Below are 56249 nucleotides of genomic sequence, written 5' to 3'. Positions count from 1 at the left end.
GCTGCCCGAGGACCTGCAGAGTCCGTAGGGCAGCGGCACGGTCCGGCTCCGGCACGGGGGCTGGCTCCGACGCAGGGAACGCGGGTACGTGGTGTCCGCCAGAGGAGAGCGGTACCCATGACCAATCCTGCCGTGGAGGCAGCCCAACTCACCAGGACGTTCGGCGACTTCACCGCCGTCGACGCCTTCGACCTGACCGTACCCGCCGGCACGGTGGTATCCCTGCTCGGCCCCAACGGGGCCGGCAAGACAACGATCGTGCGCATGCTCGCCACCCTCATCCGGCCCACCGCCGGCTCCGCACGGGTGTGTGGCCACGACATCGCCGCCGAGCCGGCAGTGGTGCGTTCCATGATCAGCCTGACCGGACAGTTCACCGCGCTGGAGGACATCCTGACCGCGCGAGAGAACCTGCTGCTGATGGCGCGGCTGCGCGGTCACGGCAAGCGCGGGGCGGTCAAGGTCACCGACTGGCTCGTGGACCGTTTCGACCTCGGTGAGTTCCGCGACCAACACGTGAGGTCGCTCTCCGGCGGCCAGCGCCGCCGCGTCGACATCGCGGCAAGCCTTGTCGTCCAACCCCGCGTGCTGGTACTCGACGAGCCGACCACCGGCCTGGACCCCCGCAGCCGTCAGATCGTCTGGTCCACCGTCAGGGAACTGGTCGCCGAAGGCGTCACGCTTCTGCTGACCACGCAGTACCTGGACGAGGCGGACGCCCTGTCGGACCAGATCGTCCTGCTCGAACACGGCCGGGCAACGGCAAGCGGGACCCCGGCCGAACTCAAGAACCGCGTCGGCCACCAGCGGGTCGACGTCACCACCACGGATGCCGACGGGTTCGCCCGGCTGCGGGAGACCCTCGCACCCCGGTTCGCCCTCACCGACGTTCCGGAACGGCTGCTGCTCCAGGTACCCGCCCCGCACGCGGCCGAGGACCTGGAGGCAGTCACCCGGGCCGTGCTGGAAAGTGGCGTGGGCGTCGATGAAATCGTCCTGCGCAGCCCGACCCTGGACGAGGTCTTCCTGGCCCTGACCGGTCATCCGGCCAAGGACAGGACATGACCACGCCTGCTGCGCGGCGCCCGGTCCCACCCCGGCCGGTGACCCACCAGCGGATGCTCCTGCGCCGCTTCCGCACCTGGCGCTTCCTGCGCGAGAGCGCCCTGCTGGTCGCCCGTGGCCTGCGCACCGCCGCCCGGGTGCCCACCCGCATCAGCGGCGTTAGCCTCCAACCCATCCTCAACACCACCCTGTTCGTCAGTGTCTTCAGCAGCGTCATTCACATCCCCGGGACGCGCTACCAGGACTACCTGCTGCCCGGCCTGATCGCGCAGTCCATCGCCTTCGGCGGAGTCAGCGCGGGAGTCGCGACCGCCACGGACTTCTCCCTGGGCGTCGTGGACCGGCTCACGTCCCTCCCGATCACCCGTCTCGCCGTCATCACCGCGCAGATCGTGGCCCAGATCATCGAGCAGATCGCCAGCATGACCGTCGTGGCCTGCCTCGGCCTCGCACTCGGCTGGCACCCGCACCTGAACGCCGTCACCGGGTCCGAACTGGTCGCGCTGCTGCTGCTCGGACTGTTCGCCTTCACGACCTTCGGCGTACTCCTGGGCACGATCGTGCGCAACCCCACCGCCATCCAGGGCATCAGCTACGGCATCGTGTTCCCGCTGGCGTTCCTCGGTGGCACCTACGTCCCCATCTCCGGGATGCAGGCGATCCCGCGCACGATCGCCGAGTACAACCCGATCGCTGTCCTCGTCGCCGCCGTCCGCCAGGTCGCCCAGGGCACGAGATCCAGCGGCAGCTGGCCACTGGAGCACCCGGTTCTCTCCATCGTCGCCTACTGTGCCGTCATCATCGCCCTCTGCCTGCCCTGGGCCGTCAAGAAGTTCAGCTCCGGCCCCGGCCCCTGAGCAACGTCGCGGTGCTGGGCGTGCCGCTGGTCGGTCCGCGCGCAGATCGGCAACGCGCGGACCGACCTGAGGGAGACCGCGGGCCACAGGGCCGCGCGGCCTCAGGCGGGCGCGCCCCGAAGTCCGGTATCTCCAGCCGGATCCCGTTCTTCAGCGCGGAATCGTGCGCGATGATCCCCGGTAGCGGGCCGCGCCCCAGGCGTTGACGACGGTGAGGAAGTCGTCCACGAGGAAGTGGTGGCTGTCCTCATGGCCGTTGGGCACGTGATCGAACTCCCTCGGCAGTCGCGACCGGTCGTGCACCGGCGCCGACCCGGAGGTGAAGGCGTCCCGCAGCGCAGGGGCGCGGCCTGGACCGTTTCGCGGTTCTCAGAAGCCCTAGTCCTATCGATCGTGAGGACGGTTCTGATCGAACAGGGTGCCTGGGCGGGTGATCTTGGCCGGGTGGGTGCATGAGGACAGGGCCTCCTGCGCAACACGAGGGTTGTCGAGACCAACTCGCGAAGCCGAGAGCTAGCGGCAGCGCGACGACCGCCACCGTGAGACCGGCCAAAAGGTCCCGGCGCGGGTAACGGCGCACACCGGCCCAATCTGTCCGTCCCCGGCAGCAGGTCAACGATCCGGCTCCGGATCCGGGTGAAGGCTGACGCCATCGTGCGAGGACCTCGACTTCCCGCAGTTCGGCCAGCAGTTCGTTCCGCCAGGACAGCATCTCGGTCAGGATTCGGCGCGCGGCTCCCATCAGGTCAGTGACAGTTGCTGCGAGAGGCCGGCGGGCTCAACCTCGATCGCGGCCAGCGGCTCACGCACCGGCATCGGCCCGTCCTGTAACAGTTCCAGCACCCGTATCCGTACGGGATGCCCCAGCATCCGGAAGAACTCGGCCTTGGTCTGGTACAGCGGAACGGACACGATCCCTCGACCTGCGACGGAAGATCACACAGCCGCCGCTGCACCGTCCTCGTCTGCGCACGGACCACGTCGACGAGCTCGAACGGCCCAACGGCGGTCAGCCCGCCCAGATGCCCGGGAGCGAACCGTCCCGCGGCCACAGTGACCGTACGGGTGATAGTCGTCAGAGCAGACGGCAGAACACAACAAGCTGTGCCTGTACCGATGAGCTCCGTTGCCCTACGTCGAGAATCCTTCAAATCACTTGCGTGACCAGCGAAAACGCTAACTACCCGGCTTTGGGTGAAGCCCCCCGTCACCCCGCAGCACTTGCCCGCCTCCGTCAGCTTGCCGTTTAACGACTCCGCTGGGCAGGCAACGGTGCTGGGGTAGGGATCGACGCAGGTCTATCCCCAACAGCGTCTTGCCCACCATCCGTCGTCGGGCGAGGTGGAGGGGTCGGGCCAAGTTTTGGCGATGTAGAGGTCGTCGAGCGGTTTCACCAGACGCCGCAGCTCACGCGCCGCCTGTGGCGGAAGAGCGTGCATTGCCGCTTCCAGAACTCCCCGCTCGTCGGTTGTGTAGAAGGGGTTGCACAAAGGGCAACCGCAACCGCCGGAGAGAGCACGACTGGGGCGGTGGGCTGTTTGTGACCACTGCTGCAAGGCCTGGGCTATCGCCCCAGGCCAGAGGCGATCGTGTTCGAGGCGGGAAACCGCTCCGGCAAGCTTGCCGGAGCCACGCGGCAGCCCAGGCGTTGGTGTTTCATGCGCCTGCCGCCTCGGGTGACGTCCGGCGGCGCGGACTTGGGACGGCCGATTACGCGGCATCGTCCTTTCTGAGCTTGTTGTTCACGGGGCCAGCATGCCAGATCAGGGGACGGCTTCGCGCCCCGGATTAGGCGTCGGGCGGGTCGTCTCGCCAGTGCGCCGGGGCTTGGTTCCTTGCTTGTGGTGCGCGGGTCGGGCGTAGGAGTCGCCGGTGGCGAGGACTCGTCCGACGGCGTAGCGCGTGGCGGGTTGTCGGTTCTTCGAACCGAGCGGGCGACCGGGACCGGGCCGGGTGGGTTTCGGTGCACCGGCTGGCGTGCCCGTCTTCGCCCGCAGGTTCCTGAACCCTCGCCTCACTCGGGCCGGGGTGAGTCTGTTCGGTTCCGCTGGCCCCTCCCACGGCCGTCGGAGGTCGCGTGCGAGTGGGCGGGCGAGGCGGAGTTGGGCGTGTGCGGCCAGGATGAGCCAGGTCCAGCGGCCGGCCGCTTCCGAATCCCGCAGACGGGGCCTGGTCCAGCCGAGCGTCTGCTTGAGCAGCCGAAACGTGTGCTCCACGTCGAACCTTCGCAGGAATGCCTGCCAGCACCGGTCGACGTCGTCCGTGGCGCCACCGGTGCCCGATCACCACAGCCAGACGGGCTTGTTCACGCCGCCACTGGGCAGTTTCGCGACCGTCAACCGGATCACGGTGCCCTCGATGATCGGCAACGGGCCCGCGTGGTCGAGCCACGCTGCCCGTCGGGTCAGCCGGGGGTGGAGGCGGTCTCAGGCTTGTGCGGTCGCGGTCCCGTACCGGTCGGTGTTGGTGATGGTGACCGCGGTGGCCTCGCCCCACGTGGCCGGGTCACCGAAGACGAACTCGCCTCCGTGCTTGGGCGGGCGGCCACCTTGCGGCGGGCAGATCCACGGCACGGGGACGGGCTTGCGCATGACTCGGTCCGAACGGAGCCGGCCCAGCACCTCGACGGGAAGATCACTCAGGAGGTGAGCGATGCAGGGCGCGTCGTAGCCGGCATCGAGGACGACCAAGACGTTCGGGGCACCTGCCTGCCACTGGCCGGCTTCCACAAGGCGTTCGACTACGTCGCGGACCTGGCTGGCGGTGACCGCGGCCAAGCCGGCGCCGGGCTCCAGCCGGATCGCGTCCAGCAACGCGGTCCACGAGGTCCGGCCGGTCTCCAGCGCCGCGACGATCGAGTACGGCCAGCCCGGCACCATCTGGTGCTTGCCCAGGCCCCGGCCGAAGGTATGGCAGAAGGAACGGTCCGAGGAGGTGTCGCGTCCGGCCGCAACCACGGCGAGACGTCCACCGCCAGCACCAGCCGACCGTCGCTGGCCAGGGGAAGCGGGACACTGGTCAGTGCCCGCCGCAGCCGGGCAACGTCAATCCGACCGTGGTTGATCCCGGAGTACAACGCCCCGTGCCCGCGCCGATGTTCGGGAGCGAGCGCCAGGTCCACGAGGGTGCGGACCGGACCGTCGGTGCACAGCAATGCGTCGCACAGCTCGAACAGAGCGTCGCTCCGCGCGGTCAGGCACGCGTACAACTCCGACCGAAACGCCGCCACCACCGTCAACGCGTCTCGTTGAGCCTTATGCTCGACCAGTCCCACGATCCCGGCCTCCGTGCTGCGTTGTCGCTCAGCACAGGATCGGCCCGCCGCCCCTCACTCATCTGGTGAACTGGGAAAACACCGAACAAGTTCGAGCCCCGTTCGACGCCGGACCATAAACGACAAGGTCAGTGCCTGTTCCTGAGCCGGTCATGACATGGCGCGGTTTCGTCAGCCTTCGTTGACTCCGACTAGCGTCCGCGGGGGTGATCAAGATGATGGAGGAGCAAGGCGAGCGACTCTTGCGGGCCTTGGCCGGCTGTGTCGATGACGATGTGTTCCCGGTCCCAGGGCTCGTAGTCGCGGTTAAGAACCTGCTGCCAGTTGGGCAGCGGCAGGTCAGGGATGTCGATCGATCGCGTGGTCACGCGGTCTTGGTGCTCGTCCGGGTCTGAGCAGATGACTTCCACTTCGACGACCCGGGCGGCGGCCCGTGTTCCCACGCCCTGCCAGCTGTTACGGGTGACAGCCAGGGGGTTCACGGATTCCGCGATCACGGTGAGTCCTTGCCGGAGATGTTCCTCGGCCAGGGCGTATCCGATGACGTAGCCAGCCGGTCCGACGGGGTGCTGTGCCAGGCCGGAGCGGACGATGGCCTGTTCGATGGTGTCGACGCGTAGGTGGACCGCGTCGATGCATGCTGCCAGTAGTCGGGCCAGGGTGGTTTTGCCTGTGCCGGGAAGTCCGCCAATCACGATGAGCATGTGCTCATACTGCCGGAGCCGTAAGCTTGTCCTACCTTTCAAGCGTGGGTCTGAGGCGGTCCTTCGTAAGAACGTCGGGCCCCCTCTTGGTGCCGAGCGCGCTCGCGACTTCGCAGCACTGGTGGATCAATCCGCCGACGGTGGTCGAGACGTTGCTGACGTCGGTGCACTCGCCGCTCTGGACGGCGACCATTTGGTAGTCGGATGAGGACGATGCCGACCAGGGCGGCGACGAGTGCCTCGGTGCTCGTGCCGCGTGCCGTTCCGGCGACCGTGGTCGCCGCAAGCGCGAGCCCCAACACGCAGGCCTCGGCGAAGTCATCGGCATGCCCGCATGTTGGGTCGACGGCGGGCGCTGTGCGGTTCAGGTTGCCTGGAGTTGGGTGACCAGGCTCAGGGTGTCGGCGTTGAGCCAGTACTCCACGAACCTGCTTCATCGGGGCTCTCCTTTGTGGATACCCCCGGCTTCAGCCGGGGGAGGAAACGAAGCTCCTGCGAAGCAGGGCTGGGGAAGCCGGTTCGCCGTCCGGGCGGACCGGCGTGCGTCGTCCACCGGCCGAGGACTGTCGATCACACGGAATCCGATAAGGTGTGAGGTATGGCGCGGCAGGTCAAGCGGGCGTTCAAGTACCGCTTTTACCCCACAGGCGAGCAGGCGGCGGAGTTGTCGCGCACGTTCGGCTGCGTGCGCCTGGTCTACAACAAGGCGCTGGAAGAGCGCACGCGGGCCTGGTACGGCGAGCAGCGCCGCATCTCCTACGTGCAGTCGTCGGCCGCACTCACGGAGTGGAAGAAGACCGGGGAGCTGGCCTTCCTGACCGAGGTGTCCTCGGTCCCGCTGCAGCAGGCGCTGCGCCATCTGCAGACGGCGTTTGGGAACTTCTTCGCCCAGCGTGCGCAGTATCCGCGTTTCAAGTCCCGCAAGAAATCCCGTGCGTCGGCCGAGTACACCCGCTCGGCCTTTACGTGGCGTGAGGGACGGCTGACGTTGGCGAAGATGGCCGGCCCCCTGGACATCCGCTGGTCGCGTCCACTGCCCCAGGGCCAGGAGCCGACCACGGCGACCGTGTCGCGTGACGCGGCGGGACGCTGGTTCGTGTCGCTGCTGTGCGAGGACTGCATTACCCCGGCTCCGGCCACGAAGAACGTGGTCGGCATCGACGCCGGGATCACCTCCCTGGTGACGCTGTCCACCGGTGAGAAGGTCACCAACCCCCGGCACGAGCGGCGTGACCGCGCCAGGCTGGCCAGGGCGCAGCGTGAACTGTCCCGCAAGGCCAAGGGCTCGGCGAACCGGGAGAAGGCCCGCGAGCGGGTTGCCCGCGTGCATGCGCGGATCGCCGACCGGCGCCGCGACCACCTGCACAAGCTGTCGACCCGGCTCGTCCGTGAGAACCAAACGGTCGTGATCGAGGACCTCACCGTCCGCAACCTGCTGAACAACCACACACTGGCGCGCGCCATCTCGGACGCGTCCTGGAGGCAGCTGCGGTCGATGCTGGAGTACAAGTGCGCTTGGTATGGGCGTGAACTCGTCGTGGTCGACCGCTTCTTCCCCAGCAGCAAGCTGTGCGGGAACTGCGGCACGGTCGCGGTGAAGATGGCGCTGAATGTCCGCGTGTGGACGTGCGACACCTGTGGTGTCGTGCATGACCGCGACATCAACGCGGCCCGCACCATCAAGGCGGCCGGGCTGGCCGTCTCGGCCTGTGGAGCCGGTGTAAGACCTCACGGGAGTTCTCCTGGCGGGCAGCCGGCGTTGAAGCAGGAACCCCTACAGCGCGAGCCGTAGGAATCCCCCTCCTTCAGGAGGGGGAGGAAGTCAAGCGAAGCGTGTCGTTGCCGGTGAACGTGACCACAGTCCCGGGTTCGGCTTTGGCGCCGGGGAATCCACCCGCGTAGGTACCGGTTGCCGTCCAGCGCAGGGACGCGTGGTGGCCGTCGATCAGCGGGCCGACTTCAACGGTGAAGCGCAGGTCCGGAAAGGGTGCGCGTATCTGGCGGACCATGTCCACCAGACCATCCACCCCTCGGATGGAGCTGCCGTCACCGCCGTCGAGCAGTGCGGCGTGGACCCGGAAGCCGGGCGAGATGATGCCCGGGGCCTGCCCGTAGCCGCCGTTCCAGAGCCGGACCCACGAATCGAGCATCACCTTCGGGTTCTTCGCGGTCGCCGTTCGGCCAGGTCCTGATGGCGGTGACGTACTGGCCGCGGCGGTCGACATGGTCAGGGCCAGAGCCGCGATCGCCGCGGGGGCGATGAGTCTGGTCCGGCGGAGCCTCACGACAGCGCGGGTGGGGATGTGTCCTTCGACGTTCATGACGGCCTCCGCTGATGGTTTTATATTGTCATGTTCGTTAGAACCTGTAATCGCAATCGTGGGGCGTCAAGGCCCGCGCGAATGCTTCTCCCTGAACTTCGGCCCTCCAGTGGTCCAGGAAGGGCACACCGTGATGCGGATCCAGGCGCGTCGCTCGTGCTCGCCACCGTCCGACGCAGCCACACCCGGAGCCTCACTCTTCGGCGATCCATTGAGCGCGGGGGAGCAGGGTGGTTTCGACGCTGTTCGTCATGTAGTCGCGACGTGCGTCGAGGCACCGCGGGTGGTGCCCAGCACCGGGTCGAGGCGGAGGAGTTGCCAGGACTGCTCGACGACGGTTCCGCGTCCCTGGAGGTGGAAGGTCCAGCTCCACTGTTCCGCGCGTGCGGCTGGGACTGCACCCATGCGGGTGATGCCCGACGCGGGCGCCGAGTGCGCTACTACGAGCGGCGCGGCCTGCTGGCCGAGCCGGCCCGTTACGACATCATCGGCACTCTGGCCTGCCTCGCGGGGATGGCCGTGATCATGTACGCGCCCCGCAGCCGCTGGCCTCGCTGGGTGGCGGGCTGGTCAGTGGCTGCCGGAGAAGATCTCCCGGACCTCACGCAGGGCGTGCAAGTCGCGCCAGGTTCCACTGCATGCCAGCGCCGCCGCCGCGCTGCGGAAAGACGCCCGGGAACGTGACCTCCAGCGGCCCGTCCCCAGTACGGTCGCCTTCCTGGTGTCCACCCGCGGCACCCGCTTCGATGCCCACAACATCCCGCGCATCTTTGCCCAGCTGCTGGACGCGGCGAACATCACCGCAGGTGAAGGCCACCGCAGGCCCCGCCTGCACGATCTTCGTCACACGTTCGCGACCACGCCCTTGCTGATCTCTGCCGTCCGCTGCCGCAGGAGTGGAATTCCACCGAACCGCGCCACCAGAGGCCCTCACGCACATCGGCGACAGGTCGGTCATCGCCGCCCTGCCCGTCGCGTTCAGGTGGGCCTCCGCTATCGGTTTCCGCGTCGGGCCCGACTGGAGGAAGCCGTTGAGCGACCAGGCCAGCGCGCCTACCGGTTCGCTGCCGTCGATCCCCTTCGTGACCGCGGTCAGGTCGGCCGGCGGGGCACCCGAGTAGGAGCCGGCGAGGGTGATGTCGGGTGCGTAGGAGGACTGGAGTTCCGCTGCCGCCGCGGTGGCTCCGCCGCCCTGGCTGTATCCGAACAGGCCCACCCGGGACTCGGAGGTGACCGAGGTGCCCGGGAGAGAGCGGGCGGCGCGTACCGCGTCCAGTACCGCGTGGGCCTCGTCGAGACGGTTGACGTACGTGTGGAGGCAGTACGTTGCTCCCAGGCCGGCGTAGTCCGTGACGACCACCGCGGCGCCCGTCGCCAGGAAACGGTGGATCGCCGCGTTCTCGTAACCGACCGACACCGTACGGCCGTTGAGGGACAGGGGGTTCTCCAGGCCCAGGGACGCGGCGCACTGGTCGCCCTGACCCATCGTGCCCGGGCCACCGCGACCAGCTGGCGCGGGCCGCCTCCCTTCCAGGTGGCTCTGTCGGTGAGCCGTGATGCCGTTTGTCGTTGAGCGCGGATGGCACGGCCATCGTCGACCGGCTCACCTTCGACGCGGCCATCATCGAGACCGGAACCGATTCCTACCATCTTGCTCAGACGTGGGCACGCGCAGAACAGTCTCGGGTCTACTGATGCCCTCATGAGGGCTGCCGAGTGAAGCCGCGCCGTCCAGGTGAGCTGCGATGCGGGCGATGGTCTGCTCGTTGCCCTCGAAGAGGTGAGCCTGCATTCCTGCGGCACGAGCAGCGTCGATGTTGACGTCGTAGTCATCGACGAAGAGACAGTCCGCCGCCCGTACTTCCAGGCGGGCACACGTCATTTCGAAGGCCCGAGGGTCGGGCTTGCAGACGCCGATCTCGTGGGAGTAAATGATCTGCTCGACCAGTTCGTCGAACCGGTACATCGCTGTCTCCAGCTCACGGGCCCCCACGAAGCTGTTGCTGAGGATGCCCAGTCGGCAACGGGGCCGCAGCCCCCGCACATATTCGATCAACTCGACGTTCGGCGTCCCGAGATACTCGGCCCACAGGTCGGCCATGAAGGACTCGACCTGCCTAGCAGCAAGGTCGAGCCGGGCACCGACCTGCGCCCGCGCCTCCGGTTCGCTGATCGTCCCGACGGCGCCGGCCTGCCAGACATCGTCCAGCCGCTGGTCCACACTCCCGGGCGGCAGTCCGAGCCGCTCGTCCCATTCAAGAAGCCACCCCGTCGAGGGTGTGATCTCCAGGACTCCCCCGATGTCGAGAATGACGCAGAGCGATTCCATACAAGGTCTCCTCATCCAGTCTCCGGCCGAGCCAAGAACACGGAGATCGCTGGTTTGGTTGCCCTGCACACTGTCGGCCTTCACCTTCGGGCAAGGTCAAGACCATCAGATGTGAGGCTCAACAGGCAGGGCCAAGACTCAACCCGCGGCTGTGATCCCCACGGAGGAAGAGAGTCCGGCGGTGAGCCGTCCGGGCGCCCGGGTGACATCGAAACTCGCCGACATTCACCGGCCCACCGGCCCCTGAATGACACCCGAACTCATCGACAAACGACAGTCGTTGAGGGTTACGCAGCCACCCAGGTCGCCGCCGGTTCGATGTACGCGCCGGTGACCGCGACCGGGGCGCCGTTCGAGTCCGTGGACTTGTACATCAGGCGGGTCGCCCGGCCCGGGAGGGGGCCGTCGAGGGTGGGGAGTGAGATGGCCCGTCACCACGGCGCCCGCGTCTGCGGCGCCACCCGTGCCGCGCGGGGCCTGGCCCGGTTGCCGGAGCTGCGCGTCCCCCGCGCCCCTGTTCGCCACCGCGCCCAGAGGCGACACCGCGCTGCCCCGGGCGCGTAACACCGGCCGCTTCCTCCTTCAACTCCAGCAACTCGGCATCGAATTGACCGCCGCCCGACACGTACGGGACGTCATTGCCGCAGCCTGCGGGGAACTGGTACGACCCTTGGGCGGGTCGGTCGCTCAGCCCGCCCCACCGAAGTGAGGGGATCGTCCACGTCGAGTGGCTTCACGGTGAGCGTGAGGTGGGTCCACTCAGCGACCGCAGGTAGGCACGCATGGCGCAGATCCATTTACATCCCACAGTTCTGAATACCAGAACCAACAGCTGTTGGATTTCTAGAACAGCGATTTCTAGAGTGAACACGCGACGTCGCACTGCACACTCGCTACGGCGTCCGAGAGAAGGAAACTCATGCAGCAGCGCACCATCGGCGACCGGACCATCTCCGCGATCGGCTTGGCGGGATGCCGATGTCGATCGAAGGGCGCCCCGACGCGCAGCGTTCGAGCTCCACCATCCACGCTGCACTCGACGCCGGCGTCACCCGCATCGACACGGCCGACGCGTACCACAGCGATGCGAACGAGGTCGGCCACAACGAGGAACTCATCGCCCGGGCACTGCGCGATTACGGCGTGGACGCCGGCGACGTGCTCGTCGCCACCAAGGGCGGCCACCTGTGTCCCGGCGACGGCACGTGGACACGCAACGGAGATCCTGAGTACCTCAAGCGCGCGGTCAAGGAGTCCGCCCGCCGCCTCGGCGTCGACGCGATCGGTCTCTAGCGGTTCCACGGCCCCGACCTCGCCGTCCTCTACGCGCACTCGGTCGGTGCGAGAACCCGAGCACTGCGCCAATCTCGGCATAGCCTTCCTGCCTGTGAGTTCGGCGGCATCGCGAACGCGAAGGGGCTCGCAGAACGGCACAGTGCATTCCAACAGGTCGCCGACGAGACGGGCACCAGTGTCTACCGAGTCACGCTCGCGTGGGAGCTCGCACTCGTCCCCGTCGTCATTCCGGTCCCCGGGGCCTTGCGCTCCGCCAGCATCCGCGACTCCGCAGCCGCGGCCGGCATCGAGCTCGCCGCCGACCGGACCGCACTTCTGTCCACCTGAAACGTTCAAGCCACAGCGAAAGAGCTACATGAAGACCTTCACCCTGCCCGGCACCGACATGGTGGTCCCCAACGTCGTCCTTGGACTGATGCGCATCCAGACCATGACCGACGAGGCGGTGCGCACCCTCGTGAACACTGCGCGCGACGCCGGCATCACCTTCCTCGATCACGCCGACGTATATGGTTCGGACGATCACGGTTGCGAGCGTCGGTTCGCGGAAGCCCTCAAGCTCAGCTCGTCGGAGCGTGAGCAGTTCGTCATCCAGTCGAAGGCCGGCATCGTCAAGGACGGCCCGTACTTCGACTTCTCTCACAACCACATCATCGAGTCCGTGAACGGTTCACTCCAGGCACTGGGCACGGACTATCTCGACATCCTGCTGCTGCACCGTCCCGACGCTCTCGTCGAGCCGGAGGAGGTGGCCCGCGCTTTCGATGAGCTGTCGGCGGCAGGCAAAGTGCGTGCCTTCGGCGTCTCCAACCAAACCCCCCGACAGCTCGACCTGCTGCGCAAGCATGTGACGCAACCAATCGTGGCGAACCAGCTGCAGCTGTCGATCACTCACGCGCCGATGATCGCGCAGGGCGTCGCGGCGAATATGCAGGGCCTTGACCAGTCGGTCGTACGTGATGACGGAATCGTCGACTACTGCCGCCTGCACGACATCACCATCCAGGCGTGGTCGCCTTTCCAGGCCGGATTCTTCGACGGCCCATTCCTCGGTTCCGAACGCTTCCCCGAGCTGAACGCGGTGATCGACCGGCTGAGCAGCAAATACGGCGTGCCAGCCGAGGCGATCGCGGTCGCCTGGATCACGCGTCATCCCGCGCAGATGCAGGTCGTGCTCGGCACCACCACGCCAGAACGCGTCACGGCCGCCGCGCTCGGTTCCGACATCCCGCTCACCCGATCCGAATGGTACGAACTGTTCCGCGCCGCCGGATACACAGTGCCCTAACCTCTGCCCGTTCCTACTGATCTTCTCGGGTTGTTGTCGGGTGGTGATCCCTGCGGTAGCCGGTGATATGCGGTACGCGCAGGGCGGCGGGCTGACCGCCGAGCGGCGACAGTTTCGTGAGCGGATCCGGTACGAGGCCGGTGAACGGTTCGCGCGGGGTGAGAAGACCGCGGTGATTGCGAAGGATCTGCGGGTGAGTGAGCGGTCGGTGGAACGCTGGCGGCGTGCCTGGCGGGAGGGCGGGATGGACGCCCTCGCCACCGCTGGGCCGCCGAAAGTGCCCAGGCTGTCCGACGGCCAGTTCGCGGAGTTGGAGAAGGAGTCGGCGCGCCCACCCGCCGAGCACGGCTGGGAGGACCACGGCGCGGGCCCGGCCGTTCTGGGACCGGGCCCTGACGGGTCTTGGGCGTTCTCGGCGTTCTGCTGAGCGTTCCGCCGGTCCATATGGCTGTCATCAGCCGCGCGGGTGGCGCCCACTTGATTGATGATGACCTACTTCACCCAGCGGCGCTGAGGTCGATCGTCTGCTGCGGCCGGTGGGGCGAGATCGGCGGCTTTGGGACTGTGGTGCCAGGGTGCCGGCGCGGTCGATTGATCACACCCATGTGTAGTTCTTGTCGGTGACGGCGTCGAGGGCCGCGTTGGTGACGGCGGCGCGGGGGTCGGCGAGGGCGGCGAGCGCGGGGCCGATGGGCGGGAAGATCGCCAGCTCGGCGGCCTTGCGGTAGTTGGCCCACTCGATCACGCCGACCTCGTGGCTGCCGTCGGGGAGTTCGTCCAGTTCCTGTTCGGCGAGGGCGGCTCGGACGGCGGGGCTGATGTGGAAGCGGTAGATCAGGTGGAGCTTGCGCGGCGGCGGGGTGGGGCCGGGGCGGGTGACGCGCTGGTCGACCACGCAGCCGAATGTTGAATGGCGAAACCCGTTTCCTGGGTAGGGTAGTTTGCCATTTCGTGCTTGCCCGAAAAGTCGTGTCACCGGCGCGTACTGGGGTGGCGCGCGGGCGGGAAGGGCGCTCCCATGCGGGACAGCGGAATGGACGGACTGGGTGAGGCGCTGGCCGCAGCGGAGGCCGCGCCGCCGGTGGAGTCCGTCGACGTCATCGGAGCTACTTTGCGAAGACAGCTCGGAGCCCGGTCCGTGTCATTCCTCATCACCGACTTCACCGGCACCTCGGTCGTCCGCCTGGGCACCGCGGACGACATCGACCTGGAGCGTCCCGCAGACCCGATCGCCGTCTCCGGCACCGTGTACGACAGGGTGATCCGGACCCAACAACCGCATGTGGAGACCGTAAGTGGCGGTGCTTGGACTCGGGTGATCGCACCGGTCACCAACCGCGGGGACGCGATCGGGCTGCTGGAGCTCTATCTGCCGCACCACCCCGCCCCGGAGACTCTGCTGAAGATCAGCCGGAGCGCCCACGCCCTGGCATACATCATCATCGCGAACCGGCCCTTCACCGACCTGTACCAGTGGGGCCGGCGCACCAGCCCCCTGAGCCTGGCCGCCGAGATCCAGCACCGGCTGCTGCCCTCATCGCTGGCCTGCGAAGCCGCACAGTTCGCGGTCGCCGGCGCCTTGGAGCCCGCCGAGTTCGTCGGCGGCGACACCTTCGACTACGTCATAGACCGCGACCACGTCCAGCTGTCGGTCACCGACGCCATGGGCCACGACGTGGACGCCGCCCTCCTCGCCACTCTCCTCGTCGGCTCCCTGCGCCGCGCCCGCAGGCAGGGAGCAGGCCTCGCCGAACAAGCACAGACTGCCGACCAGGCCGTGGTCGAGCACAGCGGCGGCCGCTACGTCACGGGGCAACTGCTGCGTATCAGCCTGCACGACGGTCGAACCGAGTTCATCAACGCCGGCCACCCCTGGCCCCTGCGCCTGCGCGGGGGAAAGGTCGAGCAGATCGTGCCGTCCATCGACTTGCCCTTCGGATTCATAGCCCCGCACGCGTATACGGTCCAGAGCTTGGACCTGCGGGCCGGGGACCGGTTGATCATGCTCACCGACGGGATGCTGGAGCGCAGCGCAGCGGACCTCGATCTGCCCGCCCTCATCGAGAGCACACAGGACCTGCACCCGCGCGAGGCCGCCCGTGTCCTGATCGAGCACGTCGTGCATGCCCATGACGGGCTCCTGCACGACGACGCCACCGTGATGTGCCTGGACTGGTATGGAACCGAGTCCACCCGACGCGACGCCGACCACGGTGCCGACCTGACCGAAGCTTCGCCCATGGCCGGACAGCGAACCGCACCACCGGAACCTCCATACGCCTGATATGTCAGCCTTGGCCAGAATCATTTCAGCGCCGGAGCAGTCCCGGCCGGCGCAGTTGGACCGCGCTGGCCGGGGTAGATGCAGAACCTCCGAGACCGAATTTGCAACCCGCCGGCCAGCCCAGGTCACGAGCTTCCCGGCGTACGCGGAGTCGGCCCAGACGATGGCGATCTCGGGGTGGATGAGAGCGATTCGGAACAGCAGTTTCCTGGCCGCGTCGCGGTCACTCACGTTGGCCGCGGTGACCATCACCAGGAGCACCAGGCCCCTGTTGTCGCAGATCGGGTGCCTCTTCCGCCCATTGATAGCTGTTCACGAACATGGTGCGGGTGAGAGCGGCGCGGGAGGTCAGCTTGCGGACCTCGGCGACCTGCGCGTCGCTCAGGGGCCGGTCCATGGCAAGGAACTGATAGTGCTGATATTCGGACATCGTGGCCTCCGCCTGTGCGTACGCTCCGGGTTCGATCCAATGCCAGCTGGGCGTTCACGTTCAGCTCGGAGTGTCGGGCTCGCCCAGCGCTGCCTTGACGCGTTCTGACCGCGCGTCGGCCATGGAGTCCTCGATGGTCAGCCGGAACCGGAAGCCTTCGAACGACGACAGCGCTTCGCCCAGGTCGTGCCACGACAGCGCGCGTCCGTCGACCACGACGTGGAACGGCCCAGCGTCGGCATCCCAGATCAGCCGGCCCACGACCTCCTCGCCTGCCAGCTGCCATCCCGTTCCCGCGTTTCCAGGTAGCAGCGGCTATCTCCGCTTCAGCCTCGCCCCGTACCTGTGCCACCAGCTGGTTCACGTCGGCGTCGTGGTCACCGAGCACCCCGACTCGCCCCCTTCGTCAGCGGCGCCACGTTCCTCGACCAGCCGCACCGAGATGCCGATGGGCGCCCGCCACAGCCGGTAGCGCGGCACATGCCGACGACCGTCCCCGCCCTCGATTTCTACCGCGGGTGGGTCGAGCGGCAGTCGTGGCATGCCCGTCGCTGCCGCGATCCGCTCGTCCAGACATGGGTCGCACAGCGGGCCCTCGTCGTTCAGCCACTGATCCGCCGGGCCCCGGCCGCATGTCCGGCACCCGGTCTCGGCCTGTAGTTCGTCCATAGCTGCGCCACCTTTATGGCCGCGGGTTCTACCGCTCGAGTCTCGGGTGGTGGGTGGGCAGGGGCTGGTCCGCATATGAGGAGCGCGCTGCGGGTGATTTGTGTCGGCTGGTGGCTTGTGTAGGCGACGGTAAGGGTAGGTGCGGTGCGTAGGGTGTTCATTGTTTTTTGTGGGTTTTGAGGAGTTGCCAGCGTCGTTGTGTGCAACGAACGGGCAGAGGCGAACCTGCGACGGGTGAGGCAGGAGAACACCGACCTGTGGTGCACGCTCGCCCTGGACGAGAAGGCCGTCCGGCAGTTCGCGCTCGAAAACGACGCCCTGCGCTTGGTCGCCTGCGTCCTGCCCCTGCCCGCACGCCCCCGACAGGCCCCGACGTCACGGTCCTGACCTGCGCCCATACTGCGTTGCGATCGGCGGGGGCGGCTGTGTAGTGAGGACGCGTTCAGGCGGCGAAGGAGGCGAGCAGTTCGTTGTACTGCTTGGCGGCGGTGGCCAGGTCCTCGTCGGAGAGGCCGAAGGCGGTGCCGTACACCTTGACCATCGGCTGCTGGATGTCGAACTGGCACAGCCGCAGCGTCGCGTGCCAGTTGCTGAGGAGGGTCTCGATGGTGGCCTTGTTGGCGCCTTCGGGGGTGTAGTGCTCGGCGGGGACGCCGGCGGTCACGGCGACGACAGCCTTCTTGCCGGCCAGCTGCGAGGCAGAACCGTCCACGGTGAAGGCCCAGCCAAGGGTGAGGACCTTGTCCTGCCACTGCTTGAACAGCGGAGTGGTGTTGTACCAGAACACCGGGTGCTGGAAGACGATCACCTCGTGCTCGGCCAGCAGCGCCCGTTCAGCGGCGACATCGATCTGGAAGTCGGGGTAGGTGGCGTAGAGGTCGTGCACGGTGACATGGGCCAGGTCGCGGACGGCGTCCACGAGCGCCGCGTTGGCCTTGGACTGGGACAGGTCGGGGTGGCCTACGACAAGGAGAACCTTGGACATGATGAAGAACCTTTTCAGTGATCAGTGAACTGAGTGGATGGATGGAGGTCGGTCGGGTGGGACGGTTCAGGAACTTCGCTGGGGCGTCAGTGCTTCGCGAAGTCCAGGAGCGCGGGCTGAGCCGGGCGCAGAGGCGTCGGCGGTCAGCGGTCGATGGTGGCCATGTTCGCCTCGTCGTGGCGTTCGCCCGCGGCCGGTGTGAGGTTGTTCAGGCGGTCGAGCTGGGCGGCGCTGAGTTCGACGGCGTCGGCGGCGGTGTTCTCTTCGACGCGTGCGACCCGGCGGGTTCCGGGGATGGGGGCGATGTCGTCGCCGCGGGTCAGCAGCCATGCCAGCGCGGTCTGGGCCGGGGTGGCGCCGATCTCGGCGCCGATGGCCTGTACTTCGTCGACGATGCGCAGGTTGCGGTGGAAGTTCTCGCCGGTGAAGCGCGGGTTGGTCTTGCGCCAGTCGTCGTCGGTGAAGTCGTCGACGGTGCGTATCTGCCCGGTCAGCAGGCCGTGCCCGAGAGGCGAGTAGGGAACGAACCCGATGCCCAACTCGCGCAGCAGCGGAAGGATTTCGGCCTCGACATCACGGGTCCACAGGGAGTATTCGGTCTGCAGCGCGGCCACCGGATGCACGGCGTGCGCCCGGCGGATCGTCTCGGGGCCGGCCTCGGAGAGGCCGATGTGGCGCACCTTACCCTCGGCGACCAACTCGGCCAGCGCGCCGACGGTCTCCTCGATGGGCGTGTTCGGGTCGACGCGGTGCTGGTAGTAGAGGTCGATGTGGTCGGTGCCGAGCCGCTTGAGCGAGCCTTCGACGGCTGTCTTCACGTTGTGGGCGCTGCTGTCGATGACGCCGGGGCCGTCGCCGGCGTGGGAGACGAGGCCGAATTTCGTGGCCACGACGACGTCGTCGCGGCGGCCCTTGATGGCCTTGCCGACGATTTCCTCGCTGTGGAAGGGGCCGTAGATCTCGGCGGTGTCGAGGTGGGTGACTCCGAGGTCCAGGGCGCGGTGGATGGTGCGGATCGACTCGGCGTCGTCGAGCCCTCCGCCCGTGGTGTAGGTGCCGGCCATGGTCATGGCTCCCAGGCCGATGCGGGAGACATCGAGCCCGCCCAGTGATACGTGCTTCATGAGGTACTCCTTGCCGTGACGGTCGTCAGGTCCATCGGTGGTCGTGCAGTGCCGTGTGCCACCAGCTGGCGCCGTTTTGCAGGTAGCGAGTCAGCTGTCGCGGGCGTGTCCGCCGGCGGCCTTCGCCTCGGTCGGGGGGTGTGTTGCTCAGGTGTGGGCGTCGTCGGTCAGCACCGACGACTTCGACGTCGAGGCCGTTGGTGATGCGCAGGGCTTCGTTCAGGCGGCCGCGCGCCGCACCGGCCGTCCATGGGGATGCGAGCGGGCTGCTGTCAGCTCAGGCCAGACGCTGGTGTTGCCAGAAACAGGCGGCGGGACTCCGCGGGCTGACACGGCTGCGCCGCGTCAGTGCTCCTGGGGCGCCGGTTCCAGAACGAGGACCGGGATCTCACGGTCCGTCTTCTTCTGGTACTCGGCGTAGTCCGGGAACGTCTCGACGGCTCGGGGCCACCACGCGGCCTTCTCGTCCCCGGTCGCCTCGCGTGCCCGCATGTCCTGGTGTATCGGGCCGTCCTGAAGCTCCACCCGGGGGTCGGCCACCGCGTTGTGGTACCAGACCGGGTGGTTGGGGGCTCCTGCTATGGAGGCGACCACGGCGCAGGAGCCGTCGTGCTCCACCCGCATGACCGGGACCTTGCGGATCTTGCCGCTCTTCGCGCCCAGGGTCGTCAGGATGACCACATCCAGGTCCTGCAGCGTCGTTCCTTCCGTACCTGCGGAGCCTTCGTACAGCTCCACCTGGTCACGCACAAGCTGCGCCGCGCTCGGCTCGTACTCACCTTTGAGCGGCATGTTGCCTTTCTCCATGCTGTCGAAGATTGCGCCCGGCGGCGGCCTCCACCCCGGCCGGGATGAGGGTCGTGTTGCTCAGGCGTGGGCGTCGTCGTAGGCCAGGGCGCCGCCCAGCTCGCGGGATGCCTGGGCCTGGGCGAGGAGTTCCTTCGCCTTGGCCTCGGCGGCTTCGATGGCGTCCGCGCCGGCGACGAAGCGCGGCAGCGGTTTGTCCTGGCCAACGATGGTGAGCAGGGCGCGGGCGAGCTTGGCGGGGTCCCCGGGCTGCTTGCCGTTGATGCTCTTGATGCCCTCGATCGTCGGGGCGGTGCGCGGGGCGTAGTCGTCGATGGACAGCTCGGGCCAGGTGGGGGACCCGTCCACGAGGAATTCGGTGCGGAAGTAGCCGGGTTCCACGACGGTGGTGTGGATGTTGTACGGCTCGACGTCGTATCGCAGGGACTCCATCCAACCCTCTTCCGCGAACTTGGAGGCGGCGTAGGCGGAGGTGAACTCCATGCCGACCAGTCCGGCGGTCGAGGTGATGGTGATGATGTGCCCGGCGCGCTGCTTGCGCAGGACGGGCAGGACGGCGCGGGTGACGTTCATCGGGCCGAAGAGGTTCGTCTCGAACTGCCGGCGCATCTGCGCGGGCGAGATCTCCTCGAAGTAGCCGGCGACAAGGTTCCCGGCATTGTTGATCAGGACGTCGATGCGGCCGAAGCGGTTGACGGCGGCCTGCGCGGCGGCCTCGGCGTCCTCGACGCTGGTGACGTCGAGCTTGGTGACCAGCAGGTTGTCCTGCGGTCCACCGAGGGTCTTCTCGACCTCGTCGGGGCGGCGGCCGGTGGCGACGACCTGGTGGCCGGCGGCGAGGGCCTCGCGGGCGATGTCCGTGCCCAGACCGCGTCCGGCACCGGTGACGAGAATGACCTTGCTCATGAGGGGGGTCCTTTCAGGCGCCGTGATCCGGCACCCTGTGTGTGCGGTGGGGTTGCGTGCAGCGCCGACGGCACTGCAGAGGGGCGGGAGGCCGGCGGCAAGCGCCGCCCTGTCCCTGGTCCTTCGCACCGCCGTGGGCGGTGCACTACCAACAGAACCGGTTGTCACGGGAGTGTGGGAGTCCCTGATGAGGGGGTCACTGACAGGGACCCCCAACAGGGCGGAAGCGCTCGTAGAGTGGAGCCCATGGCAGGCAGAAACGACCCCAATGGCACCAATCACGATATTCGCGATGATTTCCGGGTGGAGATCCGTGAATTCCTGGGTACGCGACGGGCCAGGGTCACCCCTGAGCAGGCCGGACTGCCCTCATATGGGGGAGAGCGCCGACGGGTCGCCGGGCTGCGCCGCGAGGAGGTCGCCCTGCTTGCGGGCATCTCCAGCGAGTACTACACCCGCCTGGAGCGTGGCAATGCCACCGGCGTCTCCGAGAGCGTCATCGACGGCATCGCGCAGGCACTTCAGCTCGACGAGGCCGAGCGCATCCACCTGCTGGACCTCCTGCGCGGCGCCGGCACGACCCGTCCGCCACGCCGCCGGCCGACCCAGCAGCGCGTGCGGCCCGCGGTGCAGCGCGTCCTGGACTCGATGAGCGGCACGCCCGCGTTCATTCTCAGTGGACGCGGGGACATCCTGGCCGCCAACCACCTCGGGCGCGCCCTGTTCTCCCCGGTCTACGCTGACCCGGCGCGGCCGCCCAACAACGCCCGGTTCGTCTTTCTCGATCCGCACGCGACCGAGTTCTTCCGCGAATGGGACAAGGTCGCAGGCGACACGGTCGCCATGCTGCGAGCCGAGGCCGGCCGCGATCTCTACGACCGGCGGCTGACGGACCTGATCGGCGAACTGTCCACCCGCAGCGAGGAATTCCGTCACCGCTGGGCCGCCCACAACGTCCGTATCCACACCACCGGAGTGAAACTCTTTCACCACCCGGTCGTCGGCGACCTCGACCTGCCCTTCGAGACCTTCCCCCTGGGCGACGGCCCCAGCCAGGTCCTCCTCACCTACACCGCCGAGCCCGACTCACCCTCGCAGGACGCCCTGAACCTGCTGGCCAGCTGGGCCGCGACCAACAACGACATCGAGCGATCCACGCCGGTCGACGACTCCGAGCCCGCCGACTCGGCCGAGACACCCGACTGACCGACGAGCCCCGCGTGCCGATCCGCAGGAGTCGTCAACGTCTCCGGCGCAGCGGCACGATCCGTCACCGACTTGTCGAGGTCAAGGACGGCACAACCGTCTATACGAGACCCACGGGTTGACGTTGCACTCCCGCTCGGTTGGTGGCGAACGACCGTAAGACGCTCACGCAGTTCACGGCCTTCCTGGGGCGCGTGTTGTGGGCGGTGCAGCCGACGGACGTGGATGCGTGGCTGGCTGGCGCGGACGACGGTCTATGACCGGGCGAACACCCTCCCCGCTTCTACGCCTTCGTCATCGCCCGCTACCAGCTGGAGGTGCAAGGGCAGACGGGCTGGCGGGTGGCGCAGCCAGTCGATGAGTTCCACCGGCCCCGGCGCCCCGACCACGGCCGGGTACGGGTGCCGCCCTCGAGCGGGGGAGGTAGCCGGGTTGTTCAGCGACTGGCGTGCCCAGGTGGTCCACATGCGCAAGTACCTGCCAGCGGTCCACAACTATGTGATGGCGTCGCTGTGGCGGTGGGGGCTTGCGGATCAACGAGTCGGTGATGCTGGACATCGCCGACTGGTACTCGGACCTGGGAGGCTTCGGCAAGCTCCACGTCCGCTTCGGCAAGGGCAGCGTGGGCGGTGGACCCAAAGTACGCCTGGTCCCGGGCATCGACGGCGTCGACGTCCTGCTGGCCTTGTGGCTCACGGAGATCCGCCCTCGTTTCGGCGACGACCTGCAGGCGCCCGGTGAGCCCATGTTCCCCAGTGTTCTGCACCCGTGCAGTCCTGGACCGCGGCCCGCCGCCTGGCTCCTGCGGGCTGACATTCTGGTCCGGCGACACCGGAACCGGTCCCGCTGGTTGTGTCGTGGGTGCTCCTGAGACTGTTCAGTTGGCTGCCGCCTTCGGCTGCGGCTCGGTCTCGGTGGGCTGTGGCGCGGTGGCGGCGGTGTAGAAGACGGATGAGCCCTGCTTGGTGCGGTGGGCGTGGCTCTTGGCGACCAGCCCTTCGACCGTGGTGCGCACCACGGTGGTCTTGATGGTGCGGTCGGGGTGGGCCTGGGTGAGTGCGGAGGAGATCTCGGCAGCCGACCGAGGCTCGTTCTGCTGCTTAAGGTGGTTGCGGATCAGATCGACGAGGGACGGCTTGCCGGCTGCCTTGGCGGACGAGGCCTCGGTGGAGGGCTTCTTGGGCGCTGCCTTGCCCGCATCCGCGGCGGCTGTCTTCTTCGGCTTGCTGCGCTTGGACTCGGCGGCAGCTTGGCGGGACACGGACACAGCGGCCTTGGTGTCCACCTCGGCGGCGGGGCTCGCGCTGCCGAGCGCCTGCTGCATGTTCACCAACATGGTGTGGTCATGCTGCAGAGTGCGCAGCTGCTCCTGCAGGGCCTCGACGTCCGCCCCGATGCGCTCCTGCTCCTTGGTGTTGCGCTCCAGATCACCTGTGATCTGGGCGATGTACTGCGACGTCAATTCTGTACCGCTGGTCTGGATTTCAGACATGACATGGGCCCTTCTGCTGTGCGCGAGCACGGTGGTGAAAAGCAGGAACCGTATGCGCCAGTGGATGGAGATATTCGGTCTGCGGTGACCGGATGTCCCGCAGGACACCACTGCGGCAGCCTGCAGGAATCTAGAGATAGTACGCACGAGCGGGACCAGATGTTCCTGCTGAGTGATGTGTCACTCTCCCGTGAAGGCAAGACAGTCCGCAGCCATGGGGTGCACCACACTCAGTAATTGGCAGCCGTTCCGTCACCGTTGAACCGCCGCTCGGCCGACCCGATCTGACCTTAGCGTTTATCCTCGCGGGTCACCCGACCTGCTGATCTGCGGATCTTCCCGTGGCAGCAGGGGCGGCCGTTCTCCACGCTTCGAGATGTCGAGTCACTAAGCACGAGAGAACGGCCGCTGCGTATGAGTCTCCCCGTCGGCGCGCCGGCAGGCGACGCATTGGGCATCCTGTCCCGCTTTCGGGTCGAGTTCTACGAATGCCCCTACGCTCGCCGGGACGCGCTCTTCGAGCTCACGGACGCGGTGTTGTGTGCGGACGGGCCGGTGCAGACCCTGGTCGAGCTGTCGCTGGTGGTCGAGCACCAGCGCGGGCATGGCGTGCTGTACGCGGCATTGGACCGCGGTTGGCTGGAGCCGACGCGGTTGCGCCGCATGCTGGCCGGCTTGCCGCTGCCGAAGGCGGCCGACGGCGGATCGAACCGCGACGTCGTCGAGCGGTGGACGCACGCCGGGCACTGGTGGCCGGGCGACCTGGAGATGGGCCCGCGACCTGACCGCTGCCCGCACCCACCGGATCATCCGCATCTGCGAGTCACTCAGGCGCCGCCGCCCTGGTAGGCGAGGTCGGCCAGGATGGGGACGCTCTGGAGACCACGGGCATCAAGCGCAGGCACCTGCAGGAACTCGCCCTCACCAGCGTTCCACCGACCGCTCACTCACCCGCAGATCCTTCGCGATCACCGCGGTCTTCTCACCCCACGCGAACCGTTCACCGGCCTCGTACGGGATCCGTTCCCGAAGCTGTCGCCGCTCGGCGGTCAACCCCCCGCCCAGCGCGTACCGCATACCACTGGCCTACCGCAGGGATCAGCACCCGACAACAACCCGAGGAGATCAGTAGTCTGCGTGCACTGTCGCGCACTGCTCGCGGAACTGACGCGGGGACAGACCGTGGGCGCTGCGGAAGGCCTGGCTGAAGTGCGCGGGGCTGGTGAACCCCCAGCGGGTGGCGATGGCGTGGATCGGGCGGGCGGCCAGCCGGGGGTTGGCGAGGTCGCGCCGACACTGTTCCAGGCGGCGCTCGCGGACCCAGCCAGCGACGGTGTGCCCGTCCTGCTGGAACAACTTGTGCAGGTAGCGCAGGGAGATGTGGTGGGCGGCGGCGATCGCGTCCGGGGTCAGCTGCGCATCGCCCAGGTTGTCCCGGATGAAGGCGTGGATCTGGGCCATCAGCGCGCGCCGCCTGGTGTGGGGTGGCGCCGCGCTTGGGGCGTCCAGCGCGTTCGGTGTACCCGGCGGGCTGTCGAGGAGGGCGAGCCCGACCGGCGTGATGGTGTGCAGCGTGTACTTGCCCCGGCGCTCGCTCAGCAGCAGGCCGACCCGGCGCAGGACGGCGGCGTGGTAGCTCGCGGCGGCCCCGGTGATGCCGAAGCGCTGGGCGAGTTCGCCGGTCGTACGGCCGGTCACGACGTTCTCCAGGATGGCGGCCCGGGTGTGGCCGATGAGGGTGCCCAGGTCTGCGCCCCGTTCCCTGAGTCCGTGGCTGCGGTCCCGGGTCCAGCCGAGGGTGTGCTGGATCGGATAGACCAGGATCGGGGGCATGTCGGGGGCGGCGAGCGTGACGGGCCTGTGGGAACAGAAGAAGGATGGCTGCAGGAGCAGCCCCCGTCCGTTGAGTCGTAGTTCACGCTCGACGGGATAGTCGGCCTCCAGTACAGGTGGCTGCCAGCGCAGCAGCGGACGGAACCCCGCCAGCAGTCCGTCGGCGCCGCCCGCCAGCACTGCCCGGGCGCGCACCGCGCGGTCGGCGTCTACCTGCGCGCTGATCTGCGGCCAGTAGGGGGCGAGTGCATGCCGGTGGTGGGCGAGCAGGGCGGAGCGTAATCGGCGCAGGGCCCCGAGATCGCCCACGGACAGGGCACGGATCTCGGGTGGCGGCCGTCGCGACCAGTCGCGGGAGACGGCGAGTCGGGCCAGATCGCGGCGCAGGATGGCCTGCGGTGTGCCGAGCATCGTGTCGACCCCGCTCTCCAGGTCGGGACGGCCGTCCAGGTCGGGTGTGAGGAAGTCGGGTGAGTAGCCGCGGGGTGGCAGCAGCAGCGCGAGCATCCGGTCGGCCGCGGCCATCTGCGGCCTGACGAGACGTCGCCACTCGCCGAACACGAGAGGGTTCTCCTCCGTGATCAGGATCTGGAAGCTGTTTGCGATCTCCCACAGGGGATCGGGAGCGGCGGCTACCCGTAAGCGTGCGATGTCCTCGGGGGTGAAATGCACCCGCAGCATGAGATCTCCGATGGTGGTCAGTCATCAGGTGAACGGGGGTGCCCGGCAGGTCTCGCCGGTCACGCGGGGCCTAGGGCGCGGAATGTGCCCTAGGCGTGCCCTAGGCGGGGATGTCAGTGCGGTGCGGCAGGCCGGCGGCGTAGTCGCGCAATCCGACTTCCAGGAGCGCGAAGGCGCGGGTGGCGAGGCGGTGGACTTCGGCGGCGAGCCGGGCGGGCTCGTCGTCGGCCAGGACTCGATGCCGCACGTGGTCGACCAGGGCGCGATGGACTCCGAGAAGGGCGTTGGCCACCACCCGGGCGGTGACGTCGCCGGCCGGTTGGCCGGACTCGGAGGCCAGGGTCGCGGCAAGGGTGTCGGCGCAGGCGGTGAAGGAGCATTGCTCGCGGGCCTGCAGAGCGGGACTGTCCGCGATCACCTGGTTGACCGTGCGGAGCTGTGTGAGCGCGGCGGCATCTCCGGCCTCGCCCCGCGTCAGGAGGCCGCCGGGGGCCAGCAACCGGCGCCGGAAGGCGGCGAGGGCCGACTCGCCGCGCTCCCGGGTGCGGACCGCCTCGACCAGTTGCTCCGTGAAGGCTTCAAACCGGGAGTAGAAGAGGTCTTCCTTGTGGGGGAAGTAGTTGAACACCGTGGCCTCGGAGACCTGAGCCGCGCGGGCGACCTCGACGACCGTGACGCCATCGAAGCCCCGCTCAGAGAACAGCCGCCATGCGGTCTCGGCAATCTGCTCTCGCATCTGCTGCTTCTTGAGCTCCCGCAGCCCCACGCCCCCTCCTTTTCTATGGTTACTCTAACTTTAGAGTAACCATAATATTGCTCCTACGGCCGGAACGCGTCCCAGCGACCCGCCCTGGCTTGAAGAAGACAACGGCGTGATCCGCCGTTGCCTCCCCGCCCGGCAAGGCAAAGCAGCCGCCGTCCTGCGGAAGCTCCCATGGCGCCCAGACATGCCGTCGACCTGTCAATCGCCTACCTGAGCGGGGACCGATGCAGCGCTGTATCTCCACGCGCCTCAGACTGGAGGGGCCAAGAAAGTGTCAGTAGTGCCGAAAGCGCACGTTCGCGTGTGCCGCCGTCATGTCCTCGTATGACATCTGTCATGCGACCAGCGGTCCCACAGCACGCCACCGGGCCGAGGCCGATGCGCCAACGCCGGACCTGGACACCTATGTGCCCCTCGATGTCAGAGAGAGCGCCCTCACCCAGGCCGGACACACCCTGCTCGCCGAGCGTCCCGGCCTGACCGCCCATGCGCTGATCGGGGACTTCACCGCCGGCCTGTACCTGCCGGGCACACCCCGGCCCAGACTGATCGCTTTTCTCGGCGGCACGATCGGCAACTTGTTGCCCGTGGAGCGCGCCGGACTCCTGTCGAGTCTGCGCTCTCTCCTCTTTCCCGGGGACGGGCTGCTGCTGGGCGTCGACCTGGTCAAGGACGAAGCGACCCTGGTCGCCGCCTACGACGACCGGGAGGGTGTGACGGCCGCGTTCAACAAGAACGTGCTGACCGTCATCAACCGCGAACTGGACGCCGCCTTCGACCCGGCCACCTTCGACCACGTCGCCGTGTGGGACCCGAGGCAGGAGTGGATCGAGATGCGGCTGCGCTCCCGCATCCGCCAAAGGGTGAAGATCGCCGCGCTCGATCTGATCCGCGGACGGTACCTCCACGTCCCCGTTGCGGTGCCAGGCAAACAGGTGCTCGAAACCGCACTCGGCCGGGCCAGCGATGAACCCGTCGAGTGACATCGATCCCGAGGTGATGACTTTCGCCAGCCCGATGACCTCCCCGCTGCGCCTCCTGATCGCCGACGACCACAGGGTGGTCCGCGCCGGGCTCCGCGCCTTGCTGGAAGGCGAACCGGACATCGAGGTGACCGAGGAAGCGGGCAGCGGCGAGGAGGCCGTTCAACTGCTGACCGCCAAGGCACCGGGTCTGCCTGTGGTGATGCTGACCAGCTACTCCAGCCGCGTCGACGTCGTACGTGCGCTGGAGGCCGGCGCACGCGGATACGTACTGAAGGCGGGGCCTCTCGAGGAACTGTTCCGGGCCGTGCGCAGCGCCGCCGCCGGCGGTATGGGCCTGGCGCCGGAGATCGTCGGCGATCTCGTGGGCCAGGCTGCCGATCGGCGAAGCGACCTGACCCGACGGGAGGAGGAGGTCGTCCGGTTGATGGCGGACGGGCACAGTAATCGCACGATCGCGGAGTCCCTCTTCCTGAGCGAGGCGACGATCAAGTCTCATCTGGTGCGCATCTGCCGGGAACTCGGGGTCGACAACAGAGCAGCCGCCGTCTCCGAAGCCGCCCGCAGAGGCTTTCTCGACCTCACCCCATAGCTCCGGCAGCCGCAATCTCGCTGCCGCCCCGCCTCTCCGGGCATGATCGGTACGGTGACACCCGGGGACGACGCGAAGGGCGGCGAGGTTGTGAGCAAGCAGGCGGGGATCAAGACCGCGAAAGAGGCTGCGGACAACGAGCTGATCCTCGCGTTCGGACGGCTGCAGGGCGCCGCCAACCGGCTGGAGTACCTCCTCGGGCGGGCACTTGAGGAGGAGTGCGGGATCAGCCATCTGATGTTCGAGGTTCTGCTGATCCTCGGACGGGCGGGCGCGCCGGGCCTCTCCATGCGGACCATCGCCCAGGAACAGGTTCTGACCACGGGCGGCGCCACACGGCTGGTGGACCGCATGGTGACCGCGGGACTCGTGGCGCGCGCGGATTCCCCCGACGACCGGCGCGGGAAGCTGGTGCGGCTCACTCCGCTGGGCGAGGAGACGACGGTGCGTGCTTCTCGGGTGCACGTGGAGAACGTGCAGCGGTACTTCGTGGAGCCGCTGCCCGTCGAGGACCGCGAGCGGTTCGCCGAGGACCTTCGCATCCTCAGCCACACCGCTCGGGACGTGCTGCCGCGCCTGCGCTGATCTACGCAGGGCCAGTCCAAGGACATCACCCCCACACCTGTGGCGCGGATCACAGGCATCGGGAAATATCTGACTAGTCAGATACTGTTTGGTCAGATGAATCGCCCGCATCGGGTGGGCGCCACCCCTGTCGAGGTCCTCGGTGAAGCTCGTCTACGTTTTCGATGCCTACTGCGGCTGGTCGCACGGATTCTCCGGCACCCTGCGCGAAGTCGTCTCCCGCCATCCCGGGCTGCCCGTGGAAGTGATCTCGGGCGGTCTCTTCACCGGTGAGCGCCGCGTGCCGATGAGCAGCTTCAGCTTCATCGAGGAGGCCAACACCCACATCAGCCAACTGACCGGCGCCCGGTTCGGCGAGGGCTACCAACGGCTCGCCGCCGAGGGCTCGTTCGTCATGGACTCCGAGGCCGCCGCCCGCGGCGTCGCAGCCCTGCGCAAGACCGCCCCCGACCGCTCGGCGGAACTGGCTCTCGCCTTGCAACACGCCTTCTACGTCGACGGACACAGCCTGTCCGATCCCGCGACCTACCGTCAGGTCGCCGAGACGGCCGGGCTGGACGCCGACCTCGTACTCGCCGCTTTCCAGGCGTCCGAGACAAAGGAAGCAGCCGAAGCCGACTTCCGCCGCACCGCCGAGCTGGGCGTCACCGCCTTCCCCACCCTGCTCGCCGTCGACGGCGAGCGCACCGTCCCACTGGCCCGCGGCCACGCCACCGCCGACGAGGTGGCCCACCGCCTCGCGCCCCTGGGCATCACCCCGACGTCCTGATCCCCCTCACCCTCCAGGAGTACTCATGAGCACGCTCTCCTTCAAGATCCTCGACCTCGACTTCCCCGTCGGCGTCAGGAACAAGACCGCCACCCTCGTCACCGGTGAGACCGATGCCCTGCTCGTCGACGCCGGGTTCACCCGGGCCGACGGCCACCGGCTGGCCGCCGAGGTACTCGACTCCGGCAAGACGCTGACCACGGTCTTCATCAGCCACGGCGACCCCGACTTCTACTTCGGCGCCGAGGTCCTCGCCGACACCTTTCCCAACGCCAGGTTCGTCGCAACCGACCACGTCATCGAGCACATCCAGCACTCCTACGAGGGCAAGCTCAAGGCATGGCAGGCGCTGGGAGCCAACCTGCCCACCCGCCTGGTCGACATCGAGCCGCTGACCGACGCTCTCACCCTCGAAGGCCACGGCTTCGAACTCAAGGGCGGCGGAGCGGAGTTGCCCGACCGCCATTACCTGTGGCAGGCCGAGCACCGCACGATCCTCGGTGGCGTCCTGCTCTTCCAGAAGGAGCACGTCTGGGTCGCCGACACCGCCAAGCCCGAACAGCGGGCCGCCTGGATCGACCTGCTCGACGAGATGACCGGACTCGCCCCTCAACTGGTCGTCCCCGGCCACCGCCTGCCCGGCACCCCGGCCGACGCCTCGGCCATCACGGCCACGCGCGAGTACCTGACCGCCTTCGAAGAAGAGCTCGGCAAGGCCACCGACGCGGCCTCGCTGACCGACGCACTCGTCCGGCGCCACCCCGACCACGGCATGCTGATCGCCGCGCAGATCGGTGCCAAGGTCGCCACCGGCGAAATGACCTGGGGCTGACGACCATGACCACGCCGACCTCCGACTTCGCCCACTCCGACGCCCCGGCCGACGTCGTCCGCCGGCAGTACCTGGCCTCCGCGGCGGGCGACCTGGAAGCCCTGCGCGCCACACTCGCCCCCGATGTGGAGTGGACCGAGATGGCCGGCTTTCCGCTGGCCGGCACCTATCGCACTCCCGAGGGGGTGACCGCCAACGTCATGGAGAAGCTCGGCCAGGACTGGGACGAGTGGACCGCGCACGACGACACGTACGTCGTCGACGGCGAGAACGTCGTCGTCCTCGCCCGCTACACCGCCGCCAACAAGGCGACCGGCAGGCAACTCGCCGCCCGGGTCGCCCACCACTTCACCGTCCGCGGCGGAAAGATCGTCCGCTTCGAGCAGTTCGTCGACACCGCGCTCGTCCGTGAGGCGATGACGAGCTGAGCAGTCCCGGCGGCGGAGCCCGTGTGGCCCGTCAGGTGCTTCGCCGCCGTGCGTGGACAGAGCTGGTAGTTGCGGATCATGACGTTGTTGAAGATGCCGTCGGCAGTGACTTGGGCGGGTAGCTGCGCAGTACGAGTCCCGCCAAGATCATGCCGACTGCTTCCAGCCGCTCCTTCGCTGTCCTATCGCCCCAGGTCAGCAAGGGGTGGCCGGTTGGTCGGTCCGCTCCGGAACGGCGTGTGCCAGCGCGTCCGCTCACGCATCGCTCACGCATCTGAAGCTATAAGCAAGGGAGAAACGCGCAAGTTTCCAGGACGGTCGATTCTGGCACCTGCGCAACGAGGAAATCCCCGGCCGACCCTCTCCCAGGTACGTCGATAACATCAGTGCGGAGGCATTTTACCGCAGCTGCAGAGGGCAACACGGCCAGGGTGAACCGGGCGAAGAGGAAGATCCGGAGCTTCAGGATTGACCACGGCGCCCGGCGTTCGAAGTGGACCGCGTCAGCGGAGAGTTCACGGAAGAGGAGCTGCCCGTCAGGGCCGTGGTAGCTGAGCCGGCCGGTGGCGAGCTCGACGGTGAGAATGAGGGAGCCGTCGGTCATCACGAGGTTCCCGTCCTTCTCGCCGAGACTGAAGGGCTCATTCGTGCACTTGCGGTCGGGGTTGAGCATCGGCCCGGCGGCGAGGACGGGAGGGCCGTCGGCCTCGGGGCGGCTCCCTACCCGCAGCACACCGGGAGCTGCCAGTGCGCTTTGACGGACAGTCCGCGGCAGGTCAGTCGCACCCCGTCGGGCAGGGGCTCCCAGCGAACGGGGCGAGCGGGGTCGGAGTCGGTCATGGTGAGGCTCTCCTGAAGGCTTTCGGCTCTTCCGGTGGGGATCCGGCTCAGGCCGGGAAGGCGATCTCTGCGGTGGCTGTCCCGGCGGGGAGCGAGTGCAGCGCTCTGTGCGGGCCACTGGTGCGCACCTGCCAGGGGCTGCCGCTGTCGGTGCTGATGTGCAGTCGGTCGCCTTCGCGGCGCAGGTGGAAGGACGCAGCCTCGCCGGGGCCGTCCGAGCGGGGGATGGAGAGGGTGCGTTCGGCGCCGTCGGCGAAGGAGTGGACGCGCAGTTCGACGCCGTCGGTCCAGTCGGACACCGGCTGCTGGTCGTCCGCGCCGAGGGGGATGACCGCGTCGGGGCGGCAGAGCAGCGGCAGGGTGTGGAAGCCGTGTTGCTCGCGGAACCAGCGCGGGCCGGTGAGCTGGTCACCGGTGAGCAGGTTGGTCCAGACGCCCTCAGGGACGTAGTACTCGACGGTGCCGTCGTCGGTGAAGACTGGGGCGACCAGCAGGTCCTCACCCAGCATGTACTGCCGGTCCAGGGTGGCGGCGGTGGGGTCGTCGGGGAATTCCAGCAGCATGGCCCGCATCACCGGGATGCCGGTGGTGTGGGCCTGCTGGGCGGCGCGCTGCAGGTAGGGGGCGAGGCGGTGCTTGAGCAGGGTGAACTCGCGGGTGACCTCGACCGCCTCGTCGCCGTAGTCCCAGGGCACCCGGTAGGAGTGGCTGCCGTGCAGGCGGCTGTGGGAGGAGAGCAGTCCGAACTGGACCCAGCGCTTGAACACGGTCGGTGTGGGGGTGCCCTCGAAGCCGCCGATGTCGTGGCTCCAGAACCCGAAGCCGGACAGGCCGAGCGAGAGCCCGCCGCGCAGGGACTCCGCCATGGCGTTGAAGTGGGACTCGCAGTCGCCGCCCCAGTGCACCGGGTACTGCTGGCCGCCGGCGGTGGCCGAGCGGGCGAACAGCAGGGCCTCGCCTTCGCCGCGTTCGGCGCGCAGCAGGTCGAAGACGGTCCTGTTGTAGAGGTGGGTGTAGTAGTTGTGCATCCGCTCGGGGTCGGAGCCGTCGTGCCAGACCACGTCGGTGGGGACGCGCTCGCCGAAGTCGGTCTTGAAGCAGTCCACGCCCTGGTCGAGCAGGGGGCGCAGCAGTCCGAAGTACCAGGCGGCAGCGGCGGGGTTGGTGAAGTCGACCAGGGCCATCCCCGGCTGCCACAGGTCCCACTGCCAGACGCTGCCGTCGGCGCGGCGCACCAGGTAGCCCTCGCGCATGCCCTCGGCGAACAAGGGGGACTTCTGCGCGATGTAAGGGTTGATCCAGGCGCTGACGCGCAGTCCCTGGTCCTTGAGCCTGGCCAGCATGCCCTGCGGGTCGGGGAAGGTGTCGGGGTCCCAGGCGAAGTCGCACCACTGGTGGCCGCGCATCCAGAAGCAGTCGAAGTGGAAGACGCTGAGCGGGATGCCGCGCTCGGTCATGCCGCCGATGAAGCGGTTGACGGTGGCCTCGTCGTACTCGGTGGTGAAGGAGGTGGTCAGCCACAGGCCCAGGGCCCACGCCGGAGGCAGGGCGGGGCGGCCGGTCAGGGCGGTGTAGCGGACCAGGATCTCCTTGGGCGTGGGGCCGTACACCACGAAGTACTCGAGCGACTGGTCCTCGACGCTGAACTGGACCTGGCCGACGGCTTCGGAGCCTACTTCGTAGCTGACGCGTCCGGTGTGGTTGACGAAGACCCCGTAGCCGCGGTTGGTCAGGTGGAAGGGGATGTTCTTGTACGCCTGTTCGCTGCTGGTGCCGCCGTCGGCCTGCCAGATGTCCACTGTCTGGCCGTTCTTGACGAAGGGGGTGAAGCGCTCGCCCAGGCCGTGGACGAGCTCGCCGACGCCGAGGGAGAGCTGGCCGAGCATGTAGTGCCGGCCCTCGGCGTCGACGACGAAGCCGGTGCCGCGTTCGCCTACGGAGGTCAGTACCTTGCCTGCGGCGGTGAACTCCAGCTGCCAGGGCCGGCTCGCATCCACCCGCAGGGTCAGTTCACCGGAGCTGAGCTCGACGACGTCGCCGTGCCTGCTCACCTTTCCGGCGCCGTCCGAGGCGCAGTCCGAGGCCCCGGGTAGCGCGAACTCCGGGCCGCGCCGGACCGATCCGGCGTGGTGGGTGGTCCGTACCCCGATCACCCCCTCGGCCGGTGACCAGCACTCGGTGGTGAGCAGGGCGCTGTTGAGGGTGTCGCCGCGGTGCCGCACGTGCTTGACGGGTGCGTACAGGGTCAGTCGTTGTTCGTCGGCCTGCACATCTGATACCTCGGCGGCGTAGCGGGCGGTGCAGCCGGGGCGAGCCAGCCAGTAGCCGTCGGTGAACTTCATCAGGAGGGTGCTCCGTTCGTACGGGGTGCGTCATGGTGTGGGCTGGAAGCGTGCGCTGCCTCGTGCGGACGGAGCCGGCCGGCGAGGCTGGAAGGGAGGCGGCGCTGGTGCTGCTGGGCCGCGCCGATCGGCCGACCGCCGTCCTCACCGCCAACGATCTGCGGGCCCTGGGCGGCGACCAGGCGGCTCGGGAGTTGCGGCTGACCATCCCCGGCGATCTGAGCGTGGTCGGATTCGACGACCTGCCGGTGGCTTCCTGGGTGGAGCCGCCGCTGGCGACGGTTCACCAGCCCCTGGTGGAGCCGGTCGAGTGCACGTGCTGTCCCTTCGGACGGGTGGGTGGGGGCCTGTGGCGGTCCGGAGGCACCGGGACCGCCACAGGTGTCTGCAGGCGCTAGCGGACCAGGGGTGCGTAGTCGAACCAGTCGAAGTGGGCGGTCCCGGTGGCGGCGTAGAGGCTGATGACGCGTCCGGTGAAGCCGCCGGCGACCTCGGTGGAGAGGTAGCGGCCGTCCAGGGTGGCCAGCTCGGTCGCCGTTCCGTCGGCGGACTCGAAGCCGAAGACCAGGGAGTCGGGGCCGGTGCGCGCGTCGTGCGGCTCGGGGGCGGGTCCGGTGCGGACGAAGAGGGTCACCGGGCCTGCCGGGAGGGTGTGTTCGGCGGTGATGGTGCGCAGCGAGCCGATCCTGGCGATGACCGAGAGTCGGCCTCCGGGGGCCGACTCGATGCTGTAGTGGTGGAACTCGTCCAGGCGCACGGCGAGCCCCCCGCTGCCCTCGGCCGTATCGATCAGGGTGCGGGCACGGAAGGCGAGGTGCTGCTGGCGGCGGCCCAGCAGGACCGCGTCGGGCTCGTCCAGGGAGGCGCCGCGGGCGCGCAGGGTCAGCCAGCTGTCGCGCTCCTTGGTGCTGACCAGCTCGGTGGGCCGGTCGCGCAGGGAGATCCAGTGGTGTGCCAGGTCGCCGGGCTCGAAGTCGTCCCGCTCCGGCTCGGGGGTGGGGGCCGCCACCGGCCAGGGCAGCTCGGCGCGCTCCACGCCGACCTCGCCGATCACGGGCCAGCCGTCCTCCCAGTTGACCGGGGCCAGGAAGGTCTCGCGGCCGAGTACGTGCCAGCCGGGGGTGCCGCCCTGGGGTCGGACGGCCAGCAGCAGCATCCACCAACTGCCGTCGGGCGCCTGCACCAGGTCGGCGTGGCCTGTGTTCTGGACCGGCTTGTTGGTGCCGCGGTGAGTGAGGATCGGGTTGGCCGGGCACGGCTCGAAGGGGCCGCTGGGGGAGGGGCCGCGGGCGATGGAGACGCTGTGGCCGCGTTCGGTGCCGCCCTCGGCGAGCATTAGGTACCAGTGGTCGCCGATGCGGTAGAGGTGCGGCGCCTCGGGCGCGGTGGCACCGGGGGTGCCGGACCAGACGGGGTAGGGCTCGCCGAGGATTTCGCCGGTAGAGGGGTCGAGGCGGACCTGGGCGACCCCGGCGTAGGTGCACCAGCAGGTGCCGTCCTCGTCCCAGGCGAGGTCGGGGTCGATGCTGGGGACGCCGGGGACGCGGACGGGGTCGGACCAGGGGCCTGCCGGGTCGGTCGCGGTGTAGACCAGGTTGCCGCCGCCGGAGGCGACATTGGTGACGATCAGCCAGAAGCGACCGTCGTGGTGGCGCAGGGTAGGGGCGTAGAGGCCGCCGGAGGAGGGGGTGTCCGGAGGGAGGTCGAGCTGGCTGGGGCGGTCCAGGGCATTGCCGATCTGGGTCCAGTTGACCAGGTCGCGGCTGTGGAAGACGGGCAGGCCGGGGAAGTACTCGAAGCTGGAGCAGACGAGGTAGTAGTCCTTGCCGACCCGGCAGACGCTGGGGTCGGGATGGAAGCCCGGGATCACCGGGCTGGTGGCGGAGGTCATCGGTGTGAAGTCCTTGGCGGCGTGGTGGGTGGGCGGGTGGGTGGGCGCCGTTCAGGGCGCGAACGTCAGCGCGGCGAGACGCTGTTCACCGGTGAGTACGACCGTCAGTTCGCTGAGCGTGCCGTGCTGGTGGCTCAGGGCGGCGCTGACGGTGGTCCAGGTGTGCCGGTCGCCGGTCGAGTCCACCGGCAGTGCAGCGAGCAGCAGTCCGTCCGCGTAGACGTCCAGGCCGGCCGGGCCGGGCGCGGTGCGGGAGACCTCGGCGGTCAGCGTGGCCGCGCCGGTGAGGTCCACATTGCGGAAGACCAGCTGCGCGGCCTGGTTCGCGGCAGGCGTCACCGCGTCCCCGTCGGTGCGGCCGGCGTCGACGATGACGGCGTCGCGGTAGTCGTCGAAGTCCACGGCACGCAGTGGCCGGCCGCCGGCCCGGCGGGGAGCGGGAGCAGGTCCGTCCACGGTGAACCGGGCGGTGAGCACGGGGTCGGCGGCGCTGCGGGCGACGAGCAGTTCGTAGCGGCCGGGGTCCACCGTGAAGGCGCCGGTGGCGACGTCCCAGTGGGCCAGTGCCTGCTCGACGGGCAGCCGAAACTCCAGCTCCGTCCACTCGCCGGCCGCCAGCCGGACCTTGCGGAAGTCGGCGAGGCGCAGCAGTGGCGCCTCGTAGCGTGCGTCCAGCGCGCGGACGTAGAGCTGGACGGTCTCCATTCCGGCCCGCTCGCCCCGGTTGCCCAGGGAGACCCGGGCCGTGACCGTTCCGTCCTGGGGCAGGCGGTCGGCGTCGAGGGCGAGTCGGGAGTAGCTGAAGTCGGCGTAGGAGAGCCCGTGGCCGAAGGGGTAGAGGGCGGGGGTGCGGTGGTACTGGTAGGTCCAGCCGGCCTTGATGATGTCGTAGTCGAGGCGCTCGGGCAGTTCGTCCTCGCCCTGGTACCAGGTCTGCGGGAGGCGGCCTGACGCGTCGGCATCCCCGCGCAGCACGCGGGCGAGGGCGCGGCCGGTCTCCTGGCCGGCGTGCGAGGTCCACAGGATGGCAGGGACGTGCCCGGCTGCCCAGTCCAGCGCGTAGGGGTAGCTGGACATGACGACCAGGACGGTGTCCGGCTGGGCGGCGAGGACCGCGCGCAGCAGGCGGTCCTGGTTCGGCGGGAGGTTCAGTCCGGCCCGGTCCTGGGTCTCCCGGCCGTTGATGTGCGGGTCGTTGCCCAGGACGACGACCGCGGTGTCCGCCGCGGCTGCGGCGGCGACGGCCTCGGCGACGCCGTCACGGACGACGGTGCGGGTGAGGCCTGCCGCCACCGTCGGCGACTCTCCGGACATGGTGACGGCGCCGGTGGCGGCGTGGACCTGCGCGTACCGGCCGGTGAGGACGCTCCGCAGCAACTCGCCCCCGTCGCCGTCGGGTTCGAGCCGGAAGGTCTCGTGGACGTCCCACTCGCCGGGCTGGTCCCGGTCGGCGGCTACCCGGCGGTCGGCGTCGCGCAGGGAGGCGTAGCGGCCGGTGGCGGCCGAGCGCAGGGTGAGCACCCCGAGATCCCAGTCGAAGAGGTCGAACTGTGCGGACGGGTCGCTGTCCTGGGCTTCCGCTACGGTCAGCAGTCCGTCGGGGCCTGCGGCGGTCAGCGCCCGGCCGTCCGCGGTGCGCAGCACGATCCGGTCCACGCCCTCCACGCCCTGGACGCCGAGGCCGTCGGCGACGGTGATCCGGTAGGGGTGGCTGCCGCTGTACCAGTCCTCGAACAGGGTGCAGGCCAGTGGGCCGACGACGGCGACCCGGCGGTCGGCGGGCAGTGGGAGCAGCCCCTCGTTCTTCAGCAGCACCACGGATTCGGTGGCCGCGCGCAGAGCGAGCTCCTGGTGGGCGGGGGAGTTGACGACCTCCCAGCCGATGCCGGCGTACGGGTCGTGCTCGGGGTCGAATTCGCCCAGGCGGAAGCGGATCGCCAGCTGGCGGCGCACGGCCAGGTTCACGTCGTCCATGGTGAGCAGGCCGCGTTCGAGGGCTTTGGTGATGCGGCCCACGGTGACGGAGGAGTCCTCTCCGTGGTCGGTGAAGGAGTCGATGCCGGCCCTGAGGGCGGCAGCGTGCGACTCCGCGTGGTCCTCGTAGTAGTGCTCGGGGTCGACCAGGTTGGACGGGGCCTCGGCGTCGCTGACCACGAACAGCTCGTGCCCGGTGGGTTCGGCCCAGCGCCGCAGCTGCTGCTCGATCAGCGGACTGACGTGGCAGGGACGGCCGTTGACGAGGTTGTACGCGGCCATGACGCCGGTGGCGGCGCCGGTGGCGATGGCGAGCCTGAAGGCGGCCAGGTCGTACTCGTGCAGCACCCGGGGGCGCAGCCCGGAGGAGGTGGTGCAGCGGCCGTCCTCGTTGTTGTAGCCGAGGAAGTGCTTGAGCACGGGGGCGGTGCGCAGATGCTCCGGGTCGTCGCCGGACATGCCCCGGCAGAAGGCGTCGCCGAGCCGGGCGGAGTGCGTGGGGTCCTCGGAGTAGCCCTCCTCGTTGCGTCCCCAGCGCGGGTCGCGCAGCAGGTTCACCACCGGCGCCCAGCCCTGGAGGCTGGTGCGGCCGGTGCCGACGGCCGGCGGGCGGTGGTGGTGGAAGGCGCGCTGTTCGACCGAGACCGCCTCGGCGACCTCGCGGACCAGGCTCTCGTCCCAGCTCGCGCCCAGGCCCACGGCCTGCGGGAAGGTGGTGGCCTCGCCCAGCCGGGCGACGCCGTGCAGGGTCTCGGTGCCGGTGCGGAACTCGCCGACTCCCAGCCGGGGGATCGCCGGGGAGTACTGGTGCAGCATGGCGATCCGCTCCTCGTCCGTGAGCTGGGAGAGCAGCTCGTCGACGCGCTGGGCCAGAGGCAGCCCGGGCTCGCGGAAATGGGGCGTGGCGGACACGGCGGCAGTGCTCACAGGTGAGGATCCCTCGCTGAACGGGGCAGTCGGGCCGACAGGCGCGGTCGCGCGACCTTGCCGGTGGTGAAGCCCTTCGACGCTGACAGGTGATCACAACAGCGTCAAGAGAAAGTTTCGTTGATATTTACCGGCAACGTTAAGTTGTCGTTTCTCTGCGCATGCCTTGCCCTCCGGGGAAAATGGCGCTTAACATCTCGGCAACTTTGAAGCGCTTCGAAGGCTTCCGGCGGATCGGCCGTCAGTTCTCCAAGGGTCCGGCTGCACTACAGCGCATCTGCACAACGCTCGACTCCCCACCTCACCCTCGAAGGGCAGCCCAGCATGAGCATCGCCATGAGTCGTAGAACTTTCGTGAACGGCGCGGTCGCTGTGGCGGGAGCAGCCGCCCTGTCCCCGGTGCTCTCCGCCTGCGGCGGGGGCAAGTCCTCCAGCAGCAAGGGCGGCGCCAACAGCAAGACCGGTCTGGCCGCGGTGATTCCCGCCTACGTGGCGAGCACGGCGGTCAAGCCGGACATCCCCACGGTGACCGGGGCCGCAGGTTCCTTCACCGACCCGGGCTACCTGACCTACCCGGCCCACCCGGTCGCCACTGTCTCCGGCATACCGGGCAAGGGCGGCAGCTACACCGCGGTGACCCCCATGTGGGACGCCCTCCCGCCGGCGGGCAACTCGTTCTACCAGGCCATGAACAAGGCGCTGGGCATCAACCTCACCATGAAGCCGGCGAACGGCAACGACTACGCGACCATCATCCCGACGATGACCGCGGCGAAGAAGCTGCCGGACTGGATCAACCTGCCCAGCTGGTGGAACAACACCTTCAACATGGGTGAGCTGGTCGGGACCCAGCTGGCGGACCTCACGCCCTACCTGTCCGGGGAGAAGATCAAGAAGTACCCCAACCTGGCGGCGATCCCGACCCTCGCCTGGCAGGTCAGCGCCTGGGAGGACAAGATCTACGGCATTCCCACCTTCGCCAGCGGGATGCCGCTGTCCGGATCGGTGTTCTACCGCCGGGACATCCTGGAGGCCAAGGGGATCACCGCCGACCAGGTCAAGTCCGCCGAGGACTACATGAACCTGGGCAAGGAGCTGACCGACGCCAAGGGCGGAGTCTGGGCGTTCGGCGAGGTCTGGACCTCCCTGTACCAGGCATGGGGGCTCCCGGACAAATACAAGGTGGTGGACGGCAAGCTGGTCCACTTCTACGAGATGCCCGAAATGCTGGAGGCCCTCGACTGGCACTACCGGCTGGCCAAGGCGGGATACGTGCACCCTGACGCGCTGGCCGGCAACACCAACAACGCCAGCACCCGCTTCTACGCGGGCAAGGCCCTGATCCAGGGTGGCGGCACCGGGGACTGGAGCCTCAGTGACTACCAGTCCGGAACCGCCGCGAACAAGAACTACCGCCGGGGCGCCTTCAACATCATCGCGGCCGACGGCAAGTCCGACCCGCAGATCTTCCTCGGGGCCTCCACCAGCATGCTGAGCTACTTCAACGCCAAGCTCTCCGGTGACCAGATCCAGGAACTGCTCGCGGTCGCCGACTACCTGTCCGCCCCCTTCGGCTCGGCCGAGTACACGATGGCCAACTACGGCGTCGAGGGCGTCCACTACACCCTGCAGAACGGTCTGCCCACGTACACCGCCGAGGGCAAGAAGACCGCTCTGCCGAAGACCTTCCCGTTCCTGGGCGCGGGTCCCTCGGTGGTGTTCAATCCGGGCGCCGAACAGGTCACCCGCGACTCCCTCGCCTGGTGCACTGCTGCGAGCAAGCACGCCTACAAGCCGGTCTTCTACGGCATGAACATCACCCTGCCGGCGCGCTTCAGCACCATCGCCAACGCCCAGTCCGTCCAGGACACCATCAAGGACGTCACCCACGGCCTGAAGAAGGTCTCCGACTACCAGGCAGTACTGGCCAGTTGGAAGAGCAGCGGCGGCGACCGGCTCAAGGCGTGGTACCAGACCGAGATCCTCGACAAGCTCGGCACGGGTCAGTAGTCCGCACCAGCAGGCGGCGCCACGCAAGGAGGAACCGTGACCGTGACATCTACCATCAAACCCAAGAAGACCCAGGGGAGGCGCAGAGCCGAGCGAGCGGCCGGCGCGCGAAGCGGCCGGGCGGACACGAGCCTCCCGGGGACCAGGATGACCTGGCGGATCCGGCTGCGCCGGGACAAGTCACTGATCATCATGACCCTCCCGGTCGTGGCGCTGCTGCTGGTCTTCAACTACGCGCCGCTGTTCGGCCTGATCACCGCCTTCGAGTACTACGACCCGCTGGTCGGGGTGATGCACAGCGACTGGGCCGGTCTCGACCAGTTCCAGCAGCTGTTCAACGACCCGGTGTTCTGGGAGGCGCTGCGCAACACCGTGTGGCTGAGCTTCGTCCAGCTGGTCCTCTTCTTCCCGGTTCCGGTCGCCCTCGCACTGATGCTCAACTCGGTGATGAGCCCCCGGATCCGCAACTTCATCCAGTCCGTGGTCTACCTGCCGCACTTCTTCTCCTGGGTGCTGGCCATCACCGTCTTCCAGCAGATGCTCGGCGGGGCCGGCGTGCTCAACCACCTGCTCGCCCAGCACAATCTGGGCAGCTGGGACATCATGACCAACCCGCACACCTTCGCGCTGCTGATCTCCGGCCAGGCGGTGTGGAAGGAAGCGGGCTGGGGGATCATCGTCTTCCTCGCCGCGCTCGCCGCGGTGGACCAGAACCTCTACGAGGCCGCCGCGGTGGACGGCGCGGGCCGGTGGCGGCGGATGTGGCACATCACCCTGCCCGGCATGCGCGGCGTCATCGTGCTGATGCTGGTCCTGCGGCTCGGCAACGCGCTCAGCGTCGGCTTCGAGCAGTTCCTGATCCAGCGCAACGCCGTCGGTCACGACACCGCCGACGTCCTGGACACCTTCTCCTTCTACTACGGCATCGCCACCAACAACTACAGCTACGGCGCGGCGGCCGGACTGTTCAAGAGCGTGATCTCGCTGCTGCTGATCTGGGGAGCCAACAGGCTCGCACACGCCTTCGGTGAGGACGGGTTGTACCGCAAATGAGCCAGACACTCAGTGACACCCCGACCCCGGCTCTGACTCTCCGTCCTGACCGGCACCCCAACCGCCCGGTGTGGGAGGAACCGCCCACGGCCGTCGGGCAGGGCCTCAAGGGCGGCGTGCTGCTGCTGGTGCTCGCAGCGGTCCTGGTGCCGCTGTGGATCGTCGTGGTCACCAGCTTCTCCACCCCCGGTGCCATCAACCGGGCCGGCGGCCTGGTCATCTGGCCCGACGGGCTGACGGTGGCCGCCTACCACCAGATGCTCGTCGATGGGCCGGTCACCCGGGCCGTCCTGGTCAGCCTGGGCATCACCGTCGTCGGCACCCTGCTCTCCATGGTGGTCTCGGTGCTGTGCGCCTACGGGCTGTCCCGCTCCCGTTCCTTCGGTCACCGCGCCATCCTGCTGGTGCTTGTCATCACCATGTTCGTCGGCGGCGGCCTCATCCCCACCTACCTGGTCGTCACCGCCCTCGGCGGCTACGGACAGTACTGGGCGCTTATCCTGCCCAGTTCGGTCTCCGTCTTCAACATCCTGGTGCTGCGCTCCTTCTATTCCGGGACCGCCTCCGACCTCATCGACGCCGCCCGCATGGACGGCTGCACCGAGTGGCGCATCCTGTGGTCGATCGTGCTGCCGACCTCCCGCGCGGTCACCGCGGTGGTGGCGCTCTTCTACGCGGTGGGCTACTGGAACTCCTTCTTCAACGTGATGCTCTACATGCCGACCGACAGCACCAAGTGGCCACTGCAGTACGTGCTGCTCCAGTACGTCAGCAATGGGATGACCATGCCGGGCGCCACCAACGGCGGCTTCGGCTCCCTGCACACCCAGACCGCGCCGCTCTCCCTGCAGATGGCGGTGGTGGTGCTGACCCTGGTGCCGATCCTGATGGTCTACCCCTTCATGCAGAAGCACTTCAAGACCGGCATGCTCACCGGCGCGATCAAGGGTTGACCGGCATGGTGACACTGGCCCAAGTGGCCGAGGCGGCAGGCGTCTCCCCGAGCACCGTGAGCTACGTCCTCAGTGGCAAGCGGGCGATCTCCGCACCGACGAGGACCAGAGTGGAGGCGACGATCGCCCGGCTTCGGCTACCACCCCAACGCCGGGGCCAGGGCGCTGGCCGGAAGACGATCGCACATCCTCGCGCTGGTGGTGCCACTGCGCACGGACATCTACGTCCCGGTGATGATGGAGATCGCCATCGCGGTCACCACGGCGGCACGAGGCTTCGGCTACGACGTCCTGCTGCTGACCAGTGACGAGGGCTCGGCGGGGGTGCGCAGGGTGGCTGGCAGCGGGCTGGCCGACGGAGTGATCCTGATGGACGTTCAGCTCGACGACCCCTGCATCGACGTCCTGCGCGAGACCGGGGCGCCGGCGGCCCTGATCGGGCTGCCCGGCGACCCCAGCGGACTCGCCTGCGCGGACTACGACTTCGCGTACGCGGGTGCGCTCTGCGTCGAGCACCTGGCCGAGCTGGGGCATCGGGACGTCGCCTTCATCGGCTACGCGCCGGCGGTCCACCAGCGCCACTCCGGCTGTGCGGAACGGACACTGGGCGGCTTCCAGGCGGCGGCGGACCGGCTCGGCCTGCGGGTGCTGCACCGTCCCTGCGAGGGCACCTTCGAATCTGTGGCCGGGGTGGTCAGCCGGATCCTGGCCGACCGTCCCGACACCACCGGATTCGTCGTCCAGAACGAGGGCGCGATCCAGCCGCTGCTGTCACTGCTGCGGGCCTCCGGGCGGGTCGTCCCCGAGGACGTCTCCGTGGTGGCGCTATGCCCGGAGCCCCTGGCCGAGCAGTGCTCACCGCGGTCACCGGTCCGGCCGGGGAGCTCGGCGAACTCGCCGTGGAACCGATCGCCGACCGGCTGGCCGGGCGGCCCACGGAGGAGGTCACCCTGCTCGCGCCGGTCCTGACGCGCCGTGAGAGCACCGGTCCGGCGCCGCGCACGTATCCCGCGGCTGGCCTCGCCCCTACCCGAAAGAGTGTGAAGTGAGCACCAGCAGACTCACCGCCCGGCTGGGCGGCCTCGCCTTCGGCGGCGACTACAACCCGGAGCAGTGGGACCAGGAGACCTGGAAGGAGGACGACGCCCTGATGAGCCGGGCGCGGGTCAACCTCGCCACCCTCGGCGTCTTCTCCTGGGCGCTGCTGGAACCCGAGGAGGGCCGGTACGAGTTCGCCTGGCTGGACCAGCAGCTCGACCGGCTGCACAGCTACGGCGTCGCCGTGGACCTGGCCACCCCCACCGCCTCCCCGCCGCCCTGGTTCACCCTGGCGCACCCGGATGCGATGCCGGTCACCGCCGAGGGAGCCGGGCTCGTCCACGGCAGCCGGGACACCTACTGCCTGGCCGCTCCCGCCTACCGGCGGGCCGCGCGCGGGATCGCTGCCGCCCTGGCCGCCCGCTACGGCGAGCACCCGGCGCTCGCCCTATGGCACGTCCACAACGAGTACGCCGCGGTCTGCTACTGCGACCACGCCGCCGCCGGCTTCCGGCGCTGGCTCCGCGAGCGACACGGCAGCCTGGATACCGTCAACGCGGCCTGGGGGACCGCCTTCTGGAGCCAGCGCTACGGCAGCTGGGAGGAGATCCTGCCGCCCCGGGCCACCCAGTGGCACCACAACCCGGCCCAGGTCCTCGACTTCCGGCGCTACTGGTCCGACGAGGCCCTCGCCGCCTACCGCGAGCAGCGCGATGCCATTCGCGTCCACAGTGAACTGCCGGTCACCACCAATCTGATGCTGCCCGGCTACCAGAACCTGGACCTGTGGGCCTTCGGCCGTGAGCTGGACTTCGTAAGCATCGACCACTACCCGATCGCGCCGGGCGTGGACGCCGCCGCCGACACCGCCTTCGGCGGCGACCGGGCGCGTTCCTTCGGCGGCGGAAAGCCCTGGCTGCTGATGGAGCAGGGCACCTCCACGGTGTATGGGGAGAACGCCACCCTGCCCAAGGAGCCGGGCGAGATCCTGCGGCACTCGGTGCAGCACCTGGCCCACGGCGCTGACGGCGCGCTGTTCTTCCAGTGGCGCCAGTCCAGCTCGGGGGCCGAGATCTGGCACTCGGCGATGGTCCCGCACGCCGGGGCGGACTCGCGGATCTTCCGCGAGGTCTGCGAAACCGGGGAGGTGGTCGCGCGACTGGCCGAGCTGGCCGGCTCCAAGGTCGTCGCCGAGGCCGCCGTGCTGCACGACACCGACTCCTGGTGGGGACTCGAGAGCCAGGGGCTGCCGTCGAAGGACCTGGACTACCCCGGCACCCTGCGCCGCGCCCACCGCGCCCTGTGGGACGCCGGCATCACCGCCGACTTCGCCCACCCAGAGGCCGAGCTGGCGGCGTACCGGCTGGTCCTGGCGCCGGCGCTGCACCTGCTCTCCGACGCCGCGGCCGAGAACCTGCGCGGCTACGTCGAGCAGGGCGGCACCCTGCTGGTGCAGTACTTCAGCGGCGTCGTCGACGAGAACTACCGGGCCAGGACCGGCGGTTACCCGGCCGAGCCGCTGCGTGAGGCGCTGGGCATCCGGGTCGAGGAGCACCGCCCGCTGGCGGCGGGGGCCGTGCTGAGCCTGTCCGACGGCATGGCGGCAGGCGCCTGGAGCGAGTACCTCCGCACCGAGGGCGCGGACACCGTCGCCGCCTACGCCGACGGACGCCCCGCACTGACCCGCGCCGCCTACGGCGAGGGCGCCGGTTGGTACCTCTCGACCAGACTGGACGACGCCGGATACTCCGCACTGGTGAGCCGCCTGCTGTCCGAAGCCGAGGTCCGACCCTTCCTGCCCGGCCTGCCGCCCGGCGTCGAGGCGGTCCGCCGCAGCGCCGACGACGGCCGCTCCTGGCTCTTCCTGCTCAACCACGGCCGCGAGCCCTGGCACGTCCCGGTCGTCGGCTGGGAGGTCTTGACAGGTCGTCAGTCAGCGGACGGCGGCGTGACGCTGCCTCCGGGCGGCGTTGCCGTGCTCCGGCTGCCGTGATGCGCAACGACTCACACCGGCCCACCCCCCGATCCAGGACGCGTGAGGAACACGACATGCCCCTGACTGACCTCGGCCCCGAAGACCTGGTCGGCTACCGTCCGAAGTCGCCCGCCCCCGACGACTTCGACGCCTTCTGGCAGCGCACCCTCGCCGAGGCCCGCGCCCAGGGCGGCGCGGTGAAGACCGAGCGGGTCACCGAGCAGTACGGACTGCGCACCGTCGAGGTCGACGACGTGCACTTCCCCGGCTGGAACGGCGAGCCGGTCGCCGCCTGGCTGCTAGGCCCGCGCGGGGTAGAGGGCCCGCTGCCCGTGGTCGTCACCTACCAGGGCTACAGCGGCGGCCGCGGACTGCCCACCGAGCACCTGTTCTGGTCGGCTGCCGGGTACGCCCAGCTGGTCGTCGACACCCGAGGTCAGGGCCACGACACCCCGGACCGGGGGATGGGCGACGGCACCCAGTGGTCCGAGGGCTTCATGACCAAGGGCATCGACTCGCCCGAGAACTACTACTACCGGCGGCTGATGACCGACTGCGTGCGCGCGGTGGACGCGGTCGCCGAGCTTCCCGGGATCGACGGCGGCCGGATCATCGTGGCCGGCGGCAGCCAGGGCGGCGGACTCTCCCTCGCCGTGGCCGGCCTGATGACTGATCACATCGCTGCTGTACTCCCTGACGTGCCCTTCCTGTGCCACTTCCGCCAGGGCGCCCGGATCGCCTTCGAGGGGCCCTACCAGGAGCTCGTCAAGTACCTGCGCTGGCACAGCCGGCACAAGGTGCAGCCGACCTTTGCCACCCTCGACTACTTCGACGGCGTGCATTTCGCCCAGCGGGCCACCGCCCCCGCGCTGTTCAGCGTCGGCCTGATGGACCCCATCTGCCCGCCGTCCACCGTCTACGCCGCCTTCAACCACTACGCAGGCGTGGACCGCACCATCACCGTCTGGCCGTTCGCCGACCACGGCGGCGGCTACGGCTCCACCCCCGGGATCCAACTGGCCTGGCTGCGCGAGCGCGGCCTGGCGCCCGGCACCACCCGAAAGGACGTACGCCAGTGACGCACGGCACAGCGCAGACGATCCGCTGGGGCCACCCGGCCCTGGCCATGGAGATCGCCCTGGACGAGGACGGCGCCGCCCGACTCGTCCACCTCGGGACACCCGGGGAGGCGGACGGCGCGAGGCGCCCCGGCGCACCGCTGCCGCTGGTCGAGGTGACGGTGGGGGGCCAGGGCCGGCACCTCATCGACACCAACCTCGCCTCGCGGCTGCGGCACCGCTCCCACCGCGCGGGCCGTGACGGCGACTGGCACACGCTGAGCGTCGAACTCCACGACCCCGGCACCGGGCTCACCGCCGAGGTGCGCTTCCGCTCCCCGGAGGGCCTGCCGGTGCTGCGCAGCGAGGTGGTCCTGCGCAACGAAGGGCCGGATGTGCTGCAACTGGAGTCGGTCAGCTCGCTGGTGACCGGCTGCCTCACCCAGGACGGACCGGCGGGCCTGGACTCCGCCGACCTGATGTGGGCGGAGAACGAGTGGTTCACCGAGCTCCGCTGGAAGCAGGAGCCGCTGCGGGAGTCCTCGCCCGCCCTCAACGGCCGGGTCATGACCGGCAAGGGCGTCCGGTCCAGCAGCCGGTTCCTCCCCATGGGCGGCCTGACCGACCGTCACTCGGGTCGCACCTGGCTGTGGCAGATCGAGCACAACGGCGGAGGCTGGCGCTGGGAGTGCGGCGTCCGCGATGAGACGGCCTACGTGGCGCTGTTCGGTCCCACCGACGCCAATCACGGCTGGCGGCACCTGCTGGAGCCGGGGGCCGAGTTCCGCACGGTGCCGGTGGCGCTCGCTCTCGCTGCGGACGGCGGCCCCGACGAGGCATTCGCCGTGCTCACCCGATACCGCCGGATCACCCGCCGCCCGCACCGGGACCACCTCCACCTGCCGGTGGTCTTCAACGACTACATGAACTGCCTGATGGGCGACCCCACCACGGCCAAGCTGCTGCCGCTGGTCGATGCTGCGGCCGAGGCGGGGTCGGAGTACTTCGTCATCGACGCCGGCTGGTACGACGACGACAACGGCCACTGGTGGAGCTCCGTCGGCACCTGGGAACCAGCCGCCACCCGCTTCCCCGGGCCGCGCGGGATCCACGAGGTCCTGGACCGCATCCGGGAACGGGGGATGGTGCCCGGCATCTGGCTGGAACCGGAGGGGGTCGGCGTGTCCAGCCCGGTCGCCAAGTCCCTGCCGGAGGAGGCGTTCTTCTGCCGCGACGGGAAGCGTGTGGAGGAGGGCAGCAGCCGGTACCACCTCGACCTGCGCCATCCCGCCGCCCGGGCCCACCTCGACCAGGTCGTGGACCGCCTGGTCGGCGAGTGGGGCGTCGGCTACCTCAAGCTCGACCACAACACCGACTTCGGCCCCGGCACCAGCAGCCACCCCGGGGAGGCCCCGGCCGACGGGCTGCTGGGCCACAACCGGGCCCTGCTCGACTGGCTGGACGGCGTCCTGGACCGCTACCCGGACCTGGTGATCGAGAACTGCGCCTCGGGCGGCATGCGCGCCGACCACGCCATGCTCTCGCGGCTGCAGCTCCACTCCACCAGCGACCAGGAGGACCTGCTGCTCTATGCGCCGATCGCCGCCTCCGCGCCCACCGCCGTCACCCCCGAACAGGGTGCGGTCTGGGCCTACCCGCAGGCCAAGCACTCCCCCGACGAGGTTGCCTTCACCATGGCCAACGCCCTCCTGGGCCGTATCCACCTCTCGGGGAAGATCACCGAGCTCGGGGCCGGGGAACGAGCGCTGGTCCATGAGGGGGTGGCGGTGTACAAGTCCATCCGCGCCGACCTGCCGCAGGCCGTCCCCGCCTGGCCGCTCGGCCTGCCGGCCTGGGAGGACCCATGGATCGCCCTGGCCCTGCACGCCCCGGCCACCACCTACCTCACGGTCTGGCGCCGCCCCGGAGCGGACGACACCGCAGTCCTGCGGCTGCCCCCGCTGCGGGGAGCCGATGTCAGCACCGACCTGCTCTACCCCAGCAGCGGGCGACCGCACTGCGCCTGGGATCCGGATGCGGCCGAGCTCACCGTGACCCTGCCGGCGGCACCGTCCGCCGTGCTGTTGCGACTCCGGCAGCCGGCCCGCCCCACACAGACTTCCTGACCAGCACTTCGCCAGAGATCCACTCATCTCGAGAAAGGCACATGGCATGAGCGACATCCAGCCACTCGCGCACCGGCGCGCCCGAGGCCGCGGCCTCGGGCGCCTGGCTGCCCTGCTGACGGCCCTGGCCGTCATGCTGAGCCTGTCCGGCACCGCCGCGTTCGGTGCCGCCGACGTCCACGGCACGGCGCTGCACCCGGTCGTCCACGTCCCGGCCAAGGCCATCGACGCCGTGGCCCAGATGCAGCCCAGCTGGAACCTGGGCAACTCCCTGGACGCCCCCAGCGAAACCGCCTGGGGCAACCCCCTGACCACCAAGGCGACCTTCGACACCATCGCCGCGGCGGGCTTCCGCAGTGTCCGCATCCCGGTGACCTGGAGCAACCACCAGTCCGCCACCGCGCCGTACACCATCGACGCCACCTTCGTGGCCCGGGTCAAGCAGATCGTGGACTGGGCACAGGCCGACGGCCTGTACGTCGTGCTCAACATCCACCACGACTCGATAGAATGGGTCTCGAACATAACCAAGGACCATGACAACGTCATGGCCCGCTTCGACTCCACCTGGTCGCAGATCTCCGAGGCCTTCAAGTCCGAGCCGCGCACCCTGCTCTTCGAGAGCGTCAACGAACCGCGGTTCAACGACGTCACGGACGCGCAGAAGACCGCGTACCTGAATGAGCTGAACGTCTCCTTCCACACCGTGGTCCGCGCCTCGGGCGGGGAGAACGCGACCAGGATGCTCGTCCTGCCCACCCTGGGCGGCGATGGCGCCCAGCCCCTCCTGGACGACCTGTCCACCACCATCAACTCCCTGCACGACAGCCAGCTGGTGGCGACCGTGCACTTCTACAGCTACTACCCGTTCAGCGCGAACCTCGCCGGCGGCACCCTGTACGGCGACATCGCCCAGAAGTACCTGGACGACTCCTTCGCCGATATGCACGACACCTTCGTCGCCAAGGGCATCCCGGTCTACCTCGGTGAGTACGGCCTGTTGACCAGCCCCAACTACTTCCACCCCGAATCAGTCGAGCGGGGCGAGCAGCTGAAGTACTACGAGCAGCTGGGATACGCGGCGCGCAAGTACGGCGTCACCACCGCCCTGTGGGACGCCTTCAACTACCTGAACCGTGCAACGCTCCAGTGGCGTGACCCGGACATCTTCGCGATGATCAAGTCGAGCTGGACCACCCGCTCGGGCACGGCCTCCTTCGACAAGGTCTTCGTCTCCAAGTCCGCCCCGATCACTGCCGAGTCGCTCACCCTGAACCTCAACGGCACCCACTTCCTGGGCGTGTGGCAGGGCAGCACCAGGCTGCTCCCGGGGCGGGACTACACCGTCTCCGGAACCACGCTGACCTTCACCGCCAGTGCGCTGACCCGCCTGGTCGGCGACCGCGCCTACGGCACCGACGCCACGGTCCAGGCCCGGTTCTCCACCGGGGTGCCGTGGAACATCGACATCGTCACCAACGACAACCCGACGGTGGCGGCGGCCACCGGCACCACCGACGGCCTGACCATCCCCACCGAGTACCGGGGCAACAACCTGGCGACCATGCACGCCACCTACGCCGACGGCACCAACGCCGGCCCGCTCGACTGGACCCCGTACCAGACGTTCAACGAGACGTTCTCGCCCGACTACCCCAACAGCACGATCGTGCTGACCCCCCTGTTCCTCGCCTCGCTGCGTGACGGCGACACGGCCACGCTGGTCTTCCACTTCTACAGCGGCCAGACCGCCACCTACAAGGTCACCAAGAACGGCAGCACGGTGACCGGCACCGTCGGCTGATCATCCGTCAACCACGCCCCGGCCGTCGGAGACCTCCGACGGCCGGGGTTTCCCAGGCCCCGAGGACCCCTCGTGGCCGCCCCTTTTATCGATACCAATCCCACGCCCTGGAGCCACCCCGTGCCCACTGCCACCGCCACCGCTGTCATCAACCTCGACATCGAGGGCCCGACGATCAGCCGCCACCTCTACGGCCACTTCGCCGAACACCTCGGCCGCTGCATCTACGGCGGCTTCTGGGTCGGGGAGGACTCGCCGATACCCAACGAGGGGGGTATCCGCCTGGATGTCGTACGGGCTCTGCGCGCGCTGAACATCCCGAACCTGCGCTGGCCCGGTGGCTGTTTCGCCGACGAGTACCACTGGAAGGACGGCATCGGCCCCCGGGACCAGCGCCCCCGCATGGTCAACACCCACTGGGGCAACGTGGAGGAGAACAACCACTTCGGCACCCACGAGTTCATGGCCCTGTGCGAGCTGCTCGGTGCGGAGCCGTACATCAGCGGCAACGTCGGCTCCGGCACGGTGCAGGAGATGAGCGATTGGGTGGAGTACCTGACCCGTGACGGCGACAGCCCGATGGTGCGGCTGCGCAAGGCCAACGGCCAGGAGGAGCCGTGGCGGGTGAAGTTCTGGGGTATCGGCAACGAGACCTGGGGCTGCGGCGGCAACATGCGCGCGGAGTATTCCGCCGATCTGGCCCGGCAGTACGCCACGTACTGCCGTGACCACAGCGGCAACACGCTGTACCGCATCGCCTCCGGCGCGAACGGCGACGACTACAAGTGGACCGAGACGCTGATGCAGCAGATCGGCTGCTTCGGCTGCGAGGCCACGCCCCGCAACTTCTTCCAGGGCCTGTCCGTTCACCAGTACACGGTGTGCGGCCCGTGGGACGCGAAGGGAAGCGCCACCGTCTTCGACACGGAGGACTACTACCGGACGATGCTGGAGGCCAAGCGGATCGACCGTATCCTCACCGGCCATTCCACGGTCATGGACTGCTATGACCCGGGCCGCAGGGTCGGGCTGGTCCTGGACGAGTGGGGCACCTGGTGGGACACGGAGCCCGGCACCAACCCGGGCTTCCTGTTCCAGCAGAACGCCCTGCGCGACGCGCTCGTGGCCAGCACCCACTTCGACATCTTCCACCGGCACGCGGCACGCCTGTACATGGCCAACATCGCCCAGACCGTCAACGTCCTCCAGGCCATGCTGCTCACCGACGGCGACGCGCTGGTCCTGACCCCGACGTACCACGTCTTCGAAATGAACAAGGGCCATCAGGACGCCACCTCGCTCGCCGTGCACCTGCATGCCCAGGACGCCAGGCGCCGGGTGGGGGACAGCGAACTCGACACGCTCTCCGCCTCCGCCAGCATCAAGGACGGCACGGTGCTGATCTCACTGACCAACCTGGACGCCGAGGAGCCCGCCGAGGTGACACTCGACCTGCGCGGCGGCTCCGTCGGCGAGCCGACCGGCCGCCTGCTGACCGCGGACCGGCTCCAGGTCCACAACACCGCCGAGACGCCCGAGGCGGTGGCCCCGCGCCCGTTCGACGCGCTGAAGTCAACCGGCCAGGGGATGGTGCTGACGATTCCCCCGCACTCGTTCCTCACCGTCCAGGCACCCGTGGCCCACCTGCGCTGAGGCCTGCCGCGGCGTCTGCGCAATACGACATGCTCAGCGCTTCGGCCGGGCCGTGCTGCCGCGGACGGTAAGGGTCGTGGCGATCTCGGTGCCGCCCTGCTGGACCTCCTCGCGACGGCCGAGGGCGAGCGCCAGTTCGGTCGCGGCGGCTGCCATCTCGTTGAGGGGCTGGTGCACGGTGGTCAGCGGCGGCTCGGCCCATGAGGCGATCGGCAGGTCGTCGAAGCCGACCACGCTCAGGTCGCGGGGGACGGACAGCCCGAGTTCTCCGGCGGCCTGGTAGACGCCGAGCGCCTGCGGGTCGGAGACGGTGACGAAGGCGGTGGGCCGCTCGGGGAGGGCGAGCAGCTCGAGCGCGGCGGCCCGGCCGCCCTCGCGGGTGAAGGGGGAAACGGCCAGAAGCTCGGGATCGTGTGCCAGTCCGTCCTGGGCGAGCGCCGCGAGGAAGCCCGACTGCCGGGGCACGATGACGGGCTGGCCGGTGCCGCTGATCATGGCGATGCGGCGGTGCCCCAGGTCCAGCAGGTGCCGCATCGCGGCCTGCCCGCCGCGGAAGCCGGTGGAACCCACGAACGGCACCTCGTCGGGGAGGTCGTCGAGCGGATCGATGATGACGAAGGGAATGCCCGCCGCGGTCAGCTGCTCGCGTTCCTCCGGCGAGAGCTGGTTCACCGCCAGGACGCATTTCGGCCTGCGGCCGGCTGTCTCCTCGATCGAGCGCCCCGGTGGGCCGTCACTGCGGGCCTCGGAGACCATCACCACGGCCCGGTGCTTGCGCGCTGCCCGCTCAACCCCGCGGATGACCTCAACCGCCCACAGGCTGTCGAGCTCACGGAAGACCAGCTCCACGACGTTGCTGCGGTTGCCGACCGGCTTGCGGTAGCCGTGGAGGGTGATGAGTTCCTCGACGCGCGCGCGGGTCTGGTCCGAGACGCCGCGGCGCCGGTTGAGCACCTTGGACACGGTCGGAATGGAGACGCCCGCCGATTCCGCGATGTACGCGATCGTGACGGCACCCGGCTCCGCGCCCGCTTCCGCCCGGTCGTCCGTCGCCTTCATGCCGTCCCGTTCGTCGTGCCGCCGTGCTGCCGCGGAGTCGCGGTGCTCTGGCGGACCACCAGTGCGGTTGCGATCTCCACCCCGGTCTGGGGCAGTTCCCCGCCCCGGCCCAGCGCGAGCGCCAGGCCGGCGGCGGCGGCTGCCATCTCCCGCAGCGGCTGGTGCACCGTGGTCAGCGGAGGATCGAGCAGTGCCGCGACCGGCAGATCGTCAAAGCCTACGACGCTCAGATCGCCGGGAATGGACAGCCCCAGCTCCCTGGCGGCCTGGTAGACGCCGAGCGCCTGCATGTCGGAAGCGGCGAAGACCGCGGTCGGCGGGTCGGGAAGCGAGAGCAGCTGCCGTGCGGTCGCATGGCCGTCCTCGAAGGTGATGGGCGTCCAGGGCGTCCGCCCGGGCTCCGGGAACAGGCCGGCCTCGGCCAGCGCGGCGAGGTGGCCGGCCTGCCGGGCCACGCAGTAGGGGTGGTCAGGGCCATTGATCATGGCGATGCGGCGGTGTCCGAGCCCCAGCAGGTGCCGCGTCGCCGCCTGGCCGCCGCGGAAGTTCGTGGCGCCCACATAGGGTGTGCCCTGCGACAGATCGGTGCTCGGGTCGTAGACGACGAAGGGGATGCCCCGCGCCGTCAGCCGCTCGAGCGCCGAGGCCAGGAGCGGCTGCACCGACAGGCAGGGGGCTCCGGCACGCAGGGGCAGCAGCTCACCGGAACGGGCCGCGAATCCGCTCACCACGAGCCCGACCCGCTGCTCCCGCGCGACGGCTTCGATACCCTGCAGGATCTCCTCGCTCCACATGTTCGTCAGCTCGTGGAAAACTAGCTCGACGAGCTCGCTGTTGTCACCCGGCCGGTCGGCGCCGTGGTGCCGCAGCAGTTCCTCCACGCAGGCGCGGGTGCGCTCCGGCAGGGCATGGTGGTCGTCCGACGGCGTCGGCGGCTGCGGGGCAGGGGTCGGAGCCGGGAGGTCGGCGGGATCGGTCATGCAGGCGATCGTGATGGAGCGCAGGGTGTCGCCCGGAGCGGCCAGGTTCTCGCCCTCGCCTTTGTCGGTCACATTCGCCTCCTGGTTCACGCCGGTGCGTCCACGACCGCCGCCCTTGCCGGACAGGCCCGGCCGAGGAGCGGCCTGCCTGCCTGCCGGGGCCATTGTGGCACTTCACGGCACCGGGCAGGGATTGGTTCGCCTGGGCGGGACCTTTCGGCAGGCTTCGAGGGCCGGCGCGCCCTCCTGCTGCGCACACCCGCGCGCCGGCCCCGTGGACCGGGCCCGGCGCGCGGGTGTTCCTGCTCGGCTGCTAGGCGATGATCGCGTCGACCAGCGAGGCCCAATTGCCCTGTGATGACGGGTTCTTGGTGACGCTGACGGTGACGGTGACCTTGAGGATGTGGGCCGCGGTCGGGTCGAGTCCGTCGGCGGTGAACACCGGTGCGTTCACCCCCTGGCTGGAGCTGCGGTACAGGTCCACGGAGGTGGCCGCGCCGCCGTCGACGGAGACGCTCATGATGCCCTGGCCGTTGTAGGCCGTTGATCACGGTGTGCACGCGTCGCAGGTCGATGGCGCCGATCTCGGCGGTGACCCACACGGAGTCGTCGCGGACGACTGCCTCGTGCATCACGCCTGCCATCCGCAGGCGCATCTCCTGGACTCCGTGGTCACGATGCGCCACCCAGGCCGCGCAGCGCAGGGCGTTGCCGCACATGGTGGCGAGAGAGCCGTCCGCGTTGAAGCAGTCGACTTCGAGGATGGTGGGGCGGCCGGCGACCAGGCGGCTGATGACCAGGCCGTCGGCGCCGACGCCGGTCCGCCCGGCGCAGAGGCGCTCGGCCACTTTCGCCCAGTCCTTCGTGTCGGGCGTCTTGGGGTCGCAGAGCAGGACGAAGTCGTTCCCGGCCCCATGCATCTTGTGGAAACGCATGGCGAAGCTCCTCACGTGCTGGTGACGGATGTGGCGCAGGCCCCGAACGAGGTGGCCTAGCAGGTGCCGACGGGGCGGTGGATGGTCATCGCCTCTGTCATGGTCAGGGGGCTGTGCTCGGCGAAGAGCAGCACGCGGCGCGAGGTGTCTCCGGCGGACCGCATGTCCTGGATCTGGTGGTACGCGCCGTCGAGATGGACGAAGTCGCCGATTCGGACGTCGTGTGGTGGCCTGTGGGCGGCGATCGTGCCGCCCGGTACGGCGGGCTTCCGGGGCGGGGCTTGGGTTTTGCGCTCGTACATCAGCCCTTCCCGAAGATGCCGAGGAGGATTGCTCCTCCGAGGGTCACGGTGCTCGCGATGTAGACGATCTGCTGGTTCCGGGGGCTCACAGGACACCGGCCATGAGGCCGTACAGGCGCTCGCGGACCGGGCGTATGCCGATGTCTGTGAACGGCAGCCAGGCCGCCGCGCCCGTTTCGATCATGGTGGGGAGGACGGCTCCGGAGTGGGCCCGGAAGAGGTAGCGGAATCCGATGCGGAGCCGGGGGCCGTGCAGGTGGCATCCGGGCCGGGTCACGTCGACGAGGAACGGGCCCTCGCTCCCGGGCTCCGTCCATACGTCGCGGACACCGATCTCCTCGGCCAGGAGGCGTAGGGCCGCGTCGCTGAGCGAGTCGTCCTGGTGCTCCAACTCCGTTTCGGCCAGGCTGAATGTCCCGGCGTGACGGAGGCACAAGACGCGGTGGTGCTCGTCCACGACGACCGCTCCCGCCACGATGACCGGACAGCGCTGGTCATGGGTGCAAGCACCGCGCTGCGCATGGTCCCGGACGGCGTCGTACACGGGCATCAGCGCCATCTTCTCGCCGGGGTGCTCGTGGACGTAGCCGGACAGTTCCCGGATGATCCGGTCCGCGCGCACGCTCACGGCACTTCCAGGTCGTTGCGCTCGGCGTAGATCCGCATGAGCCGTTTGCACCACAGTTCGCGGCCAGACCTCGCCGACCGCGTCGGGCAGCCCCTTCAACCCGTCGCAGACCAGCATGAGGATGTCCTCGACGCCCCGATTCTTCAGCTCCGACAGCACGCGCAGCCAGTGTTTCGCGCCTTCGCCGCCGTCGCCGGC

The 56249-nt window shown here is 69.1% G+C and carries 46 protein-coding genes and 17 pseudogenes (1 of these 63 running past the window's edge); 31 read left to right on the top strand and 32 right to left on the bottom strand.

The window, feature by feature from the left end:
- The 3 genes from M2283_RS48930 to M2283_RS48920 all read left to right on the top strand — a co-directional run.
- Positions 1-28, top strand: partial view of a GNAT family N-acetyltransferase gene (locus M2283_RS48930; protein ID WP_280883100.1) — the 3' portion only. It extends 539 nt beyond the left edge of the window; only the last 28 of its 567 coding nucleotides appear in the window; the start codon falls outside the window, past its left edge; the stop codon is at positions 26-28.
- 89 nt (positions 29-117) lie between these two features.
- The gene (locus M2283_RS48925) at positions 118-1065 is read left to right on the top strand and encodes an ATP-binding cassette domain-containing protein (RefSeq protein WP_280883099.1); all 948 of its coding nucleotides are present in this window, start codon (positions 118-120) and stop codon (positions 1063-1065) included.
- Positions 1062-1922 (top strand): ABC transporter permease, encoded by an 861-nt coding sequence (locus tag M2283_RS48920; protein WP_280883098.1) that lies wholly within the window; start codon positions 1062-1064, stop codon positions 1920-1922. The genes M2283_RS48925 and M2283_RS48920 overlap by 4 nt, the downstream gene beginning before the upstream one ends.
- 100 nt (positions 1923-2022) lie before the next feature.
- On the opposite strand, the pseudogene M2283_RS48915 reads toward M2283_RS48920, so the two are convergent.
- The 4 genes and pseudogenes from M2283_RS48915 to M2283_RS48900 form a co-directional block, all read right to left on the bottom strand.
- Positions 2023-2267, bottom strand: a pseudogene (locus M2283_RS48915) (gfo/Idh/MocA family oxidoreductase); the annotation flags it as partial.
- A 307-nt stretch (positions 2268-2574) separates the two neighbouring features.
- A pseudogene (locus M2283_RS48910) lies at positions 2575-2834 on the bottom strand (transcriptional regulator); the annotation flags it as partial.
- A gap of 851 nt (positions 2835-3685) precedes the next feature.
- Positions 3686-5196, bottom strand: a pseudogene (locus M2283_RS48905) (NF041680 family putative transposase).
- Between the two features lie 191 nt (positions 5197-5387).
- A complete protein-coding gene (locus M2283_RS48900) occupies positions 5388-5900 on the bottom strand; it encodes an AAA family ATPase (RefSeq protein WP_280883097.1) in 513 nt (170 codons plus the stop codon).
- A 598-nt stretch (positions 5901-6498) separates the two neighbouring features.
- Here M2283_RS48900 and M2283_RS48895 point away from each other — a divergent pair.
- Entirely contained in the window at positions 6499-7692 is a 1194-nt protein-coding gene (locus M2283_RS48895) for an RNA-guided endonuclease InsQ/TnpB family protein (RefSeq protein WP_280883096.1), read from the top strand.
- A 13-nt stretch (positions 7693-7705) separates the two neighbouring features.
- On the opposite strand, the gene M2283_RS48890 is transcribed toward M2283_RS48895, so the two are convergent.
- On the bottom strand, positions 7706-8221 hold the full coding sequence (locus tag M2283_RS48890; RefSeq protein ID WP_280883095.1) for an ester cyclase: 516 nt from the start codon (positions 8219-8221) through the stop codon (positions 7706-7708).
- A gap of 249 nt (positions 8222-8470) precedes the next feature.
- Entirely contained in the window at positions 8471-8626 is a 156-nt protein-coding gene (locus tag M2283_RS48885; RefSeq protein ID WP_280883105.1) for a hypothetical protein, read from the bottom strand.
- Positions 8627-8689: 63 nt separating this feature from the next.
- On the opposite strand from M2283_RS48885, the pseudogene M2283_RS52260 reads away from it, so the two are divergent.
- A pseudogene (locus M2283_RS52260) lies at positions 8690-8764 on the top strand (YnfA family protein); the annotation flags it as partial.
- A 34-nt stretch (positions 8765-8798) separates the two neighbouring features.
- Positions 8799-9020 (top strand): annotated as a pseudogene (locus M2283_RS52255) (hypothetical protein); the annotation flags it as partial.
- A gap of 132 nt (positions 9021-9152) precedes the next feature.
- Here M2283_RS52255 and M2283_RS48880 read toward each other — a convergent pair.
- Positions 9153-9760 (bottom strand): annotated as a pseudogene (locus M2283_RS48880) (lipase family protein); the annotation flags it as partial.
- 48 nt (positions 9761-9808) lie between these two features.
- Here M2283_RS48880 and M2283_RS52250 point away from each other — a divergent pair.
- Positions 9809-9916 (top strand): annotated as a pseudogene (locus M2283_RS52250) (IS21-like element helper ATPase IstB); the annotation flags it as partial.
- Between the two features lie 34 nt (positions 9917-9950).
- Here the strand turns inward: M2283_RS52250 and M2283_RS48875 are convergent.
- A pseudogene (locus M2283_RS48875) lies at positions 9951-10550 on the bottom strand (HAD family hydrolase); the annotation flags it as partial.
- A gap of 919 nt (positions 10551-11469) precedes the next feature.
- Between M2283_RS48875 and M2283_RS48870 the strand changes: the two are divergent.
- The 3 genes and pseudogenes from M2283_RS48870 to M2283_RS48860 all read left to right on the top strand — a co-directional run.
- Positions 11470-12173, top strand: a pseudogene (locus M2283_RS48870) (aldo/keto reductase).
- A 28-nt stretch (positions 12174-12201) separates the two neighbouring features.
- Positions 12202-13134, top strand: a complete 933-nt coding sequence (locus M2283_RS48865; protein ID WP_280883094.1) for an aldo/keto reductase — start codon at positions 12202-12204, stop codon at positions 13132-13134.
- Between the two features lie 67 nt (positions 13135-13201).
- A pseudogene (locus tag M2283_RS48860) lies at positions 13202-13492 on the top strand (helix-turn-helix domain-containing protein); the annotation flags it as partial.
- A gap of 237 nt (positions 13493-13729) precedes the next feature.
- On the opposite strand, the gene M2283_RS48855 reads toward M2283_RS48860, so the two are convergent.
- Entirely contained in the window at positions 13730-14029 is a 300-nt protein-coding gene (locus M2283_RS48855; RefSeq protein ID WP_280883092.1) for a hypothetical protein, read from the bottom strand.
- Between the two features lie 123 nt (positions 14030-14152).
- Here M2283_RS48855 and M2283_RS48850 point away from each other — a divergent pair, with 123 nt between their 5' ends.
- Positions 14153-15418: a PP2C family protein-serine/threonine phosphatase gene (locus tag M2283_RS48850; protein WP_280883091.1), complete on the top strand. Its 1266-nt coding sequence runs from the start codon at positions 14153-14155 to the stop codon at positions 15416-15418.
- Between the two features lie 192 nt (positions 15419-15610).
- Here M2283_RS48850 and M2283_RS52245 read toward each other — a convergent pair.
- The 4 genes and pseudogenes from M2283_RS52245 to M2283_RS48830 all read right to left on the bottom strand — a co-directional run.
- A pseudogene (locus M2283_RS52245) lies at positions 15611-15667 on the bottom strand (hypothetical protein); the annotation flags it as partial.
- A complete protein-coding gene (locus M2283_RS48840) occupies positions 15642-15848 on the bottom strand; it encodes a hypothetical protein (protein WP_280883090.1) in 207 nt (68 codons plus the stop codon). The gene M2283_RS48840 and the pseudogene M2283_RS52245, both read right to left, overlap by 26 nt.
- 60 nt (positions 15849-15908) lie before the next feature.
- The gene (locus M2283_RS48835) at positions 15909-16160 is read right to left on the bottom strand and encodes a DUF7713 domain-containing protein (protein ID WP_432423251.1); all 252 of its coding nucleotides are present in this window, start codon (positions 16158-16160) and stop codon (positions 15909-15911) included.
- Between the two features lie 48 nt (positions 16161-16208).
- The gene (locus tag M2283_RS48830; RefSeq protein ID WP_280883088.1) at positions 16209-16517 is read right to left on the bottom strand and encodes a hypothetical protein; all 309 of its coding nucleotides are present in this window, start codon (positions 16515-16517) and stop codon (positions 16209-16211) included.
- Between the two features lie 234 nt (positions 16518-16751).
- On the opposite strand from M2283_RS48830, the gene M2283_RS48825 reads away from it, so the two are divergent.
- The gene (locus tag M2283_RS48825) at positions 16752-16904 is read left to right on the top strand and encodes a hypothetical protein (RefSeq protein ID WP_280883087.1); all 153 of its coding nucleotides are present in this window, start codon (positions 16752-16754) and stop codon (positions 16902-16904) included.
- 55 nt (positions 16905-16959) lie between these two features.
- Here the strand turns inward: M2283_RS48825 and M2283_RS48820 are convergent, their stop codons facing one another.
- The 4 genes from M2283_RS48820 to M2283_RS48805 all read right to left on the bottom strand — a co-directional run bounded on the left by M2283_RS48820 (position 16960) and on the right by M2283_RS48805 (position 20339).
- A complete protein-coding gene (locus tag M2283_RS48820; protein ID WP_280883086.1) occupies positions 16960-17502 on the bottom strand; it encodes an NAD(P)H-dependent oxidoreductase in 543 nt (180 codons plus the stop codon).
- Between the two features lie 143 nt (positions 17503-17645).
- Positions 17646-18626, bottom strand: a complete 981-nt coding sequence (locus M2283_RS48815; RefSeq protein ID WP_280883085.1) for an aldo/keto reductase — start codon at positions 18624-18626, stop codon at positions 17646-17648.
- Between the two features lie 345 nt (positions 18627-18971).
- A complete protein-coding gene (locus tag M2283_RS48810; RefSeq protein ID WP_280883084.1) occupies positions 18972-19418 on the bottom strand; it encodes a nitroreductase family deazaflavin-dependent oxidoreductase in 447 nt (148 codons plus the stop codon).
- A gap of 75 nt (positions 19419-19493) precedes the next feature.
- Positions 19494-20339, bottom strand: a complete 846-nt coding sequence (locus M2283_RS48805; RefSeq protein ID WP_280883083.1) for an SDR family oxidoreductase — start codon at positions 20337-20339, stop codon at positions 19494-19496.
- A 246-nt stretch (positions 20340-20585) separates the two neighbouring features.
- Between M2283_RS48805 and M2283_RS48800 the strand changes: the two genes are divergently transcribed.
- Entirely contained in the window at positions 20586-21545 is a 960-nt protein-coding gene (locus tag M2283_RS48800; protein ID WP_280883082.1) for a helix-turn-helix transcriptional regulator, read from the top strand.
- A 526-nt stretch (positions 21546-22071) separates the two neighbouring features.
- The gene (locus M2283_RS48795; RefSeq protein ID WP_280883081.1) at positions 22072-22416 is read left to right on the top strand and encodes a hypothetical protein; all 345 of its coding nucleotides are present in this window, start codon (positions 22072-22074) and stop codon (positions 22414-22416) included.
- A 6-nt stretch (positions 22417-22422) separates the two neighbouring features.
- Here the strand turns inward: M2283_RS48795 and M2283_RS48790 are convergent, their stop codons facing one another.
- Positions 22423-23037: a hypothetical protein gene (locus M2283_RS48790; RefSeq protein ID WP_280883080.1), complete on the bottom strand. Its 615-nt coding sequence runs from the start codon at positions 23035-23037 to the stop codon at positions 22423-22425.
- Between the two features lie 414 nt (positions 23038-23451).
- Here M2283_RS48790 and M2283_RS48785 point away from each other — a divergent pair.
- Positions 23452-23739 (top strand): annotated as a pseudogene (locus M2283_RS48785) (transposase); the annotation flags it as partial.
- Between the two features lie 222 nt (positions 23740-23961).
- Here M2283_RS48785 and M2283_RS48780 read toward each other — a convergent pair.
- The 3 genes and pseudogenes from M2283_RS48780 to M2283_RS48770 all read right to left on the bottom strand — a co-directional run.
- Positions 23962-24114, bottom strand: a pseudogene (locus M2283_RS48780) (IS630 family transposase); the annotation flags it as partial.
- Between the two features lie 48 nt (positions 24115-24162).
- Complete coding sequence (locus tag M2283_RS48775) at positions 24163-25551, bottom strand: helix-turn-helix transcriptional regulator (RefSeq protein WP_280883078.1); 1389 nt, start codon at positions 25549-25551, stop codon at positions 24163-24165.
- A gap of 100 nt (positions 25552-25651) precedes the next feature.
- The gene (locus tag M2283_RS48770) at positions 25652-26317 is read right to left on the bottom strand and encodes a TetR family transcriptional regulator (protein ID WP_280883077.1); all 666 of its coding nucleotides are present in this window, start codon (positions 26315-26317) and stop codon (positions 25652-25654) included.
- Positions 26318-26685: 368 nt separating this feature from the next.
- On the opposite strand from M2283_RS48770, the pseudogene M2283_RS48765 reads away from it, so the two are divergent.
- From M2283_RS48765 to M2283_RS48740, 6 genes and pseudogenes are all read left to right on the top strand, one after another.
- A pseudogene (locus tag M2283_RS48765) lies at positions 26686-27297 on the top strand (L-histidine N(alpha)-methyltransferase); the annotation flags it as partial.
- A 16-nt stretch (positions 27298-27313) separates the two neighbouring features.
- Positions 27314-27889, top strand: a complete 576-nt coding sequence (locus M2283_RS48760) for a response regulator transcription factor (RefSeq protein ID WP_280883076.1) — start codon at positions 27314-27316, stop codon at positions 27887-27889.
- A 90-nt stretch (positions 27890-27979) separates the two neighbouring features.
- Positions 27980-28474 (top strand): MarR family winged helix-turn-helix transcriptional regulator, encoded by a 495-nt coding sequence (locus M2283_RS48755; RefSeq protein ID WP_280883102.1) that lies wholly within the window; start codon positions 27980-27982, stop codon positions 28472-28474.
- A gap of 142 nt (positions 28475-28616) precedes the next feature.
- Positions 28617-29243 carry a DsbA family protein gene (locus M2283_RS48750; protein WP_280883075.1) on the top strand — a complete coding sequence of 209 codons (627 nt, stop codon included), beginning with the start codon at positions 28617-28619 and terminating at the stop codon, positions 29241-29243.
- Between the two features lie 25 nt (positions 29244-29268).
- Positions 29269-30075 (top strand): MBL fold metallo-hydrolase, encoded by an 807-nt coding sequence (locus M2283_RS48745; RefSeq protein WP_280883074.1) that lies wholly within the window; start codon positions 29269-29271, stop codon positions 30073-30075.
- 5 nt (positions 30076-30080) lie between these two features.
- A complete protein-coding gene (locus M2283_RS48740; protein WP_280883073.1) occupies positions 30081-30503 on the top strand; it encodes a nuclear transport factor 2 family protein in 423 nt (140 codons plus the stop codon).
- Between the two features lie 280 nt (positions 30504-30783).
- On the opposite strand, the gene M2283_RS48735 is transcribed toward M2283_RS48740, so the two are convergent.
- Positions 30784-31176 carry a hypothetical protein gene (locus tag M2283_RS48735; protein ID WP_280883072.1) on the bottom strand — a complete coding sequence of 131 codons (393 nt, stop codon included), beginning with the start codon at positions 31174-31176 and terminating at the stop codon, positions 30784-30786.
- 214 nt (positions 31177-31390) lie between these two features.
- Entirely contained in the window at positions 31391-33685 is a 2295-nt protein-coding gene (gene yicI / locus M2283_RS48730) for an alpha-xylosidase (RefSeq protein ID WP_280883071.1), read from the bottom strand.
- Positions 33686-33717: 32 nt separating this feature from the next.
- Here yicI and M2283_RS52240 point away from each other — a divergent pair, with 32 nt between their 5' ends.
- Positions 33718-34083, top strand: a complete 366-nt coding sequence (locus tag M2283_RS52240) for a substrate-binding domain-containing protein (RefSeq protein WP_432423249.1) — start codon at positions 33718-33720, stop codon at positions 34081-34083.
- On the opposite strand, the gene M2283_RS48720 is transcribed toward M2283_RS52240, so the two are convergent.
- Positions 34080-35576 (bottom strand): glycoside hydrolase family 43 protein, encoded by a 1497-nt coding sequence (locus M2283_RS48720; RefSeq protein WP_280883070.1) that lies wholly within the window; start codon positions 35574-35576, stop codon positions 34080-34082. The two genes, M2283_RS52240 and M2283_RS48720, sit on opposite strands and share 4 nt — an antisense overlap.
- Positions 35577-35627: 51 nt before the next feature.
- Positions 35628-38477 carry a glycoside hydrolase family 3 protein gene (locus M2283_RS48715; RefSeq protein ID WP_280883069.1) on the bottom strand — a complete coding sequence of 950 codons (2850 nt, stop codon included), beginning with the start codon at positions 38475-38477 and terminating at the stop codon, positions 35628-35630.
- 324 nt (positions 38478-38801) lie between these two features.
- Between M2283_RS48715 and M2283_RS48710 the strand changes: the two genes are divergently transcribed.
- The 9 genes and pseudogenes from M2283_RS48710 to M2283_RS48670 all read left to right on the top strand — a co-directional run bounded on the left by M2283_RS48710 (position 38802) and on the right by M2283_RS48670 (position 52147).
- A complete protein-coding gene (locus tag M2283_RS48710) occupies positions 38802-40487 on the top strand; it encodes an ABC transporter substrate-binding protein (protein ID WP_280883067.1) in 1686 nt (561 codons plus the stop codon).
- 36 nt (positions 40488-40523) lie between these two features.
- A complete protein-coding gene (locus M2283_RS48705) occupies positions 40524-41540 on the top strand; it encodes an ABC transporter permease (protein WP_280883066.1) in 1017 nt (338 codons plus the stop codon).
- Positions 41537-42493: a carbohydrate ABC transporter permease gene (locus M2283_RS48700; RefSeq protein WP_280883064.1), complete on the top strand. Its 957-nt coding sequence runs from the start codon at positions 41537-41539 to the stop codon at positions 42491-42493. The genes M2283_RS48705 and M2283_RS48700 overlap by 4 nt, the downstream gene beginning before the upstream one ends.
- A 5-nt stretch (positions 42494-42498) precedes the next feature.
- Positions 42499-43542 (top strand): annotated as a pseudogene (locus M2283_RS48695) (LacI family DNA-binding transcriptional regulator).
- Positions 43539-45524 (top strand): beta-galactosidase, encoded by a 1986-nt coding sequence (locus M2283_RS48690; RefSeq protein ID WP_280883063.1) that lies wholly within the window; start codon positions 43539-43541, stop codon positions 45522-45524. The pseudogene M2283_RS48695 and the gene M2283_RS48690 overlap by 4 nt, the downstream one beginning before the upstream one ends.
- A 56-nt stretch (positions 45525-45580) precedes the next feature.
- Complete coding sequence (locus M2283_RS48685; protein WP_280883062.1) at positions 45581-46585, top strand: acetylxylan esterase; 1005 nt, start codon at positions 45581-45583, stop codon at positions 46583-46585.
- Positions 46586-46632: 47 nt separating this feature from the next.
- Positions 46633-48690, top strand: a complete 2058-nt coding sequence (locus M2283_RS48680; RefSeq protein ID WP_280883101.1) for an alpha-galactosidase — start codon at positions 46633-46635, stop codon at positions 48688-48690.
- A gap of 46 nt (positions 48691-48736) precedes the next feature.
- Positions 48737-50494, top strand: coding sequence for a cellulase family glycosylhydrolase (locus M2283_RS48675; RefSeq protein ID WP_280883061.1), 1758 nt, complete (start codon positions 48737-48739; stop codon positions 50492-50494).
- Between the two features lie 120 nt (positions 50495-50614).
- Complete coding sequence (locus M2283_RS48670; protein ID WP_280883060.1) at positions 50615-52147, top strand: alpha-N-arabinofuranosidase; 1533 nt, start codon at positions 50615-50617, stop codon at positions 52145-52147.
- Positions 52148-52180: 33 nt separating this feature from the next.
- Here the strand turns inward: M2283_RS48670 and M2283_RS48665 are convergent, their stop codons facing one another.
- The 7 genes and pseudogenes from M2283_RS48665 to M2283_RS52230 form a co-directional block, all read right to left on the bottom strand.
- The gene (locus tag M2283_RS48665) at positions 52181-53206 is read right to left on the bottom strand and encodes a LacI family DNA-binding transcriptional regulator (protein WP_280883059.1); all 1026 of its coding nucleotides are present in this window, start codon (positions 53204-53206) and stop codon (positions 52181-52183) included.
- Complete coding sequence (locus M2283_RS48660) at positions 53203-54258, bottom strand: substrate-binding domain-containing protein (protein WP_280883058.1); 1056 nt, start codon at positions 54256-54258, stop codon at positions 53203-53205. Before M2283_RS48660 ends, M2283_RS48665 begins: the two co-directional genes overlap by 4 nt.
- A gap of 241 nt (positions 54259-54499) precedes the next feature.
- Entirely contained in the window at positions 54500-54706 is a 207-nt protein-coding gene (locus M2283_RS48655) for a hypothetical protein (protein WP_280883104.1), read from the bottom strand.
- Positions 54707-54851: 145 nt separating this feature from the next.
- Positions 54852-55106 (bottom strand): annotated as a pseudogene (locus M2283_RS48650) (diaminopimelate epimerase); the annotation flags it as partial.
- 71 nt (positions 55107-55177) lie between these two features.
- The gene (locus M2283_RS48645; RefSeq protein WP_280883057.1) at positions 55178-55423 is read right to left on the bottom strand and encodes a hypothetical protein; all 246 of its coding nucleotides are present in this window, start codon (positions 55421-55423) and stop codon (positions 55178-55180) included.
- 85 nt (positions 55424-55508) lie between these two features.
- Complete coding sequence (locus M2283_RS52235; protein WP_432423250.1) at positions 55509-55973, bottom strand: NUDIX domain-containing protein; 465 nt, start codon at positions 55971-55973, stop codon at positions 55509-55511.
- Between the two features lie 99 nt (positions 55974-56072).
- A pseudogene (locus M2283_RS52230) lies at positions 56073-56249 on the bottom strand (transposase); the annotation flags it as partial.

This window comes from Streptomyces pseudovenezuelae (genome assembly GCF_029892565.1).
In the GTDB taxonomy this organism is placed as follows: domain Bacteria; phylum Actinomycetota; class Actinomycetes; order Streptomycetales; family Streptomycetaceae; genus Streptomyces; species Streptomyces pseudovenezuelae_A.
This window is presented reverse-complemented; position numbering and strand designations above follow the sequence as displayed.

Excerpts from the sequence above, each read along its gene's own strand:
- M2283_RS48925 (WP_280883099.1), top strand. The coding sequence starts at position 118 with ATGACCAATCCTGCCGTGGAGGCAGCCCAACTCACCAGGACGTTCGGC.
- M2283_RS48920 (WP_280883098.1), top strand. The coding sequence starts at position 1,062 with ATGACCACGCCTGCTGCGCGGCGCCCGGTCCCACCCCGGCCGGTGACC.
- M2283_RS48900 (WP_280883097.1), bottom strand. The coding sequence starts at position 5,900 with ATGCTCATCGTGATTGGCGGACTTCCCGGCACAGGCAAAACCACCCTG.
- M2283_RS48895 (WP_280883096.1), top strand. The coding sequence starts at position 6,499 with ATGGCGCGGCAGGTCAAGCGGGCGTTCAAGTACCGCTTTTACCCCACA.
- M2283_RS48890 (WP_280883095.1), bottom strand. The coding sequence starts at position 8,221 with ATGAACGTCGAAGGACACATCCCCACCCGCGCTGTCGTGAGGCTCCGC.
- M2283_RS48885 (WP_280883105.1), bottom strand. The coding sequence starts at position 8,626 with ATGGGTGCAGTCCCAGCCGCACGCGCGGAACAGTGGAGCTGGACCTTC.
- M2283_RS48865 (WP_280883094.1), top strand. The coding sequence starts at position 12,202 with ATGAAGACCTTCACCCTGCCCGGCACCGACATGGTGGTCCCCAACGTC.
- M2283_RS48850 (WP_280883091.1), top strand. The coding sequence starts at position 14,153 with ATGCGGGACAGCGGAATGGACGGACTGGGTGAGGCGCTGGCCGCAGCG.
- M2283_RS48840 (WP_280883090.1), bottom strand. The coding sequence starts at position 15,848 with ATGTCCGAATATCAGCACTATCAGTTCCTTGCCATGGACCGGCCCCTG.
- M2283_RS48830 (WP_280883088.1), bottom strand. The coding sequence starts at position 16,517 with ATGGACGAACTACAGGCCGAGACCGGGTGCCGGACATGCGGCCGGGGC.
- M2283_RS48820 (WP_280883086.1), bottom strand. The coding sequence starts at position 17,502 with ATGTCCAAGGTTCTCCTTGTCGTAGGCCACCCCGACCTGTCCCAGTCC.
- M2283_RS48815 (WP_280883085.1), bottom strand. The coding sequence starts at position 18,626 with ATGAAGCACGTATCACTGGGCGGGCTCGATGTCTCCCGCATCGGCCTG.
- M2283_RS48810 (WP_280883084.1), bottom strand. The coding sequence starts at position 19,418 with ATGCCGCTCAAAGGTGAGTACGAGCCGAGCGCGGCGCAGCTTGTGCGT.
- M2283_RS48805 (WP_280883083.1), bottom strand. The coding sequence starts at position 20,339 with ATGAGCAAGGTCATTCTCGTCACCGGTGCCGGACGCGGTCTGGGCACG.
- M2283_RS48800 (WP_280883082.1), top strand. The coding sequence starts at position 20,586 with ATGGCAGGCAGAAACGACCCCAATGGCACCAATCACGATATTCGCGAT.
- M2283_RS48790 (WP_280883080.1), bottom strand. The coding sequence starts at position 23,037 with ATGTCTGAAATCCAGACCAGCGGTACAGAATTGACGTCGCAGTACATC.
- M2283_RS48775 (WP_280883078.1), bottom strand. The coding sequence starts at position 25,551 with ATGCTGCGGGTGCATTTCACCCCCGAGGACATCGCACGCTTACGGGTA.
- M2283_RS48760 (WP_280883076.1), top strand. The coding sequence starts at position 27,314 with ATGACTTTCGCCAGCCCGATGACCTCCCCGCTGCGCCTCCTGATCGCC.
- M2283_RS48745 (WP_280883074.1), top strand. The coding sequence starts at position 29,269 with ATGAGCACGCTCTCCTTCAAGATCCTCGACCTCGACTTCCCCGTCGGC.
- M2283_RS48740 (WP_280883073.1), top strand. The coding sequence starts at position 30,081 with ATGACCACGCCGACCTCCGACTTCGCCCACTCCGACGCCCCGGCCGAC.
- M2283_RS48735 (WP_280883072.1), bottom strand. The coding sequence starts at position 31,176 with ATGCTCAACCCCGACCGCAAGTGCACGAATGAGCCCTTCAGTCTCGGC.
- yicI (WP_280883071.1), bottom strand. The coding sequence starts at position 33,685 with ATGAAGTTCACCGACGGCTACTGGCTGGCTCGCCCCGGCTGCACCGCC.
- M2283_RS52240 (WP_432423249.1), top strand. The coding sequence starts at position 33,718 with ATGGTGTGGGCTGGAAGCGTGCGCTGCCTCGTGCGGACGGAGCCGGCC.
- M2283_RS48720 (WP_280883070.1), bottom strand. The coding sequence starts at position 35,576 with ATGACCTCCGCCACCAGCCCGGTGATCCCGGGCTTCCATCCCGACCCC.
- M2283_RS48710 (WP_280883067.1), top strand. The coding sequence starts at position 38,802 with ATGAGCATCGCCATGAGTCGTAGAACTTTCGTGAACGGCGCGGTCGCT.
- M2283_RS48700 (WP_280883064.1), top strand. The coding sequence starts at position 41,537 with ATGAGCCAGACACTCAGTGACACCCCGACCCCGGCTCTGACTCTCCGT.
- M2283_RS48685 (WP_280883062.1), top strand. The coding sequence starts at position 45,581 with ATGCCCCTGACTGACCTCGGCCCCGAAGACCTGGTCGGCTACCGTCCG.
- M2283_RS48680 (WP_280883101.1), top strand. The coding sequence starts at position 46,633 with ATGGAGATCGCCCTGGACGAGGACGGCGCCGCCCGACTCGTCCACCTC.
- M2283_RS48675 (WP_280883061.1), top strand. The coding sequence starts at position 48,737 with ATGAGCGACATCCAGCCACTCGCGCACCGGCGCGCCCGAGGCCGCGGC.
- M2283_RS48665 (WP_280883059.1), bottom strand. The coding sequence starts at position 53,206 with ATGAAGGCGACGGACGACCGGGCGGAAGCGGGCGCGGAGCCGGGTGCC.
- M2283_RS48655 (WP_280883104.1), bottom strand. The coding sequence starts at position 54,706 with ATGAGCGTCTCCGTCGACGGCGGCGCGGCCACCTCCGTGGACCTGTAC.
- M2283_RS48645 (WP_280883057.1), bottom strand. The coding sequence starts at position 55,423 with ATGTACGAGCGCAAAACCCAAGCCCCGCCCCGGAAGCCCGCCGTACCG.
- M2283_RS52235 (WP_432423250.1), bottom strand. The coding sequence starts at position 55,973 with ATGCCCGTGTACGACGCCGTCCGGGACCATGCGCAGCGCGGTGCTTGC.